We start from the raw sequence: 44,238 nt of genomic DNA on the forward strand, positions 1-44,238 counted from the left end.
CCGGCGGTACCGGAGGTGCGGGTGGGCAGGCCGGGCAGCTGATCGGCTCGGGCGGTACCGGCGGCAGCGGCGGCACGAGCAACATCACCGGCGGCGCGGGAGGCGCGGGCGGCAACTCAGGGGTGCTGGGTAACGGTGGCAACGGCGGCAACGGCGGGGCTGGGGTGGTCACCGGCGGCAACGGCGGCACCGGCGGCAACGGTGTGCTGATCGGCAACGGCGGCAACGCCGGCAGCCTCGGCACCGGCGGCGTGACGCCGGGCAAGGCCGGCCTGGGCGGCATCAGCGGGCTGCTGCTGGGAGCGGACGGCTTCGGCGCCCCGATCAGCAACAACCCGATCCACACCCTGCAACAAGATGTCCTCGACATCGTCAACCAGCCGGTACAAGCCCTGACCGGACGCCCGCTGATCGGCAACGGCGCCAATGGAATCCCGGGCACCGGTACGGCCGGCGGCGACGGCGGCAAGTTGTTCGGCAACGGCGGCAACGGCGCACACGGTGCGACCAACACCGCCACCGGCGGCGCTGGCGGAGCCGGCGGGGCCGGCGGGGCCGGCGGCGGCTTGTTCGGGCACGGCGGCACCGGCGGGTCCGGCGGCATCGCCACCGGCATCAACGGGGTCGGCGGCACCGGCGGGGCCGGCGGCTCAGCCCTGCTCAACGGTGCCGGTGGCACCGGCGGATCCGGCGGTCAAGCCCTGGTCACCGGCGGTAAAGGCGGCGCCGGCGGGCAGGGCGGCAACGCCGGGGCGCTCACCGGCGCGGCCGGCACGGGCGGACACGGCGCCGGGCCCGGCGCCACCGGGGTGGGCGGCGCCGGCGGCACCGGCGGCCTGTTCTCCAACGGTGGCGTCGGGGGGATCGGCGGATCCGGCGCCGCGGGCGGGGCCGGCGGCAACGGAATGTTGTTCGGCGACGGCGGCACCGGTGGAGCCGGCAGCTTGGGCGGCAACGGCGGCAACGGTGGCAACGGCGGAGCCTTCGGCGCCGGCGGCACCGGCGGTGCGGGCGGCTCGGGCGGTAACAACGGCGGCGTCGGCGGCGCTGGTGGCAATGCCGGCGTACTGTCCTCCGGCGTCGGCGGCGCTGGCGGGTCCGGTGGGGCCGGCACCTTGACCGGTGGGGCCGGCGGCGCAGGTGGTAGCGCCAGCCTCCTGTTCGGATCTGGCGGTGCGGGCGGCACCGGCGGGCATGGTGGCGCAGGTGGTGCCGGCACCAATCTGGGCGGCGCCGGCGGCGCCGGCGGCAAAGCTGGTCTGCTCATCGGCTCGGGCGGCGCTGGTGGGGCCGGCGGATCCGGCGCCAACGCCAACGGCAACGGGACCGGCGGTGCCGGCGGGACCGGCGGTAATTCCGGGGCATTCGGCAGCGGCGGTGACGGCGGCGCCGGCGGGTTCGGGGCAACCACCGCCGGCAAGGGCGGAAACGGCGGCAACGCCGTGCTGATCGGCGACGGCGGCAACGGCGGCAACGCCGGAAAGGCCGGCGGCACAGCCGGCACGGGCGGCACCGGCGGGCTGCTGCTCGGCAACGACGGCAACGACGGGAAGGCCTAGCGCCGGGCGTTCCCGGCGGCTCAGTCCTCCGGGTTGTACCCCAGGTTGGAGCTGAGCCAGCGCTCGCCTTCCTGCAAAGTCCAGCCCTTGCGCTTGGCGTAGTCGGCGACTTGGTCCTGAGCCATCCGGCCGACCACGAAGTACTGCGACTGCGGGTGCGAGTAATACCAACCGCTGACGGCGGCGCCGGGCCACATCGCCATCGACTCGGTCAGCTCGATGCCGGTGCGCTCCTGGACGTCCATCAACTTCCAGAGCGTCGCCTTCTCGGTGTGCTCGGGGCAGGCCGGGTAACCGGGAGCAGGGCGGATTCCGACGTACTTCTCGCCGATGAGTGCCTCGTTGTCCAGGTGTTCGTCTGGCTGGTATCCCCAGAATTCCTTACGGACCCGTTCGTGCATCCGCTCGGCGAACGCCTCCGCCAGCCGGTCGGCCACCGACTCCAGCAGGATCGCGCTGTAGTCGTCGAGAGCTTCCTTGAACTCCGCGATCTTCTCCTGGCTGCCGAGCCCTGCGGTGACCGCGAAGGCGCCGATGTAGTCGCTGAGCCCAGTCTTTTTGGGGGCGATGTAGTCGCCCAGTGACCGGTTCGGGATGCCCTCTCGATGCTGACCCTGCTGGCGCAGGTTGTGCAAAGTGGTCAGCACCTCGGTGCGCGTGTCGTCGGTGTAGACCTCGATGTCGTCCCCGACGGCGTTGGCCGGGAAGAAGCCGATGATGCCGTTGGCAGTCAGCCACTTCTCCTTGATCAACGTGTCGAGCATCTCCTGGGCGTCGTCGTACAGCTTGCGGGCAGCCTCCCCGGAGGCGGGGTTGTTGAGGATGTCGGGGAAGCGCCCCTTCATCTCCCAAGCGTTGAAGAAGGGCTGCCAGTCGATGTACTCGCGTAATTCGGCCAGGTCGTAGTCAAGAAACTCCCGAACGCCAACACCCTGGACCGGTACCGGCGGTGTGTAGCCCTCCCACTCGATCGGCGTCCGATTCGCGCGGGCCTTCTCCAGCGTCATCATCGGCCGCTCGTTCTTCTGGGCATGCCGTTCACGCAGGGCCGCATAATCGGCCTCGGTGGACTCCAGCAGCGCCGGCCGCTGCTTGTCGTCGAGCAGCGCGGCAGCGACGGGCACCGAGCGGGACGCGTCCTTGACCCAGACGACCGGACCGCTGCGGCGCGGCGAGATCTTCACGGCCGTGTGCGCGCGCGAGGTGGTCGCGCCGCCGATCAGCAGAGGGATCTTCATCCCCTCGCGTTCCATCTCGACCGCGAAGTTGGACATCTCGTCCAGCGACGGGGTGATCAGGCCGGACAATCCGATCATGTCGGCGTTGTGCTCTTTGGCCGCGTCCAGGATCTTCTGCGCGGGCACCATCACACCGAGGTCGATAACCGTGTAGTTGTTGCACTGCAGTACGACCCCGACGATGTTCTTGCCGATGTCGTGGACGTCGCCCTTGACGGTTGCCATCACGATGATGCCGTTGGTGGACTCGGCGTCACCAGGTTGCTTCTCCGCCTCGATGAACGGCAGCAGGTAGGCCACAGCCTTCTTCATCACCCGGGCGGACTTCACGACCTGGGGCAGGAACATCTTGCCCGAGCCGAAGAGGTCGCCGACGACGTTCATACCGTCCATCAGCGGTCCCTCGATCACCTCGATCGGGCGACCGCCCGCGGCCGCGATCTCGGCCCGCAGTTCCTCGGTGTCCTCATCGACGTTGGCGTCGATGCCCTTGACCAGGGCGTGCGTGATCCGCTCCCGGACCGGGAAGTTGCGCCATTCGGCCGCGACCGGGTCTTCGGATTTTTCTGTTTTGTTGAACCGCTCAGCGATCTCCAGCAGCCGCTCGGCCGCATCCTCGCGACGGTTCAGCACGACATCCTCGATCCGCTCCCGCAGCTCGGGATCGATCGAGTCGTAGGGCACCAACGCGCCGGCGTTGACGATGCCCATGTCCAGGCCGGCCTTGATGGCGTGGAACAGGAAAACCGCGTGGATCGCCTCGCGGACGGGGTTGTTGCCCCGGAACGAGAACGACACGTTCGAGATACCGCCGGAGATGTGCACCCCCGGGAGGTTCTCCTTGATCCAGGCGCAGGCCTCGATGAAGTCGATCCCGTAGGTCGCGTGCTCCTCGATGCCGGTGGCCAGCGCGAAGCAGTTCGGGTCGAAGATGATGTCCTCGGGCGGGAAGCCGACCTCCTCGGTCAGGACCCGGTAGGCGCGTCCGCAGATCTCCTTGCGTCGCTCCAGGTTGTCGGCCTGCCCCGTCTCGTCGAAGGCCATCACGACGACGGCCGCGCCGTACTTGCGGCACAGGCGTGCCTCGCGGATGAACTTCTCCTCGCCCTCCTTCATCGAGATCGAGTTGACGATCGGCTTACCCTGCACGTTCTTCAGGCCAGCCTCGATGACCTCCCACTTGGAGGAGTCGATCATCACCGGGACGCGGCTGATGTCCGGCTCGGACGCGATCAGCTTGGTGAACCGGTCCATCGCCGCGACGCCGTCGATCATGCCCTCGTCCATGTTGATGTCGATGACCTGCGCACCGACCTCGACCTGCTGTAGGGCAACTGACAGCGCGGTGTCGTAGTCCTCGGCCTTGATCAGGTTGCGGAACCGCGCGGAGCCGGTGATGTTGGTGCGCTCACCGATGTTCACGAACAAAGAGTCGTCGGTGATATTGAGCGGCTCGAGGCCCGAGAGCCGGGTGGCCAGCGAGATGTGCGGCACTTCCCTCGGTCTCAAGCCCTCGACGACCTTGGCGATCTCGGCGATGTGCGGCGGCGCCGTGCCGCAGCAGCCACCGACCATGTTGACCAGCCCCGCCTCGGCGAACTCGGCGATATAGCTCGCCTGACGCTCCGGGTCCTCGTCGTATTCGCCGAAGGCGTTGGGCAGGCCGGCGTTCGGGTAGCAGGAGACGAAGGTGTCCGCGATCCGGGCCATCTCGGCGATGTAGGGCCGCATTTCCGGCGCGCCCAGGGCGCAGTTGAGGCCTACCGCGATCGGCTTGGCGTGCCTGATCGCGTTCCAGAATGCCTCGGTGACCTGACCGGACAATGTCCGCCCGGAAGCATCGGTGATGGTGCCCGAGATGATGATCGGCCAGCGGCGTCCACGCTCTTCGAACAGCGTCTCGACGGCGAATACCGCCGCCTTGGCGTTCAGCGAGTCGAAAATCGTCTCGATGATCAGCAGGTCGGCACCGCCGTCAACCAGGCCGTTGGCGGCTTCGAGGTAGGCGGCGACCAACTGGTCATAGGAGACGTTGCGGGCGCCCGGGTCGTTGACGTCCGGCGAGATCGACGCGGTGCGCGTCGTCGGTCCCAGCGCGCCGGCTACGTAGCGCGGCTTCTCCGGGGTGCTGAATTCGTCGCAGGCCTTGCGGGCCAGCGCGGCGCCGCTGTAGTTCAGCTCGTAGGCCAACTCAGCCATGTTGTAGTCGGAGAGCGAGATCGCGTTCGCGTTGAACGTGTTGGTCTCGAGGATGTCCGCGCCGGCCTCGAGGTACTCGCGGTGGATTCCCTCGATGATGTGCGGCTGCGTCAGGTTGAGCAGATCGTTGTTCCCGATGAGATCGCTGGGCCAGTCCTTGAACCGTTCGCCGCGGTAGCCGGCCTCGTCGGGCCGGTCCCGCTGGATCGCGGTGCCCATCGCGCCGTCGATCACTATGATCCGCTGGCGCAGAGCGGCCGTCAGTTCATCGGTGCAGTCGGGCCGAATGTTGGGCTCAAAGGTTTTCGACGCAGAAATGCTCGTCTCGGTGGCGTTTACAGCGTTCACGTACGTTCCTTCCATAGCGGAAGGCGTCCTTAACTCTGCCGAGCGTGGCGGATACCGGAAAGGGACCGAATCCCCCCAGGAACCGTTGCAACGCCTCTCGACGGTAAAAGTCTACGTCGTCACTCGAAGTCTGGACGCCCAGCTCGACCCGACCCGCTTGCCGATCGCGGCACCATCGAGCGCCGGCTCGCGAATCTCGTCGTCACACGACAAGGATAGTCGGCCTATAGATCACCGACCGCGTCAACCGCACGTCCCGATCGGCTGCGCAAATCCAGGCCGTAGGCTGAATTCGTGACTTTGCCGGATGGCACGGGCGACGCCGACGAACTGCTGCCCCAACTGCACAACACCGTGGTAGTGGCGGCGTTTGAGGGCTGGAACGACGCCGGCGATGCGGCCAGTGACGCGGTGACCCACCTGTCGGCCAGCTGGGACGCCTTGCCGATCGTGGAGATCGACGACGAGGCCTATTACGACTACCAGGTCAATCGTCCGGTGATCCGCCAGGTCGATGGCGTCACGCGCGAGTTGGAGTGGCCGGCCATGCGGATCTCGCACTGCCGACCGCCCGAGAGTGACCGCGACGTCGTGCTGATGCACGGCGTCGAACCCAACATGCGCTGGCGGACGTTCTGCGACGAACTGCTGGCCATCATCGACAAGCTCAACGTCGATACGGTCGTCATCCTCGGAGCACTGCTGGCGGACACGCCCCACACCCGGCCGGTGCCGGTTTCGGGCGCGGCGTACTCGTCCGACTCGGCGCGGCTGTTCGGCCTCGAGGAAACCCGCTACGAAGGCCCGACGGGCATCGCCGGGGTCTTCCAATACGCCTGCGTGGCGGCCGGCATCCCGGCGGTGACCTTCTGGGCGGCGGTGCCGCACTACGTGTCGCACCCACCCAACCCGAAGGCGACGGTGGCGCTGCTGCGTCGCGTCGAGGAAGTGCTCGATATCGAGGTACCACTGGGCGACCTGCCCGCCCAGGCCGAGGCGTGGGAGCGGGAGATCACCGAAATGACCGCCGACGACGAAGAGTTGGCCGAGTACGTGCAGTCCCTAGAGGAGCACGGCGACGCCGCCATCGACGTCAACGAAGTCATGGGCAACATCGACGGCGACGCGCTGGCCGCCGAGTTCGAGCGCTACCTCAAACGCCGCCGCCCGGGGTTCGGGATCTAGCTCGGGTAACCGTCGGATTCACCCGCGGTCGGGTGCTCCTCGGCGCAGCGTCGCGACGACGGTCGTCGGTTCACCGGCAAGCGTCGTGGTGATGAAGCGATTGACCAGCGGGCGCCACGTAAACCGCAACGCAAACCGGCGCGACCGGCCAGGCAGCGTCCAAGGACCCGTAGCACGGATGATGTCTTGTTTTTCTTCGACCACCGGCCGCCAGAGTTGGTCGTAGAAGTCCAGCGCCCGTTCGACCGACGACGTCGTGCGGAACTGTTCGGCCAGCACATAAGCGCCGGCGACCGCCAGTGAAGCGGCGTGGGAAGCCAGCGGCGACACGGCCGCACCGGCGTCACCGATCAGGACCACCCGGTCTTTACTCCAGCTCGGCATGACGACCTGCGCCACCGCCTCGCAGTACATTTCGTCCGGCGGCGGACAGCGCTCGAGTATGTCCGGCACCAACCAACCCATATCGGCGAACCGCTCCCGAACAGCGGCACGGGGATCTGCCGGCAGTTCTGGGTCGGCTGCGTCGAACAACGCAAAGACCGCGGCGCGACCCTCCGGCAGAAAGAACAGGTCCAGGTGACGATCGATGGTGTCGGTCACCGCGAATTGCTCGATGTCCGCTGCACGGCTGATATCGGAGGCGTCGAAAGTAAAAGCGGCGCAGTGAAATCCGAGATATCGCAGATATTCCGAGTCCGCTCCGAACACCAGATTCCGAACCGTCGAGTGAATGCCGTCGGCGCCGATCAGCAGGTCGGCCTCGATGGTGACCTCGCCCCCGGCCAGGGTCACCGTCACCCCGTCGTCGCGGTTGGCAATGCCGGTAACCTCGGCGCCGAACCGGACATCGACGTGCTCGGACAGATTGTCCCGCAACGCTTTCTCCAAGTCGGACCGCAGCATGCTGGACACCCGGCCGCCGAGGCCCTTGGCGATCTGGTTATAGGGCAGGTCTGCTTTCTGGCGACCCTGATCATCGACCAAGGTGGCGACGTCGATGCGATAAGACACATCCTTGATGGCGGGCAAGACGCCGATCTCCTCCGCGGCCTCGTATCCGGAACCGAAGAAGTCGATCAAATAGCCCGCTGGGCTTGGCGCGAGTGCCCGCTCAAGCAGCACCACCTCGGCGCCCAAACTCGACATGCGCTCCGCCGCGGCCAACCCGGCAATTCCGGCACCGCACACGACAACCTTCACGGCGCGGTCAAGACGTCGGCGGGGGCTCTAGGCCCTGGGTGTAGGCGCTGGTGAAGCGGCCCAGGGCGGCGATCTGCGCGTCCATCTTGGGCATCACCTCTGCCGCGGTCCTGCCGACCGAAAGTTCGCCGAGGCGGGTGGACAACACCGGCTTGAGCCAGCGGAACGCCGCCACCCACTGCGGGCAGTAGACGTGAGACTTGCGGCCCTCGATGCCCCGGACAAAAGCGTCGGCGCACTTGTTGACCGAAGTGGTCTTGCTCAGCGGCCAAGGCAGCCTGGCCAGAAGTTCGCCGAAAGCGGGTAAGTCGCCCTTGGTGTCTCGGACCAGCGCGGTGTCGATCCAAGACATATGAGCCGAGCCGACGCCGACGCCGTGCTGAGCGACCTCCAAACGCAGCGCGTTGGCCAGGTGTTCGTTGCCCGCCTTGGACATGTCGTAGGGGGCCATCCCCGGAGCCGCGGCAAACGCGGCCAACGACGAAACGACAAGCACGTAGCCGCGCCGGTCGATGATCGCCGGCAACGCGGCACGCACGGTGTAGAAGACACCGAGCAAGTTGACGTCGACGACCCGCTTGAACGCCTCCGGGTCGATATTGAGTACCGAGCCGTAGCTGGCGATACCGGCGTTGGCCACCACCACGTCGATCCCACCGAACTTCTCCACGGCCTGGGCGGCAACGCCCTGCATAGCGGACAGGTCGCGCACGTCGGCCACTGTTGTCAGCACGCGGCCGTCGCCCCCGAGTTCGGCCGAGATAGAGGTGAGCTCCGCTTCGCCGAGGTCGGTCAGCACCAGCTTGGCGCCCTTGTTATGCAGCCGGCGCGCAACTTCCGCGCCGATACCGCGGCCCGCACCCGTGATGACGACGACTTTGTCCTGCACCGATCCCATGGCGGAAAACGTACCACCGGCCCCTAGAGCGCGACTCCCAGCAACGCATCGACCGCGGTCGCCACCGTGCTCGGCGCGGCCTCGTCGTGGCCGCCGTATTCCAATGCGTCGGTGGTCCAACCATCCAGTGCGGCAATCGCTTTGGGGGTGTCGAGGTCGTCGGCCAGGTATCTGCGGACCCTGCCGATGACGTCGGTGGCGTCCGGGCCGGCCGGCAGTGCCGTCGCCGTGCGCCAGCGGTGCAGCCGGGTGCTCGCCTCGTCGAGAACCTGCTGGCTCCAAAAGCGGTCGGCGCGGTAGTGCCCGGCGAGCAAACCGAGCCGGACCGCGGCGGGATCGACGCCCTGGGACCGCAGTTTCGAGACCAGGACCAGGTTGCCGAGGCTCTTGGACATCTTTTGCCCGTCCCAGCCGATCATCCCGGCGTGTACGTAGTGTCGGGCGAATCTGCGCTCACCGCTGACACATTCGGCGTGCGCGGCGGTGAACTCGTGATGCGGGAAGATCAGGTCGCTGCCGCCGCCCTGGATGTCGAGTTCGCTGCCGATGCGGCTGAGCGCGATCGCCGCGCATTCGACGTGCCAGCCGGGCCGGCCGTCGCCGAAGGGCGACGGCCAACTGGGCTCGCCGGGCCGGTTGACTCGCCACAGCAGCGCGTCGAGTTCGTCGGTCTTGCCGGGCCGGCGCGGGTCGCCCCCTCGCTGCTCGAACAGGTCGAGCATGGTGTCGCGGTCATAGCCCGACTCGTAGCCGAACTGCAGGGTGGCGTCGGCGCGGTAGTAGACGTCCTGGTATTCGTCGTCGACGACGTAGGCCGCCCCGGAAGCGACCATCTTCTCGACGAGTTCCACCATTTCGGCGATGGCTTCGGTGGCCCCGACATACTCCTGTGGCGCCAGCACCCGCAGCGCCGTCATGTCGTCGCGGAACAGCGCAACCTCGCGCTCGGCGAGGTCACGCCAATCGATGCCGTCGCGCTGGGCACGCTCGAACAGCGGATCGTCGACGTCCGTGACGTTCTGGACGTAGTGCACATCGTGGCCGAGGTCCAGCCATAGCCGGTAGATCAGATCGAACGCGAGGTAGGTAGCGGCGTGGCCGAGATGCGTTGCGTCATAGGGGGTGATGCCGCAGACGTACATGGTCGCTTTGGTACCGGGGGTTACCGGGCGGACCTGCCGGTCAGCGGTGTCGTAGAGCCGCAACTCGGGGCCGCGTCCGGGTAACGCCGGGACCGGCGGAGAAGACCACGACCGCATGCGTCGACTTTAAGCCCGGCGACGATGCGGGCCGCGCAGCGGGCTGAGGAGAAGCCGGGCCATCAGGTCCAGCCCGGCGACGATGCGGGCCGCGCAGCGGGCTGAGGAGAAGCCGGGCAATCAGGTTCAGCCCGGCGACGATGCGGGCCGCGCAGCGGGCTGAGGAGAAGTGTGAAGCCACGGTTTTGCGTGTGCGTCTGTGGCGGTGTTTTCGCGATTTTCCCGCCGTGGCTGCACACGGAAAGCCTCAGGCGCACACTCGATTGCTTACCACCAGGACTGCCGGATGGCGTCGAGCAGGATGGGCGCCAGCTCGGCCCGGCACATCACGAAATCCGGCAGATACGGGTCCAGCTGGTTGTACATCATCGGCGATCCGTCCAGTCGCGACGCGTGCATACCCGCAGCAAGCACTACCCCCGCCGGCGCCGCCGAATCCCACTCCCACTGACCGCCCGCATGCACATACGCGTCGGCAACGCCGTCGATCACCGCCATGGCTTTGGCGCCCGCCGACCCGATCCGCACCAACTCGATGTTCACGATCTGGCGGATGCGGTACACGACGGCCGGCGGCCGGGTAGCGCTGACCGCGATCCTGATGACGTCCGGGATGCCGACACGCGCCGCATCCGCGGTGACGGTGTCGCTGCGGTACACGACGTTCCCGCGCGCCGGCAGGGACACCGCCGCGTCGGTGATCTGCCTGCGGCCGTTGGTGGGTCGCTGCCACAACGCGATGTGAACCGCCCAGTCGTCGCGACCGGGGGTAGAGAACTCGCGGGTGCCGTCCAACGGGTCGATGATCCAGACGCGGTCGGATTTCAGCCGAACCAGATCGTCGTAAGCCTCTTCGCTGAGCACGGCGTCGCCCGGGCGTTCGTCACGTAGCCGACGCAGGATCAGTGAATTCGCCCGGCGGTCACCGGCGTCACCAAGTTCCCACGGGTAGTCGAACCCGATCTCCTCGCGCACCGCGAGCAACAACTCCCCCGCGTCCGCGGCGAGATCAGCGGCCAGCGCGGCGTCCGTCAAGTCACTCGCGGCCGGATTCACCGACCCAGTATCGCCGACGGCAGTTATGGACTCAGAACGCCGGCCACGGTATCGGGCGATGCCGATTGGGCCCAGGCATGACGGGATTGTCGAGCAGCGCGTGGGTGCGCCGTTTCAGTGCGGCAATTTCTGCGCTGGTGATCCGGCCCGCGAGCTCTTCGGCAAGCGGACCGCGCAGTGCGTCAGCCAACCCCGCCACCGCGTCCAGAGTCTTCTCGTCGATGCGGTCACCGGCCCAGCCCCACAACACTGTGCGCAGCTTGTCCTGGACGTGCAAACTCAGGCCGTGGTCGACCCCGTAGACGCGGCCGTCGACTGCGAAAAGGATGTGGCCGCCCTTGCGGTCCGCGTTGTTGACCAACACGTCGAACACCGCCATCCGCCACAACCGGATGTCGTCGGCGTGCATCAGCAGGACCTCGTCGCCGGCATAGTCGTAGGCCCGCAACACCGGCAGATAACCCGGTTGCGGCTTGCGGGTGGGAAACAGATCGACCAGATCGGGGCCTTCGCGGGGATCGGAGTCGACCGCGTCGCCGGGTTGCTGCACCCATAGCTGCAGCATGCCGGGTCCCGCCGGCCCGTTGCGAATGATGGTGTGCGGCACGATATCCCAGCCGAGATAGGTCGACACCAGGTACGCGCCCAGTTCCCGGCCGGCAAGCGTTCCGTCGGGAAAGTCCCATAGCGGTTGCTCGCCGGAGACCGGCTTGTAGACGCAGTGCACGCTGGTCGAATTCAGCGATGCCTCGCAGAGAAACGTGGCGTTGCTGGCGGAGCGGATCCGTCCCAGGACAGTCAACTCGCCGTCGCGCAACACCTCATCTTCGTCATCCTTCGGTGTCATCACTTGACCCGAAGAGCGCCTCGCGCCGGTAGCCGTTGGTGCGTGCGCAGATATGCCCTTCCGGGTCCAGCGGTTCGTCGCACAACGGGCACGGCGGACGGCCGGCCGAGATCACGCGGTTGGAGCGGGTGGCGAATTGTCGCGCCGACTCCGGCGTCAGGAACACCCGTACCGCGTCGGGGCCCTCGTCGGTGTCATCAAGTACCACCGAGGCGTCAAACTCCGCGTCGGTGACGGCAAGCAGTTCAACCACCACGGTCTGCGCCTCGGAATCCCAGCCCAGTCCCATCGTCCCGACCCGAAATTCGGCGTCTACCGGCATGACCAGTGGGCTCAGGTCGTCGACCTCGGCGGGTTCGGGCGGCACCGGGGTGCCGAACCGGCGATTGACCTCGAGCAGCAGCGCGCCGATGCGCTCGGCCAGCACCGCGACCTGCTGCTTCTCCAAAACCACGGAGACCACCCGCGCGTCGTGCACCGCCTGGATGTAAAAGGTGCGATTTCCGGGCTGCCCGACAGTCCCGGCGACGAAGCGGTCGGGTGTGCGGAAGACGTGAATAGCGCGGGCCATGGCATTTCCAAAATACCGTGCAGACACGATCGCCGTGCGCTTCGGATACACCTGGGCCCGTCGAGTGCCGACTACTCGGTGGAACCGCCGACCACGGCGTCACCGGCGGGCACCTCGCCGTCCGCGGAGGGCTTGTCTTGCTGTGGTGGCGGTGCGCCGCGCAGTCCCGCGGACAACCGCGCCCCGGTGTGGTTGACGTGCAATACGAACGGCCGCAGCGGGGTGTAGCGGATCACGCTCACCGACGCCGGGTCGGCGTTGACCCGTTGGAAGCTGTCCAGGTGCATGCCGTAGGCGTCGGCGATCAACGACTTGATCACGTCGCCGTGGGTGCAGGCCACCCACAGCACGTCGGTCCCGTGTTGCTCGGCCAGGCGACGGTCGTGCTCTCGCACCGCGGCGACCGAACGTGCCTGTACCTGTGCCAGGCCTTCCCCGCCGGGAAACACCGCGGCGCTGGGATGGGCCTGGACCACGCGCCACAATGGCTCGTTGACCAGATCACCGAGCTTGCGGCCGGTCCATTCGCCGTAGTCGACTTCGGCCAGACGGTCCTCGACCAACGGTTCCAGGCACAGCGCCTCGGCTAGCGGTTCCACGGTGCGACGACAACGCAGCAGCGGAGAGGTCACCACCGCCCGGATCGAGAGGTCGCCGATGCGATCGATCAGTCCCGCGGCCTGTTCGCGGCCCTTGTCGTCGAGATCGACGCCCTCGGCGCGACCGGCCAGCACGCCGGCGGTGTTGGACGTCGACCGACCGTGACGCAACAGCAAGACAGTCATGTGGCCGCAACCGTTCCGGTGGCCAGCAGGACCAGGACCGCCGCGCCGGCGGCCACCCGGTAGCCGACGAACCAATACATGTTGTGCCGCACCAGAAAACGCAGGAACCACGCCACAGCGGCCAGGCCGATCACGAACGCGATCAGGGTGGACGCCAGCAATTGCGGACCGGTCGCGCTCATCCCCTCGGTGACCGGGTGGAAGGCGTCGGGCAGGGAGAACAGGCCGGAGGCGAACACCGCCGGGATGGCGAGCAGGAAGCCGAATCGGGCGGCCAGTTCGCGTTCCAGCCCGAGGAAGAGCCCGGCACTGATGGTCGCACCGGACCGCGACACACCGGGCACCAGCGCCAGGCACTGCGCGACCCCGACGGTGATTGCATCGCGCCAGTTCAGTTGCTCAATGTCGCGGGTTTGCCGTCCGAGGTATTCGGCGAGCGCGATTACCGCTGAGAACACCAGCAGGGCCGTCGCCACCACCCACAGATTGCGCACACCGGAACGGATGACGTCCTTGAACAGCAGACCCAACACGCAGATCGGGATGGTTCCGATGATGACGTACCAGCCCAGCCGATAGTCGGCGTTGCGCTGCGACTTCACGAACAGGCCGTTGAACCAGGCCCGCAGGATGCGCACGATGTCGCGTGCGAAGTAGACCAGCACCGCGGCCTCGGTGCCCAGTTGGCTCACCGCGGTGAAGGAGGCGCCGGCGTCGCCGCTGAAAAAGACGCGGGACACGATCGCCAGATGTCCTGAGGATGACACCGGCAGAAACTCGGTCAAGCCCTGGACCACGGACAGAACGACGACCTGGCTCCAGGACATCGGCACAACCGCAGACACGACGACGACCGTACCTGGTGACCCGCTGCGCCCGGCTACGCCGCGCTTGCGATCACCACGGGATTTGGTGGTGACCCGCTGCGCCCGGCTACGCCGCGCTTGCGATCACCACGGGGCGCGAGCGACCGGGACCGCGCGAGCGACCGAGTCACGCACAGCGGCGGCTAGGCTTCGTTCATCGGTGAGATCGATGTCCCGGACGCTGCGCGCCGCCCGTGCGACGACATCTTCAGCCTGCGGGACCGGCCCCGCCAGACGGGGGCGGTAAATTTCGACGATTAGCGAACGATGCTCGACATGGAAGGAAAAACTGCGCCCATCTCCGACTTGTCCGTATCCACTCGCGAAAATGCCTGGCGTGATGTCTTCAACAGCAAACCCTTGGTCCGCAGCAGGCCGACCAGCGGTGACGGTCATTTTGTGAGAATACCTCCGCTGTACCGCTTTACGTGGTCAACATCGCGATATTGGGCGCGATAACGTTCCTTAGAATTTCATTTGTGTCGTTGACGTACGGGAGACAACGGTTGCTGTCAGAGTGGCAGAAAGCAATTCATCAGCGCATTGCCGCCGGAATGGTTTTGCTAAGTTTGGTGACCGCGTGCTCGTCGAATCCGCTTGCGGCCACCCCGCCCACCATCGAACCGGCGCGGGCCGCCGTCTCCCCGCCGTCGCAGAACCCTGCGGGCACCGTGCAACCCCTTGGCGGTCGCCCCCAGACCGCGCTGTTCGACCCCGGTTCCCGTCAGCTGGTGGTTTTGTGCCCCGGCGCCGACGCCGCGGCGCCGGCCAGCATTGCGTTGGTCGGTGGTCAGGGCGCGCCGAAGGTAATCACGCTGCCTGGATCCGCGACTGCACTGACCGGGGACGGACAGGGCACGGCCTACCTGGCGGGCCGCGGCGGCTACGTCACGGTCAATCTCTCCACCGGCCAGATCGCGGCGACGACCGTCGCCGACACCCAGCAGTTCACCGCCATTGCGCGCCGCGCCGACGGCAGGCTCGTGTTGGGCAGCGCCGACGGCTCGGTGTACCTACTGGGCGGCGACGGCTCCGTGACCAGTCACAGCAAGATCTTCGCGCGCGTCGATGCCCTTGTGACACAAGGGAATACCGCGGTCGTGCTGGATCGCGGTCAGACCTCGGTGACTACTATCGGCGCCGACGGGCACGCCGAGCAGGCCCTGCGCGCGGGCGAAGGCGCGACCACGCTGGCCGCCGATCCGCAGGGCCGGGTGCTGGCCTCCGACACGCGCGGCGGCCAACTGCTGGTCTACGGCGTTGACCCGCTGATACTGCGTCAGGCTTTCCCGGTGCGCCAATCGCCGTACGGGCTGGCCGGGTCCCGGGATTTGACCTGGGTGTCCCAGACGGCGACCAACACGGTCATTGGTTACGATCTGTCCACCGGAATACCCGTGGAAAAGGTGCGTTACCCAACCGTGCAGCAACCTGACTCGCTGGCCTTCGACGAGGCGTCGGGCACCCTCTACGTGGTATCGGGTTCGGGTGCGGGAGTCCAGAGTATCGAGCATGCGGCGGGCAGGCCGTGAGCAGCGGGCGAGCACCGCGGTGGAGCCGGTTGCCCGCGGGCTGGGAAGCAGACATGTCCGATGAGTACGAGTGGGCACCGTTGCGGCTACCGCCGGACGTCACCAGACTCAGCGCGTCCACCCGGCTGTCCATCGAGGCTGAATACCGCGGCTGGGAGCTGACCCGGGTTCGGCTCTACACCGATGGCAGTCGACGAGTGTTGTTGCGCCGCAAGAAGTCTCGTTCCCTAGATCAGCCGGAACAGTGACGGACCCGCAGCCTGGACTGTACGGACTGCTGCGTAGCATGCTGTTCCGGGTACCGGCCGAACGCGTGCACACTCTGGTTTTCGCGGGGTTGCGCGGTGTCAGCGCCATCGCCCCCGCGCGGCGCGGCCTGAGACGACGGCTCGGGCCCGTCGACCCTGTGGTGGCCAGCACCGTGTTCGGGGTCCGCTTTCCCGGCCCGCTCGGTCTGGCGGCTGGTTTCGACAAGGATGGCACCGGGCTATCCACTTGGGGTGCAATGGGTTTCGGCTACGCCGAAATTGGAACCGTGACCGCCCACGCCCAGCCCGGCAACCCGTCGCCGCGGCTCTTCCGGCTACCGGATGATCATGCGCTACTGAACCGGATGGGCTTCAACAATCACGGTGCCGGAGCGCTGGCGGCGCGGCTGGCCCAGCATGTCCCGGACGTTCCGCTCGGGGTGAATATCGGTAAGACCAAGTCGACGCCGCCCGAGCGGGCCGTCGAGGACTACCGGGCCAGCGCGCGACTGCTGGCTCCGCTGGCGTCGTATCTGGTGGTCAACGTCAGCTCGCCGAACACTCCGGGGCTGCGCGATCTGCAGGCGGTCGACTCGTTGCGCCCGATCCTGTTGGCGGTGTTGGCCGAGGCGGCCACGACGCCGGTGCTGGTCAAGATCGCGCCGGACCTTTCCGACTCGGATGTCGACGACGTCGCGGATTTGGCCGTGGAGTTGGGGTTGGCCGGCATCGTGGCGACCAACACGACCGTGTCGCGCGAGGGACTGCGCACACCCGGGGTGCAGGAGTTAGGTGCCGGCGGCATCTCCGGGCCGCCGGTTGCCCAGCGCGCGATCGAAGTGCTGCGCCGGCTTTATGACCGCGTTGGGGACCGGCTGACACTGATCAGCGTCGGCGGTATCGAGACCGCCGACGACGCCTGGGAGCGCATTACCGCGGGTGCCTCGCTGCTGCAGGGCTACACGGGCTTCATCTACGGCGGAGGCTTGTGGGCCAAGAACATTCACGGCGGTATCGCTCGCCGGTTGCACGACGGGGGGTTCGCCTCGCTCAGTGACGCGGTGGGTTCGGCGGCGCCCAACCGGGGCCGACCGCCCGACTAGTCCGGGCTGGAATCAGTGAGGTAGTCGGCCACGAAATCAGAGGTTCGACGATGCCATTCCCGCCAGCGGCGCATCATGTTGTGGCCAACACCCTCGATACCCACCCATTGCGCATCCAGCCCGCGCTCCTGGGCACGCAACGTCTGGGCGCGCGACAGCCTCGGATCGGTGCGGACGTCGGCGGTGCCGTGCAAGACCAGCAGTCGTGTCCCCGCCGGGATCAGATCACCTTTGCCGCCGTACCACCAGGGCGCCAGGGCCACCACCGCACCTACCTCATCGAGCGCGGACAGATGCGCCGCCACTCGGCCGCCCATCGAATGGCCTACCAGCGCAACCTTTTTCGGCTCATAGCGTCGGCGCATCTGGCCCAGGACGGCTCGTGCGTCGTGCACCGGATCCAGGCTGGGACTGTTCCAGCCGCGCAGTCGGTACTGCACCCGTCGCACGACGACGTCCGAACCTAGCCGCCGCCGCAACGCCGCGGCCAGGAACACCATGCGAAGGTTGGCCAGCTGCCACCAGCGCGACGGTTGATCACTGCGGATCATGCCGCCTGGAAGCACCAGCACCAATCCGCGCACCGTCGCAGTGCTTAAGTCTGTTCGTAGGTGCCGTGAATGACAGCCCGAGCGATCGCGTGCTGAAACAGGTTGAATCCCAGGTATGCCGGGCTGGCGTCCTCGCTGAGATCCAGTTTGTCGACATCCAGCGCGTGCACGGCCACGTAGTACCGGTGCGGGCCGTGGCCGGGAGGCGGCGCGGCACCGATGTAGCGACGCTGCCCGGCGTCGTTGACCAGGGTGAGCGCGTCACCCGGCAGGTTGCTGCCGTCGCCGACACCGGCGGGCAGTTCGGTGACATCTGCGGGCAGGTTGGCCACTGCCCAGTGCCAGAACCCGGACGCGGTCGGGGCGTCGGGGTCGTAGACGGTGACCGCGAAGCTGCGGGTCTCCTCGGGGAATCCCGACCAACTCAGCTGCGGGCTGACGTCCTCACCACCCGCGCCCATGATTCCGCTGACCTGCGGGTTGGCCAGCGGCTCTCCGTCGGTGATCGATGCCGAGGTCAGGTCGAACGACGGCAGCTCGGGCAGCGCGTCGTAAGGGTTGGGCACGGCCATGGGTGAGTCCTTTCCGGTAGTCAGCAATGGGTGAGAAGGTGTTCGAGCACTTTGGTACCGAAGCGCAGCGCGTCGATGGGTACCCGCTCATCGACCCCGTGGAACAACGAGGTGAAGTCCAGGTCCGGCGGCAGCCGCAGCGGGCTGAAGCCGAAGCAACGAATTCCCAAGCGCATGAAGGCCTTTGCGTCGGTTCCACCGGACAGCATGTACGGTACCGTGCGCGCTTCGGGGTCATGTGCGAGCACCGCGGCGTTCATCGCGTCCACCAGATCGCCGTCGAAAGAGGTCTCATAGGAGCTCAGGCTCCTGATCCATTCGCGGGTCACGTCGGGCCCGAGCAGCGCGTCCACCTCGGCTTCGAATGCCGCCAGCCGGCCGGGCAGCACCCGGCAGTCCACCACCGCCTCGGCCGTCGCCGGTACCACGTTGGCCTTGTAGCCCGCTTTGAGCATCGTGGGGTTGGCGGTGTCATGCAGCACCGCCTTCAGCATCCGCGCCATCGGGCCAAGCTTGTCGATCATCCCGTCGAGATCCGGTGAGTTGACGTCGAAGGGCAGGCCCGTTTCTTCGCTGACGGCGGCCAGGAATTCGGCGACGGTGTCGGTGCACACCAGCGGAAACTGATGCCGGCCCAGGCGTGCCACCGCTTCGGCGACGGCGGTGACCGCGTTGTTGTCGTGCACCATCGAGCCGTGGCCGGCGCGGCCCCGCGCGGTCAAGCGCATCCACTGGATACCCTTCTCGGCGGTCTCGATCAGGTAGAGGCGACGCTCGCCGCCGTCGCGGCGCGGCACGGTCAGCGAGAAGCCACCCACCTCGCCGATGGCTTCAGTGACACCGTCGAACAGTTCGGGCCGGTTGTCGACCAGCCACTGACCTCCGTAAGTGCCGCCGTGTTCCTCGTCGGCAAGGAACGCGAAGACCAGGTCACGGGGCGGCACGATCCCCGCGCGCCGGAAATGCCTGGCCAGCACGAGCGTCATACCCACCATGTCTTTCATGTCGACCGCACCGCGGCCCCAGACATAGCCGTCCTCGATCGCGCCGGAGAACGGATGCACGCTCCAATCCGCCGGCTCGGCGGGCACCACATCGAGATGACCGTGGATCATCAGGGCACCGCGCGAGCGGTCCGCCCCGGCCAAACGGGCGAAAACGTTGCCCCGCCCAGGCGCTCCGGACTCGACGTATTCGGTTTCATAGCCGACCTCGGACAGTTGCTCGGCGATCCATTGGGCGCACTCCGCCTCGCCCTTGGTGGTTTCCAGTTCACCGGTATTGCTGGTGTCGAACCGGATCAATCGGCTGACAACCTCGGCCACTTCGTCGGCCGGGTCGATCTCACGGGTCACAGTCACCTTTCCTACCACTGTTGAGCGCACTCAGCGTGCCTCGCTCCCCGGGGCCAGCCCAGTTGGGCGCGCGCGCGCCGATCCGATAGCCTTAGCTGCCAACTCAGTTGGTTGGGTCCGAGTGGCGGAATGGCAGACGCGCTAGCTTGAGGTGCTAGTGCCCTACTAATGGGCGTGGGGGTTCAAGTCCCCCCTCGGACACCGTGTGTGATGAGATTCCGCGTTTTCCAACTGCTCCTTGACCTGGTCGAGCGCCATGCCGCGAAAGCTACGCCGCACCTCCGACAAGTCGAGTGCCCGTGGCAGTAGACATTCCCCCGGGTGGCCGCCCGATTGCTAACGCTTGTCGTTAGTAACGGCCAACGTTAGTATGGAGACTTGTGATCCGCTCGTTCAGCGACAGCGACACCCAGAAGATCTGGGAGCTGCGCTGTCCGAAGGGGATCAGCAAGGATCTGGCGAAAGCGGCTCGCCGGAAGATGCAGATCCTCGACGCCGCAGAAAACATCAACGATCTACGGGTTCCTCCGGGGAACCGCTTGGAAAAGCTGACGGCCAAGGGCGGTCGCCAAGGGCAATACAGCATCCGCGTCAACGACCAGTACCGAATCTGCTTCAAGTGGCGCGACGGCGGCGCGGACAACGTTGAACTCGCTGACTACCACGACTGAGAAAGGAGCAAGCAGTGGCCGATTTCAAGGCCGATTTCGCCCCCACCCACCCCGGCGAGATCCTCGCCGAAGAGTTCCTGGCACCCATGGAAATCACCGCCTACCGTCTCGCGAAGGAAATCGGCGTACCCCAGACTCGCCTGAGCGAGATTATCGGCGGCCGGCGGGGCATCACGGCTGACACTGGGTTGCGGCTGTCGCGGGCACTAGGCCTCAGTGACATGTTCTGGATCAACCTACAGGCGCGCTACGACGCCGACATGGTCCGCATCGACAAGAGCGCCGAACTCGAGCGCATCCAGCCACTGGCTGCGCGCACTGGCTGATTCAGAAAAGCCAACCGGTCCTCACGCCGCATCCGGGCTAATACCTGGTAGCTCTGTGGGGATAGAAAGTCCACCCTCGGACACCGTGCGGCTCGAGCGCCAAATCCCGTGCGTCACATCTATCACTGGCCAGAGACATACGTGTGTTTGCCCGGCTCATAGCGACACACACCCGAGCGCAACCTGACCACGGCTAGGCTGGATATGGCCCGCAGCCGGAAGTGTGAGATGACCCCACCAAGAGGCTTTCTCCGGCGGACGTCGACGCGAAAGTTCCGCGACCGCCACGACGCGGGCCGTGTGCTGGCCGAAGCCCTGTCGTCCTACCGCGGCAAATCCGATCTTTTGGTCCTCGGGCTTGCTCGGGGCGGCGTCCCCGTGGGGTGGGAGGTTGCCGCAGCTCTGGGTGCCGACCTGGACGTTTTCCTGGTCCGCAAGCTCGGTGTGCCGCACTGGCCGGAACTGGCGATGGGAGCGCTGGCCAGCGGCGGGCGTGTGGTGATGAACGACGACGTAGTGGCCAACCTCAGGATCAGCGACGAGCAGGTGCGAGCGGTTATCGAGAGCGAGACGGCCGAACTCACCCGTCGTGAGCACGCGTATCGGGGTGGCCGGGCCGAGGCGGATCCGCGCGGCAGAACCGTGATTTTGGTCGACGACGGCATCGCCACCGGAGCGAGCATGTTGGCCGCGGTCCGGGCGGTGCGGGCGGCGGGCCCTCGGTCGCTGGTCGTGGCGGTGCCGGTCGGCCCGCTTTCAGCGTGCCGGCAGCTGGGCGCGGAAGCCGATGACGTGGTGTGCGCGACGGTACCGCCCGATTTCGACGCCGTCGGACAGGTCTACGGCGATTTTCATCAGGTAAGTGACGACGAGGTCCGCGACCTGCTGGCCAGACCGGCCAAGGGGCCGTTCAACGACACCCCGGCGCGCTGAACTACTTGTTGCTCTCGTCGCCGGCCGCCGCGGTTTCCTCGGATTCGGCGTCCGCCTCTTCCGGGTAGTCGACGGCGGCCTCGTCGGCCGGTTCATCCTCGTCGCGCTCTTCGCCGTCGGCATCATCCTCGTGGCCGCCCGCATCACGCTGCTGGCGTTCCCGAACGGCGTCGATGATCAACAGGATCACGCCCAGCACACTGGCGCCGATACACACCCACGCGACCAGTTCATTGCTGGTAACGACGGCGAACACCAGCGCGACCAGCCCGATGAGGGCTAATACGAGCGCAATGATCAGCATTGGTCATCCTCCCGCCGGCGAGGTGCCGGAGCGCGTTCGGGCCGAGCTACCTGCCCGAGGCTAGTTGTTGCCCCGATTGAATTGGTCAAACCCGCCCGAGTCCGCGCTGGAGTCAACCGGCGCCGCCGATCCACGCTGCCCGAGTTCCTCGAGCTGGGATTCCAGGTAGGTCTTGAGGCGGGTGCGGTATTCACGCTCGAACGTCCGCAGCTGTTCGAGGCGGCCTTCGAGCACCGTGCGCTGCTGGTTGATGGTTCCCATGATTTCGGAATGCTTGCGTTCGGCGTCGGCTTGCAGCGCGTCGGCCTTTTCCTGGGCCTGGCGCAGCTGGGTCTCGGAACGCGACGTGGCGTCGGCGAGCATCGCGTCGGCCCGCTGGCGGGCCTCGGCGACCGTGGTCTCGGCGGTGTGCCGGGCCTCGCTGAGGATCTGGTCCGCATTGGCGCGAGCATCGGACAGCATTTTGTCCGACTCGGCCTTGGCGGTGCTGGTCAGGCGGTCTGCGGTGTCCTGGGCCAGGCTGAGCACGCGGGCGGCCTTGAGCGCCTGCTCCTCGTTGCTGCTCGACGACGACGGCGCGGGGGCTGCGACCGGGGCGGGCTTGGCCGGCTCCGGCTCGGGCTCGTAAGCGGGGATCGGCTGAGCGACGGTCGGAGCTGCAGCGGTGCCGCCTCCCCCGGCGGCCAGCTCCTGGTCCAGCTCGGCGATCCGCTGACGCAGATCGGAGTTCTCCTCAATGAGCCGGGTCAGTTCGTTCTCCACCAGGTCAAGGAAGGCGTCTACCTCGTCCTCGTTGTACCCGCGTTTGCCGATAGGCGGCTTACTGAACGCCACATTGTGGACGTCGGCAGGTGTAAGCGGCATTCTTTTTGTCCCCTCGAGTTCCTGGACGGTCAAACAATCTGGAAAGTGTAGAACGGAGCGGTAGCCGTCTGGCAACTGCCGTCCATCCTGTCACACCAGACTCGGCGGTTGCCGATTGGAGCAATAAATAAGGACAGATTGCATTCTCTTTTGAGCTCTGCAGCCAAATAAATCACATCCCTTAGATTCCAATTATCAGGCGAATCAAACTTGTCGCCTAATCGTGGCCGAACCGTCTCTTTGCTACATCCAAGCAGTGACAGTAAGGCGTTACGCGGCCGCTCCGAACGCCAGTTGCATGCCGATGAACGCCACCAGCAACAGCACCAGGATGGACAGGTCTAAGCGGACGGCGCCGATAGTGATCTGCGGGATGAGCCGGCGCAGCAGTTTCACCGGCGGGTCGGTGACCGACATGATGATTTCCAGGATCACCACGGTGATGCCGGTGGGACGCCAGTCCCGGCTGAACGAGCGGATCCACTCGATGACGACCCGCGCAATGAGCAGCAGCCAGAACGTGAAGAGTGCAAACCCCAGGATCTGAAAGAACAGCACCAACGAGAGACCGACCTTATCGACGAGAATGATGAGAACGTCTGCCGCCCTATGAGCGGCGACCGCAAGCCTACCGACCCGCCCGCGCGTGGCAGGCTCGGCACGCAATCAGCCCGGCCGGACAACTGTGCTCCGACCGGGCTAATCAGCGGTGGCTCGCCTTTGAGTAAGCCTATTGGTAAGCGTAGAAACCGGTTTCGGCGATCCGGCGACGCTCCTCCGGGGACACGTCGACGTCCGCCGGCGACAGCAGGAAGACCTTCGTCGCGACCTTGTCGAAGGAGCCCCGCAGCGCGAACGCAAGGCCAGCGGCGAAGTCGACCAATCGCTTGGCATCGGCGTTGTCCATCGACACCAGGTCCATGATGACCGGCGTGCCGTCGCGGAACCGCTCACCGATGGTGCGCGCCTCGCTGTAGTCCTTGGGCCGCAGCGTGGTGATCTTCGACAGCGGGTGGCCTTCCTCGAACATCATCGCCATGCGGCGCGGGTCCATCGCCAACGCACCGCGGGTGGAGTTGCGTAGCCACGACCCCAGCCGCGGACGGCTCATGTCCGGGCGGTCGAACTCGCGGGGTGCGAAGCGTCCCTCGTCGGGGTAGCCGCCGCGGTAGCTACTAGGCGGCGGGTAGTCGGTCGGCTCGCCCCGCATGTCGCCGCGTGGGTCGCGGCGAGGGTCGTCGTATTCGCGGTCGCGTTCGCGCCCTTCATAACGGCCGTACTCGTCGTCGAATCGGGGCCGCGAATAACCGCGGGACGGCGCCCGGTCGTCGTAATACTCGTCGTCGTAATCCTCCATCGGAGCCATACCGAAGTAGGCCTTGACCTTGTGCAGAGTGCTCATCGTGCGACCCCTTCTAGCCTGGGATATATGTTGTTTGTGATGAAGGTGTGACTCGAGTGACTATTCACGGTGACCGTAACCGGCGATGACCCAATAGCGCGGTACCGACACGCACACACGTCGAACCATGTTTTACGGCGATTTCCAAGTCGTTGGACATCCCGGCGGACAGACCGACCGCGTTGGGGAACGCCCTACGCACCCGGCTGTGCTCGGATTGCAGCCGGTCAAAGGCCTGTTCAGGCTCCCAGTCCAGTGGCGGAACACCCATCAGACCGATCAGTTCCAGGCTGCGCGAACCCTCGACCTGTCCGCAGATTTCGTCCACCGCACCGGGCGTGCTGATGTCGACACCGCCGCGCGACGCGTCACCGTCGAGGCTGACCTGAACATAGACCCGCAGCGGGTTGCTTCGCCGTTGCTCGCTTAAGGCACCCGCTACCGCCCGGTCCAGCGCGGTCACCAGAGCGGCGCTGTCGACCGAGTGCACGGTATGGGCCCAGCGGGCGACGGCCCTGGCTTTCTTGCGCTGGATCTGACCCACCATGTGCCACTGCATTTCCCGAGAGGTGCGCTGGCGGGTCGCTGCCAACAAGCGGGCAAGCTCGGCCATTTTCGCCGAGGCTTCCTGCTCTCGTGATTCGCCGACGGCGCGACATCCCAAGCGGGACAAAATCGCCACGTCGGTCGCCGGAAAAAACTTGGTGATCGGAAGGAGTTCGATCTTCCCGACATCGCGGCCGGCCGCCAACGCGGCTCCCGCGAGCCGTGATCGCACCGCGGCCAACGCCCGCGTCAATTCCGATTGGCGCTCCGTTTGCGCTGAATCTTCGGCCGTCACTGCGGTCATTCCATCCACACCAAGGACGCCAGCCGGCCGGTCGGCGCACCGCGCCGATGGCTGAACAGCGTCGGGTCGGCCAAAGTGCAACGCGGGTCGACATCGATGGACGTCACGCCCAAACCTCTTAGGTGAGCGGCGATTCCGGCGCGAAGGTCGAGTCCGGGAGTTCCGGCCGCGGTCTTGGTGCGACTGCCCGGCAACGCCGCCTCCACCTCGGCGGCCATCGCCTCGGGCACTTCGTAATTGGGGCCGCTGATCGCCGGCCCCAACAGCACCGAGATGTCGGCGGTCTGCGCTCCCAGCGCCACCATCGCCTCGACGGCACGGACGACCACGCCCCGCCGGGCGCCGACACGGCCAGCGTGTACCGCACCCACGACGCCGGCCCGCGCGTCGGCCAGCAGCACCGGCACACAATCGGCCGTCACCACCGCCAGCGCCAATCGTGGCGTGCGCGTCACGACTCCGTCAGTGTCGTCCAGCGCCGTATCCCGGGGGCCGTCGACCACTTCGATACGGTCGCCGTGCACCTGGTTCATCCACACCACCCGGTCGGCGGACAACCCGATGGCCCTACTGAGCCGCGCCCGGTTCGCCGCCACGGCGGCCGCGTCGTCGCCGACGTGATCACCCAGATTGAAAGTGTCGAACGGTGGCTTCGACACACCGCCCGCCCGGGTGGTGGTCACCCGGCGGATACGAACGCTCACATTCCTAGTATCTGGAAGTTGTTGCCCACCAAGGCCCATCGACGTCGAGCCACTATGTTTCGTGGCCGGTTTGTCGCGCGGCGGCAAGCAAAACGAGACCTCAGCGGCGCATGAACGGCGGCACGTCGACGTCATCGTCGTCACCGCCGATGCTCAGCGTCGCACCGTTGGTGTGAACCGGCACGCTGACCGCGTCGACCGGTTCGAACAGTGTCGAAGTGAGCTTGCCGGCCTTAGCCGTTTCGATGCGGTGCGCTCCACCGCTCTCGTTGCCGGTGACCGGCTTGCGCCCGGGCCCGGCGTCAAAACCGGCCGCGATGACCGTGACGCGCACCTCGTCGCCGAGCGAGTCGTCGATCACGGTGCCGAAGATGATGTTGGCGTCCTGATGGGCGGCGTCTTGCACCAGCGAGGCGGCCTCGTTGATCTCGAACAGGCCCAGGTCGCTGCCGCCGGCGATCGACATCAGCACGCCCTGCGCCCCCTCCATCGAGGCTTCCAGCAGCGGCGAGTTGATCGCGATCTCGGCGGCCTTGAGCGAGCGGCCCTCGCCGCGCGCGGAGCCAATGCCCATCAGGGCGGTGCCCGCCCCGGACATGATGCCCTTGACGTCGGCGAAGTCGACGTTGATCAGACCCGGCGTGGTGATCAGGTCGGTGATGCCCTGCACACCGTTGAGCAGCACCTCGTCGGCGCTGCGGAACGCGTCCATCAGCGACACGGCGGCGTCGCCCATCTGCAGCAGCCGGTCGTTCGGGATGACGATCAGCGTGTCGCAGCTTTCCCGCAGCGCGGTGATGCCGTTTTCGGCCTGGTTGCTGCGCCGCTTGCCCTCGAAAGAGAACGGTCGAGTGACGACGCCGACGGTCAGCGCGCCCAGCTTGCGAGCGATGCTGGCGACCACGGGTGCGCCACCGGTGCCGGTGCCGCCGCCTTCGCCGGCAGTGACGAACACCATGTCAGCGCCGCGAAGCAGTTCCTCTATCTCTTCCTTGGCGTCCTCGGCGGCCTTCTTGCCCACCTCGGGGTCGGCGCCGGCGCCCAAGCCACGGGTCGAGTCGCGGCCGACGTCGAGCTTGACGTCGGCATCGCTCATCAACAACGCCTGCGCGTCGGTGTTGATCGCGATGAACTCCACGCCTTTGAGGCCTTGTTCGATCATCCGGTTGACGGCGTTGACGCCGCCACCACCGATGCCCACGACCTTGATGACAGCCAGATAGTTATGTGGGGGGGTCATCATTCGTCTTCCTCCCTGATGGGCTCAGTTCCCTAGTCTCTGCGGTGTGTCTGCTTGCAAAACCCTCAACCTCAACCATAGAGTTAGAGTTATGTCAAGTAGTTCCGCGTAACCAGAACCGTATGGGTACGACGGGCACTAACCGCGCAGGCGCGCCGACGCGCCACACGGATTTTTCGTTTGCGCCGAGCGTCAAGCTGGCTTCACATTCGACGCCGAGCGTGAAGCCAGCTTCACGTTCGGCGGAAGACGTACGGCCTACTTGACGGTCGGGAGATCCGGGCTGGACACGTCGTAGGTGCGCCCGGGCTGGGTTAACAGCGCGGCCAGCTTCTCGGCCTTCTCCTCGGCGCGGTCCGTGGTCCCCCAGATCACCACGCGGCCGTCGGCCAGGGTGAGCGTGATCGATGACACCGATGGCGCCGCGATCCGTCCCACCTGGCTGGCAACCTCGGGCCGCAGCGTGCTCAATACCTTCAGCGCGGCCAGCGTGGCCGGATCGGTCGGCCCCGGATTCTCTACTTCGATATAGGGCAGCGCGGGCGGTGGCGGGTCGGTCGCGAAATCGACGCCGTCCCGGTCGAACAGGTGCGGGCCGTCCGCGAAGTCCTTCACCACCACCGGAACCCGTTCGACGATGGTGATCCGCAGCGCCGAGGGGTACTGGCGCTGCACCCGGGCGCTGGCGACCCGCCGAATCGCGGCCACCCGGTCGGCGACCTGGTTGGTGTTGATCTGCAACAACGGCGTTCCGATCCGCACCTGCGCGGCGTCGAGGACTTCCTCGCGAGTTACCACCCCGGTCCCGGTGACCACGATGTTGCGCGCCGACATTGCGGGGGTGAAATACAGAATCAGCCCGAGCCCGATTCCAACCACCACCAGCAGCACCGTGGCGAGCAACATCCGCAGACCCCGAACCACGCCGCGCGCAACGGGTTTGGGCTCGCTGACGATATGCCCCTTGGCGCGCCGCTTGGCCTCACGACGGGCCTGTTCGATCGCGGTGGCACGGGCCTGAGCAGCGCGCCGCTCGGCGCGTTCCCGGCGGGCCCGGCGACGCGGCCCCTCGACGTCCTCTTCAACTGCGGGGTCCGGGTCGCGGGTTTCGGTCGTGATCGGTTCGGTGGCGGCCTCGCCCGGATCGGCGGCAGCTTCGTCGGGGGCCGGCTCAGTCGCTTCGTCGGACTCGGACTCGCTCACTGCGACTCCCCCGGCCGCCCGAGTGCCCCGCGGTTAGCCCGCTGTCGCAGCGCATTCACGATTTCGGGTCCCAGCAATGTCACATCGCCCGCACCCATCGTGACGACAATGTCGCCCGGGCCGGCCACGGCCGCAACCTCGCTGGCCACCACTGAGAAGTCCGGTAGGTAGTGCACCGGCGCACTCACGTGTTCGGCGACGCTGGCACCGCTGATGCCGGCCAGCGGCTGTTCGCGCGCGCCGTAGACGTCGAGCACGAACACCTCGTCGGCGCCACTTAGTGCCTGACCGAATTCGTGCGCGAAAGCCTTTGTCCGAGAATATAAATGGGGCTGAAAGACAACCAGTAGTCGGCCGCTGCCACTGTGCAGGAGCACCGCGCGCACCGCCGCCAGCGTCGCGCTGACTTCGGTGGGATGATGAGCGTAGTCGTCGAACACCCGCACCGAGCTCGCGGTGCCGACCAGCTCGAAGCGGCGGCGCACGCCCTCGAACGAGGCCAGGCCGTCGAGCACCTCGTCGATTGACGCGCCGACCTCGGTCGCCGCCAGGAGGGCGCCCAGCGCGTTGAGCGCCATGTGACGGCCGGGCACCGACAACCGCATCACCCGCGGCTGCGCCGCGGGGTCGATCTCCGGAGCCAGCTGGATATGGGCGACAGCCTCGGTCCCCTGCTGCTCCCAGGACAGCAACCTCGCCGCCAGGTCCGACTTGTCGGACCCGTAGCGCAGCACCCGGATGCCCAGCTCGGCCGTGCGCTGCGCCAGTGCCGCCGAACCGGGATCGTCGGTGCACACCACCAGGGCGCCGCCGGGGGCCAACCGCTCCACGAACGAGTCGAACACCCCGACGTAGGCGTCGGTGCTGCCATAGAAATCCAGGTGATCGGACTCGATGTTGGTGACCACCGCGACGTTGGGGGTGTACTCCAACAGCGTGCCGTCGCTCTCGTCGGCTTCGGCCACGAACAGGTCCCCGCTGCCGTGGTGGGCGTTGGTGCCGGCCTCCCCCAGTTCGCCACCCACCGCAAACGACGGGTCGCGCCCACAGTGCTGCAGCGCGACGATCAGCATCGACGTCGTCGTGGTCTTGCCGTGGGTGCCGGTGACCATCAGGGTGGTGCGCCCGGCCATCAGCTTCGCGAGCACCACCGGCCGTAGCACCACCGGGATGCCGCGGCGCCGGGCTTCGACCAGCTCGGGGTTGGTCTTGGGGATGGCGGCGTGGGTGGTGATGACCGCGGTGACGCCGCCGGGCAGCTGGTCCAGCGACGACGCGTCGTGGCCGATGCGGATCAGCGCGCCGCGCGCCAGCAGGGCGTGCACGCCGCGCGACTCCTTGGCATCCGAACCCGACACCTGGCCACCACGGTCCAGCAGGATGCGGGCGATGCCCGACATGCCGGCCCCGCCGATGCCGACCATGTGCACCCGCTGCAACTCGGGCGGCAGCTGCTCGGCGGTCAACGCCGTCCTCCCGTCGCCCTGGCAATGTCCAGCGCGGCCTGAGCCACCTGTCGGGCCGCATCGCGGTGTCCGACCTGGGCGGCTGCCGTCGTCATCGCGGCCAGTCGCGGCGCGTCGGTGAGCAGTCCGGACACTTCGCGCGCCACTAGATCCGGGGTCAGGGCGGCGTCGGCGACCAGCATGCCGCCGCCGGCGTTGACCACCGGCAGCGCGTTGAGCCGCTGCTCGCCGTTGCCGATCGGCAGCGGCACATAGATGGCCGGCAGACCGACGGCGGATACCTCGGCCACCGTCATCGCCCCGGACCGGCAGATCACCAGATCGGCGGCCGAGTAGGCCAGGTCCATCCGGTCGAGGTAGGGCACCGCGACGTAGGGCGGATCGCCGGGGTCGGGGGTGCGCAGCTCGAGGGTGTTCTTGGGTCCGTGCGCGTGCAATACGGAAACGCCGGCGGCGGCCAGGGCGGCGGCGGCCCCCGACACCGCGCGGTTGAGCGAGACCGCCCCCTGCGAACCGCCGAACACCAACAGCACCCGGGCATCCTCGGTGAACCCGAAGTGGGCGCGCGCTTGGGCGCGCAGCGCGGCCCGGTCCAGCGCCGTGATGGCCGCCCGCACCGGCACGCCCACCACTTCGGCGCGGCGCAGACCCGAATCGGGTACCGCGGACAGGATGCGGTCGGCCGAGCGGGCGCCCACCCGATTGGCCAGGCCCGCGCGGGCGTTCGCCTCGTGGATCACCACCGGTATGCGCCGGCGTCTGCGTCCCGAAAAGCGACCGCCACGGGCGGCCAGATACGCGGGCAGTGCTACATAGCCGCCGAACCCGATGACCACATCGGCGTCGACGCCGTCGAGCACCGCCCGGGTCTCGCGAACCGCCCGCCACACCCGAGGTGGCAGCCGGGCCAGGTCACCGCTGGGTTTGCGCGGCAGCGGTACCGGGGTGATCAGCTCCAGGTGATAGCCGCGTTCGGGCACCAACCGCGTCTCGAGTCCGCGCGCGGTGCCCAGCGCGGTAATCCTGATCTGGGGGTCCAGTGCGCTCAGTGCGTCGGCGACGGCCATGGCGGGCTCCACATGCCCGGCGGTCCCCCCGCCGGCCAGCACGACCGAGAACGCGGCACCGGCGGGCAGGGGACTCGCCCCTGGCCCGCCGGTCGACTCGCTGACCTTGTCGTTCACCCGTAACGCTGACCTTCCAATGCTCGTACGCGCCGTGTCTGGCGCTGGCCGGCGTAGCGCTGGCCAGATCCATGATGCCCCTCGCGCAAGTGACCGCTGCCCCCAGATCGCCGCGCCGTGCGAGGCAGACTCTTCTTCTTGGTCTGCTGCGGAGGACGGGGCGTGCGACGAGTGGGTTGTTTAGCCGCTTGCGGCTGTGGACGTTTGCGGTCGCGGAACGCCTCGAGCCGGCTCGGCACGTAGGGTTCCGGCAGCGGCAACCGCAGCAGCCGGTTCACTTTATCGTCGCGCCCGGCGCGCAGCGCGGCCACCGCTTCGGGCTCATGTCGGGCGGCACTGGCGATGATGCCGATCTGGGTCAGGGTCGCGGCCGTGGACGTTCCGCCAGCCGAGATCAGCGGCAGTTGCAAGCCGGTGACCGGCAGCAGGCCGATCACGTAGCCGATGTTGATGAACGCCTGGCCCAGCACCCACAACGTTGTGGTCGCGGTGAGCAGTCGCAGAAACGGGTCGGCGGAGCGCCGGGCAATACGCATGCCCGTGTAGGCGAACAGACCGAACAGTGCCAGCAGCCCAACCGCGCCGATCATGCCCAGTTCCTCGCCGATGATCGCGAAGATGAAGTCGTTGTGCGCGTTGGGCAGATAGTTCCACTTGGCCACGCCCTGCCCCAGGCCGTCGCCGAAGATGCCGCCGTGCGCGAGCGCGTACTTGGCCTGGCGGGCCTGATAGCCCGAGTCCATCGGGTCGTCTTCGGGGTTGAGCCAGGACCGCACCCGGTCGGACCGGTACCCGGCGGACACAGCCAAAATGCCGCCAGCGACGAAGACCGCGGCCAACGAGGTCAGGAACACGCGAAGCGGCAGGCCGGCGTACCACAGCAGGCCCAGCAGGATGATGCCCAGCGAGACCGTCTGTCCGAGGTCGGGTTGGGCGACGATCAGGGCCAACGCGACGATCGCGGCCGGCACCAGCGGCACCAGCATCTCGCGCAGCGACGCGCGTTCCATGCGGCGGGCGGCCAGCAGGTGCGCGCCCCAGATGGCGAACGCCATCTTGGTCAGCTCGGAGGGCTGCATGGAAAAGCCGGCGACCACGAACCAACCGCGGGAGCCGTTGGCTTCCTTGCCGATGCCCGGGACCAGCACCAGCACCAGCAGCACGATGGTGAACGCGAAGCCGGTGAACGCGATGCGACGCATGAATCGCACAGACATGCGCAGCGCGACGTAGCAGCCGACCAACCCGACGCAGGTCCACAGCACCTGCTTGCCGAAGATGATCCAGGCCGAACCGTCGTCGTCGTAGGAGCGCACGCCCGAAGCCGACAGAACCATGATCAGACCCAGCGTGGTCAGCAGGGCGGCGACGGCGATGATCAGGTGAAACGAGGTCATGGGCCGACCCAGCCAGGCACCGAACGCGGTGCGCGGACCGCTCAGTGCGGATTTGGCGGTGCTGCTCTTCGCGCTGGTTTCCCCGCCGACGGTTGGGTCGCCGTCCGGTGCGTCCGTCGGCTCAATGTCGGACGTCTCAGTGTCGGTGGCCTCAGCGTCGGACGACTTGGTCGTGTCTTCCTTCTTGTTTTCCCGGCCCAGGAACCGGGTCAGTGCGATACCCACACCGCCTACCGGACCGCGGCGCGGACAGCGGCGGCGAACGCGTCGCCACGTGCGCCGTAGCCGGTGAACTGGTCGAACGATGCGCCCGCGGGTGCCAGCAGCACGGTGTCGCCGGGTTTGGCCATGTCGCGGGCGGCGGCCACGGCCGCAGTCATCACGCGGGTGCCGATGGCAGCCTCGGCGTTATCAACTTGTGTCACATCAGCAACAGAAACCACACCAGTCGCATGCATCTCAATATCCTCGCCTGTAACAACCTGTACGACGGGGACATCTGGCGCGTGTCGTGATAACGCCTCGGCAACCTCTGCTCGATCTCGACCGAATAGCACCGCTGCGACCAGGCGCGGCGCGATGCGCGCCACCTCCGCATCCACGGACGCGCCCTTGAGCAGGCCGCCGGCCAGCCACACCACCCGCTCATAGGCCAGCACGGAGGCTTCGGCGGCATGGGGGTTGGTGGCTTTTGAATCGTCGACGTAGGTGACCCCGTCCGCGACGGCGATCACCTCCGAACGGTGCCGGCCGGGTCGGAACGCGGCGACGGCTCGGGCAATCGCGTCCGCGGGCACGTCGACCGCGCGGGCCAGCGCGGCCGCAGCCAGGGCGTCGAGCACACCGACCGGACCTGGCACCGGAATAGAGGTGGCCGGCAACAGCGGTAGATCCTCGGCGAATGCGCGGTCGACCAATCGTCCGTCGCGCACACCGAGTTCCCCCGGCGCAGGCTCGCCGAGCCGGAAGCCGACGCGCACTGGTGCGGGTGCGGTGTCGCGCAGCGCGGCGGCGCGGGTGTCGTCCAGCCCGACGACCGCGACGCGGCCGGTCAGGACCCTTGCCTTGGCCGCGGTGTAGTCGGCCATGGTGTGGTGCCAGTCCAGATGATCCTCGGCGATATTGAGCACCGCACCCGCCTCGGGCAGCAGCGACGGCGCCCAATACAACTGGAAGCTGGACAGCTCCACGGCGAGCACGTCGGCGGGCTGGCCCAACACGTCGAGGATCGGATCGCCGATATTGCCACAGAGCAGACTGCGCAGTCCGCCGGCGATCAGCATGTCGTGCAGCATCGAGGTGGTGGTGGTCTTGCCGTTGGTGCCGGTCACCACCAGCCAGCGCCGCGGCGGCCCGTAATGACCGGCCGCGTCCAGGCGCCAGGCCAACTCGACATCGCCCCAGATCGGCACCCCGGCCGCCACGGCGGCCGCCAGCACCGGTGTGGTCGGCTGGAACCCAGGGCTAGTCACCACCAGCGCATAGTCAGCGATCTGGTTGATGGCGGTCGCGGGGTCCACGGTCAGCACGCCGGTTTCCGCATACGGCGCCAACATGGCCGGGTCGTCGTCGCACAAGGTCGGCGTGGCGCCGTAGCCGGTCAACGCCGCGAGCACCGCGCGCCCCGTCACCCGTGCGCCGGCAATCAGAACGGGCGCACCCGGCGCCAGCGGATCAATCACTGGTCGGGCTCAGGGCCAGAAAGTCTCCGTAGAACAAAGCGACACCGAGACCACAGCTGATCGCGGTGAGCAACCAGAACCGGATGATGACCGTGGTTTCTGCCCAGCCGACCAACTCGAAATGATGATGAAAGGGTGCCATCCGGAAGACCCGCCGCCCGGTAGTTCGGAACGCCACGATCTGCACCACCACCGAGGTGACCTCGGCGACGAACAACGACCCCAACACGACGGCGAGAATCTCGGTGCGGCTGGTGACCGAGATGCCGGCGATGATGCCGCCCAGTGCCAGCGACCCCGTGTCGCCCATGAAGATCTTGGCCGGCGCGGCGTTCCACCACAGAAACCCGATGCAGGCACCGGCGGTCGCGGCCGCCACGAGCGCCAGGTCCAGCGGGTCGCGCACGTTGTAGCAGCCGGCCTTCAGCCAGTCCGCGCAGGAATGGCGGAATTGCCAGAAGGTGATCAGCACGTACGCGGCGCTCACCATCGCCATGCAGCCCGCGGCCAGGCCGTCCAGCCCGTCGGTGAAGTTCACGGCGTTCGACCAGGCGCTGACCACGATCACGCAGAAGATCACGAACAACAGCGGCACGAAGGCGATGGTGGCGATCTCGCGCACGTAGGACAGGTTCGGACTGGCAGGTGTCTGGCCGGTGGAGTCGGGGAACTGCAGCACCAACACGCCGAACAGCACGGCAGCGGCGATCTGACCGATGGTCTTGGCCGTCTTGTTCAGCCCCAGGTTGCGCGACCGGCGGATTTTGATCAGGTCGTCGAGGAACCCGACGCCACCCAGTGCGGTGGCCAACCCGAGGACCAGCAGGCCAGATATGGAGACGCCTTCACCGTCGAACGCCAGCCCGAACAGGTGGGTGCCCAGGTAGCCGGCCCAGATACCGGCCAGGATTGCCACCCCGCCCATCGAGGGCGTACCCCGCTTGGTGTGGTGGCTCGGCGGGCCGTCTTCGCGGATCTGATGACCGAATCCCTGCCTGGTGAACAGCCGGATCAGCACCGGGGTCAGCAGGATCGACACGGTCACCGCGATGGCGACGGCGATCAGGATCTGTCTCACGGGCGCGCGCCCCCAGCGTCAGCGCCACTTTCGGCAACCAGCGCGTCGGCCAGCGCGCCCAGGCCCGCCGAGTTGGAGGCCTTGACCAGGATCACGTCACCGGGTCGCACCTCGGCGCGCAACAACGAAAGGGCGGCATCACGACCGTCCACCTGCACGGCTCCCCGATCACCGTCAGACCCCCACGAGCCCTCCATCACCGCACCCTGGTGCATGGCGCTCATCGACCTCCCGGTTCCGACGACAACAAGTCGAGACACATCTAATCGCACCGCGAGTCGACCGATGCGATCGTGCTCGGATATCGCGTCGTCACCGAGTTCGGCCATCTCCCCCAGCACCGCCCAGCTGCGCCTGCCTGATTCGGCGCGGCCCGCCCCGCCGTGCGCGATCCAGGCCAGCGCTTGCAGGCCGGCGCGCATCGAGTCGGGGTTGGCGTTGTAGGCATCGTCGATCACGGTCACGCCGTCGGCGCGGGTCCGCACGTGCATCCGGTGCCGCGACACCGGTCCCGCGGCGCCGAGCGCGGCCGCAACCTGGGCGAGGGTCGCTCCGCACTCCAGTGCGACCGCGGCCGCGCACAGCGCGTTGCCGACCTGGTGGTCGCCGTAGACACCGAGCTGAACCGCTGCGGCCTCGGTGCCGGCGTGCAGGGTGAATCGCGGACGGGCCAGTTCGTCCATCGACACCGGGCCGGCGTAGACGTCGGCCTGTTCCGAGCCGGTGCTGCCCCGGCTGACCCGGACCACCCGCGCCGAGGTCACCTCGGCCATGGCAGCGACGGCCGGATCGTCGGCGTTGAGGATGACCACGCCCGAGGACGGAACAGATTGCGGCAGTTCGGATTTGGTTTGCGCGATGATCTCCCGGGAGCCGAATTCACCTAGGTGCGCGGTGCCCACGTTGAGTACGACGCCGATCGCCGGCGGCGCGATTCGCGCCAGCGCGGCGATGTTACCGGGATGACGTGCCGACATCTCCAGGATCAGGTAGTCGGTGTCGCGGGTCGCCCGCAGCACCGTCCAGGGATGACCGAGCTCGTTGTTGAAGGACCCGGGCGGGGCGACCACCTCACCCAGCGGTTCGAGTACCGCCGCCACCAGATCCTTAGTGGACGTCTTGCCCGACGAGCCGGTGATCCCGATGATCGTCAGTCCGCCGGCCACCAACTCAGCGGCAACCGCCTTGGCCAGGGTGGCCAACGCGGCCAACACCGCCGCGCCCGATCCGTCGCTGTCATGCTCGAGCACCCCGGCGCGGCCGTCTTCGGCCTGGTGCGGCCTGACCACGATCGCGGGTACGCCGACGGGCCGGGCGGCCAGCACCGCAACCGCGCCGCCCGCCACCGCCGAAGCCGCATGGTCGTGCCCATCGGCGCGTGCGCCGGGCAGCGCCAGAAACAATCCGCCCGGACCGATTGCACGCGAGTCGAACTCGACGGTCCCGGTTACACGAGTACTCGCGGCCTGCTGCGGCGTGATGTCGGCCAGTGCGCCGCCGACGATTTCGGCGATCTCGGCGACGGTCAGGTCGATCACGAGCGGGCCCCCAACGCCTCGAGTGCCTCAGCCAGCTCCACCCGGTCGTCGAACGGGCGGAGTTCGTCGGCGCTGCGCTGCCCGGTCTCGTGGCCCTTGCCAGCGACCAGCACCACATCGCCGGGTCTGGCCCAGGCGACCGCGTGCCGGATCGCCTCGCGCCGATCACCGATCTCAACGACTTGCGCTTGGGTATCGACTTCGGTTGCGCCGCTGACTATCTCGCGCCGGATCGCCGCGGGGTCCTCGCTGCGCGGATTGTCGTCGGTGACGACGACCAGGTCGGCTAGTTCGGCGGCCACCGCACCCATCGGCGCGCGCTTGCCCGGGTCTCGATCCCCGCCGGCGCCGAAAACCACGGCCAGCCGACGGTCCGGTCGCACCAGGGTGGCCAGCACGGCACGCAACGCGCCCGGTTTGTGGGCGTAGTCCACCAGGGCCAGGAAGTCCTGGCCGCGGTCGACTTGTTCCAGTCGGCCCGGCACCTGGGTTTGCCGCAGTCCCGGCACCGCCTGCTCCGGAGAAACCCCTACTTCATCGAGAAGGGCAAGCGCCACAAGGCAATTGGCGATGTTGTAGTGCCCGGGCAGGTCGATGCCGATGTGGTGATGCACCCCGGCCGGGTCGACCGCGGTGAACTGCTGGCCGGCGGCTCCGCTGGGTGTCACGTCGATGGCCAGCCAGTGCGCGGATTGCCCGGTGACGCTGACGGTGATCGCGTCGCCGGCCCGCTCGGCCATGGCGCGTCCGGCGTCGTCGTCGATGCACACCACCACCTTGCGAGCCCGCAACGGCGAAGCCGGATCGAACAACAACGCCTTGGCCTCGAAGTAGTCGGTCATCGTCGGGTGAAAATCCAAGTGGTCGCGCGACAGGTTGGTGAAACCGCCGACCGCGAACTCGGTGCCGTCCACCCGGCCCAGGGTCAGTGCGTGGCTGGACACCTCCATGACCACGGTGTCCACTCCGCGTTCGGCCATCGCCGCGAACATCGCCTGCAGCGCGGGCGCCTCGGGGGTGGTCAGCGCGCTGGGAATGTCGGTCCCGTCGATCCGAATCCCGATGGTCCCGACCAGCCCGGCGACGCGGCCTGCCGCCCGCAGCCCGGCCTCGACCAAATAGGTCGTGGTGGTCTTTCCGGAGGTGCCGGTGATTCCGATGACGGCAACCTGATCCGACGGGCGCCCGTACACCTTGGCCGCCAAGTCGCCCAGCACGCCGCGCGGGACCGGATGCACCAGAACCGGTACGCCGGTAGCCAGGGCGCCCATCGCCGCCACGCCGTCAGAATCGGTGAGTACGGCGACCGCGCCGCGTTCGATGGCCGCGTCGACATGCCTGGCACCGTGCGTTGTGGAGCCGGGCAGCGCCGCGAACAAGTCACCTGGTTCAACGTCCTGGGCACGCAGCGTCACACCGGTGATCAGCACGTCCGTGGCAGGCGGCGTAGCTGCGATTTGTGCCGCTAACACCGCAAGCGGTACGCCGGCGACGGTGCGCGGACGTAACCCGGTGGGCACCAACTCCGCCACGGGCACCACCTCCGTCCGGACACCGATCTTGCAGAGTTGTTCCCGAGATCGCTCGGCCTTGACACCCTACCCAGAGGCAAGCGACCACACGCAGAGCCGCGCCAGCGCGGTACGGGTAGGGCTGTGGCTAGTGCTCGGTTAGTTTCAAGACGATCCGTTGTTCCCGTTCGTACCGAGGAACACACCACCGGTGCCACCGGCACCGCCGGTCCCGCCGAGCGCGCCATCCCCGCCGTCGCCGCCGTTTCCGAAGAATGTGGGAACGAAGGATCCCTCGTTGAATCCGCCGACGTTGCCGCCCGCTCCGCCGTTGGCAGGACCGCTGCCGAATCCGCCGTTGCCGCCGTTGCCACCGAGGCCGATGGCGAATATGCCGCCGGCGTCGCCGCCCTTCCCGCCGTCACCGCCGGCTTGGGCGATGCTGCCGCCGCCCGCACCACCGTGACCGCCGACGCCCAGGCCGACGACGAGCTCGCCCTGGCCACCCGCGCCGCCGACGCCGGCCACCGAGTTGTCGCTGAAGCCGCCGGCACCGCCCACACCCCCGAAACCGAAGCCGGCGACCGCGGCGCCGGCACCACCGGTACCGCCGGCCCCTCCGGCGCCGCTGACGGCGCCGCCCCCGATTGCACCGGCACCTCCGATGCCGACACCGAGGACAGTTGCGCCTGCGCCGCCCATGCCTGCTGCGCCACCCCCGGCCATGCCCGAGCCGCCCATACCGGCCGCACCGCCCTGGGCGAATCCCAGCAGCACGCCAGAGACTCCGCCGTCGCCCCCTGCACCACCGACGGCGGCAGCACCAAAGCCGGCGCCGCCGGCCCCTCCGGTACCGCCGACTCCGAAGAAGTAACCTCCACCGCTGCCCCCGGCACCACCAGCGCCGGCTGTTGCCACGGACTGTCCGCCGGCACCGCCGGCGCCGCCAAGACCAACGAGCACACCGCCGGCCTCGCCACCAACACCACCGGCCCCGCCGCCGGTCAAGCCGTACCCGCCCGCACCTCCGGTGCCACCGAAAGCGACGAGTTTGCCGCCGGCACCACCGGCGCCGCCAGCCCCGCCAGTACCCGCACCGGCGTGCCCACCGGCACCGCCGCTGCCGCCCCAGCCGATGTATGGGGCGTTGCCGCCGGCTCCGCCCGCACCGGCAGTCCCGCCGAGACCGAGCAATGCCCCGCCGGCGCCGCCGGCCCCGCCGCTACCGACCAGCCAACCCCCGTTGCCGCCGGCGCCGCCCCTGCCACCGGCGAACCCGCTGCCTCCCATTCCGCCATTGCCGATCATTCCGGCATCGCCGCCGCTGCCGCCGTTCTGCAGGGTGACACCGTTGGTGTAGTTGTAGCCGTTGCCTCCGTTGCCGGACAGGAGTCCGCCCCCGCCGCCGTTGGGGTTGGCGGCCGTCCCGTCGGTGCCATTGCCGATCAGCGGGCGACCCAGCAACGCCTGGGTAGGCGCGTTCACCAGGCCCAGGATGCCGCTCTGCAACGCTCCCAGCGGCGAGGCGCTGGCCGCATCGGCCGCCGCGTACGCTCCTCCGGCCGCATTCAGTGTCTGCAGAAAACTCTGATGAAACTCCGCGGCGGCCGCGCTCAGCGACTGGTAGTGCAGGCCGTGGCTGCTGAATAGAGCGGTGATCGACGCGGATATCTCGTCGGCGCCGGCGGACAGGATTTCGGTGGTCGATACAGCCGCAGCGGCATTAGCGCTTTGCAACGACGTACCGATGCCCGAAATCTGTTGTGCGGCCGAACCCAGCATTTCTGGAACAGCAACGACAAATGACATCGACGCGCCTCCTGTTTGGACACGATTAAGCAGGAGTCAGTATGCATAGCCACTGCGGACCCGAGGCTGCTTTCGGCCGAACTACCCCAGCGTGTGGCCTGCTGGTTACATCGCCTGCAGCGTCAGCGGCGGTCCGGGATCGGGCGACAGCGGCACGTTCTCGCGTTGCATCAGCCAGCCCGCGATGTTGTGGAACAGCGGCGCGGCCGAATGCCCCGGTGTGCCGTCGGCGTTGCGCTGCGGGTTGTCCATCATGATGCCGATCACGTAGCGGGGATTGTCGACCGTGGCCATGCCCGCAAAAGTGATCCAGTAGACGTCGTCGAAGTAGCAACCGCATCCGGGGTTGATCTGCTGGGCGGTCCCCGTCTTACCGGCCATCTGGTAGCCGGGCACCGCGGCCGCCGGCCCAGTGCCCTGCTGGTAACCCATCGGGTCCTTCTGAACGACAGCGCGCAGCATCTGCCGCACGGTCTGAGCGGTCTGGGACGAGACCACCCGCACGCCCTCGGGCCGAGGCTCCTCGGTCCGGGTGCCGTCGGCAGCGATGGTGGCCTTGAGGATCCGCGGCGGGATACGCACCCCGTCGTTGGCGATGGCCTGGTACATGCCCGCCATTTGCAGCAGGGTCATCGAAACACCTTGACCGATAGGGAGATTGGAGAAGGTGCTGCCCGACCACTGGTCGATCGGCGGGACCAGGCCGGCACTCTCGCCGGGCAACCCGACGCCGGTGCGCTGACCCAGCCCGAACTTGCGGACCATGTCGTAGAAACGTTCCGGCCCCACCCGCTGGGCCAGCATGAGCGTGCCGACGTTGGAGGACTTCCCAAAGACGCCGGTGGTGGTGTAGGGCATCACGCCGTGCTCCCAGGCGTCGTGCACGGTGACGCCGCCCATCGAGATGGTTCCGGGCACCTGCAGCACCTCGTCGGGGTTGCTCAACCCGTATTCGATGACCGAGGACGCGGTGATGATCTTGTTCACCGAACCCGGTTCGAAGGGAGAGGACACCGGCAGGTTGCCGAGTTGCCGGTCGCCCTGGCGACCGATGTCCTGGGAGGGATCGAAGGTGTTGTCGTTGGCCATGGCCAGCACTTCACCGGTCTTGGCGTCGAGCACCACGGCGGAGACGGTGTGTGCACCGGAGACGTTCTTGGCCTGCTGCACCTGCTGCTGGACGTAGAACTGAATGTCGTTGTCGAGGGTGAGCTGGACGGTGGACCCGTGCACGGCCTTATGCCGGTTGCGGTAACTGCCGGGGATGACGACGCCGTCGGACCCGCGGTCGTAGGTGACCGAACCGTCGGTGCCGGCCAGCACCGCGTCCAGCGAATCCTCCAACCCCAGCAGGCCGTGGCCGTCCCAGTCGATGCCGCCGACGACGTTGGCCGCCAGCGACCCGCCCGGGTACTGACGCAGGTCTTGGCGCTCCGAACCCACCTCGGGGTACTTGGCCGAAATCCCATGCGCGACCGCAGGATCCACGTTGCGGGCCAGGTAGACGAACGATTCGTTGCTCTGCAGCTTCTTCAACAGCGTCGCGGCGTCGGGCTTGTTGTTCAGCTTGCTCGCGACCTCTTTGGCGATCTCTTTGAGCCGCTCGGCCGGGTCCGGCGCGTGCGGCGACTTCTTCTTGGCTTCTTCCAACTGGGCGCGGACGCGCTTGGGCTGGAAGGTCAACGCGCGGGCCTCGATGGTGAACGCCAACCGGTCGCTGTGGCGGTCGACGAGGGCGCCGCGGATCGCCCGTTCGACGTCGGTGACCTTCAGTTGGCTGGCTGCCTGCGCGTTGAGTTGCGACGCGTTGGATACCTGCAGGTAGAACAGCTGCGTGACGGCCACCATCATCAGCGCGAAAATGACGACGTTGCCGGCGCGATGCCGGAATACGAACGAGGCGCCGCGGCCGGCAACTTCCACCGCCTGACGGGTGCGCCGCTCTTTGGCCGAACGTCCCGCGTCCGGACGGGGTCGCGCGTCGGCGTTGCGAGTTCGCTTGGGCGCTCGGACATCCCTGGCGGAACCGCGCTTCTGGGAGACCCGCCGTGGGTCGCCGCGGCTCATCTGGGCGTCCCCGGTGTGGCCGGCGCGGTGGGCGTCACCGGACCAAACTGTTCGACGTTGCCGGGGGCGGGTGCGGCCGGGACCGCTGCGGGTGCCAGTGCGGGCGGCGGTGCGGGTGGCGGTGCGAAGTAGTCCGATACCGGCCCGTGGATATCCGGCATCTGAGTCGGTGCCGTCGGGATCTGAGCCGGTGCAGTCGGGATCTGATTTGGCACCTGACCTGGCACCGTCGTGACCTGACCCGGCACCGTCGACCCTGGCACCTGACCTGGCACCTGACCTGGCACCGTCGGCACCTGGCCCGGCACCGTCGGCCCTTGCGCCGGTAGCTGCCCAGGCACCGGGGCGACGAGGTGCGGGTCCACCGTTGACGCACCGTCGGGTCCGCGCAGTAACACCTGCGGTCCGGGCCGGGCGGGCGTAGTCGGGGCACCGGGAGTCGGCAGCACCCGGACCGCCACCTCCGGCGGCGTCACCGGCGGGCTCGCCGGCGGCGGTGGCGTCTCGTCGGGCAGCTTGGCGTTCAGCGGGGGCGGTGGCACGCCGTCAGCCGGCTTGGGACTACCCACCACCACCCAGGTGCCGTCGGGCGCCTGGACCAGATGAGCGGTATCCCGGGTCGGGATCATCCCCTGCTTGCGCGCCGCCTCGGCCAGCGCCGGCGCCGAGGACGCCTCACGCACGTCGCGCTCGAGCGCCTCCTTCTGCTGTTGCAGAATCCGGGTGCGTTCGCGGGCGTGGCTGAGCTGATACGACCGCTCCGCGGCGTCGGTGGATAGCCACAATGTCAGGCCCAGGCCGACGCCGAGGGCGCCGATGACCAGTACGACGAACGGCACTCGGCCCAGCAGGGTCCGTGGCCGCAGATCGATCTCGGCCAGTCGGGCGGCCAGCCGCTCGGTCAGTTTGGGCCGAATCACCTTCGGCGCTTTAGCCTTTCGCGCCTTGGCCCGCGCCTTGGCCTGGCTGGTGTTCTTGGGTCGGGCCGGCCGATCGACGGGCCGCGGTATCGGACTGGTTTGGGGACCAGACCGCGGCAGCCGAGATTCCCGGCCGGAAGCCGCCGGCTTCCCGGCACGCCCTCGACCGCGGCGCGACGTCGGGTCGGCCGAGCCGGTGCGGGCGCCGGTGCGGGCGTTAGCCCCACGACTGCGGCCGCGACGCTGGCCGTCGCGACTCTTGGTCGCCTCGCGTCTGGTGCTCATGACTGTGCCTTCCCCCTTGCGTGCTCGACTCGTTGCAGGGCCCGCAACCGCACCGGGGCGCTGCGCGGGTTGCGGTCCATCTCGGCCGTGTCCGCCCGCTCTGCACCGCGCGTCAACGACGTGAAAAGTGGCCCGTGGCCGGGAAGTTCGACCGGCAGCCCCGGCGGCGTGCGCGACGAGGTCGCTTGGGTGAACTCCCGCTTGACAATCCGATCCTCGAGCGACTGGTATGCCATCACCACGATCCGGCCGGTCACGGCCAGCGCATCCAGGGCAGCGGGAATGGCGTCGCGAAGCGACTCCAGCTCGTCGTTGACCGCGATGCGCAACGCCTGGAACGTCCGCTTGGCGGGATGTCCACCGGTGCGCCGGGCCGGAGCCGGAATCGCGTCGTAGAGCAGCGCCACCAACTCGGCGGTCGAAGTGAACGGGGTGCGGGCGCGGCGACGAACGATCTGCGCGGCGATGCGACGTGCGAACCGCTCCTCGCCGTAGCGGTGCAGAATGTCGGCCAGTGCGCCCTCGCTGTAGGTATTGAGGATCTCGGCCGCCGTCAGCGGTGCTGACGGATCCATCCGCATGTCCAGCGGCGCGTCCTTGGCGTAGGCGAAGCCCCGCTCGGCGCGATCGAGTTGCATCGACGAGACACCCAGATCGAACAGCACTCCCTGAACCGATCCCAGTGTGCTGTAACCAGATTCGGCAAGTGCGGCGGCGATTCCGTCATATCGGGTGTGCACCAGGGTGATCCGGTCGGCGAATGGCGCCAACCGGTCCGAGGCAATGGCCAGGGCGCTCGGGTCGCGGTCGAGCGCGATCAGGCGCAGGCCGGGCAGCTCGGTCAGAAACCGTTCCGCGTGGCCGCCCGCACCGAGCGTGGCGTCGACGAGGACCGCGCCGGTGCCGTCGGGGTGCTGACTGGTCAGCGCCGGAAACAGCAACTCGAGGCAGCGCTGTGCCATAACCGGCACATGGCCGAAATCGGTTGGGCCGGAATCCGAGTCAGGCAAGACGACACCTCCCCGACTCTGGCAGTACCGGCCACTCGCGCGGACTAGGTGCAGTCCCGCCCGTGCACCGAGGCCCCTGTCCGAAAGCACGCACCTGGCGTTGGGGAAGTACGCCAGGGTCGGTTCGGGCAGAGACCACGGTGCACAGGCATGCACCTCAGAAGATGTCGCCGAGTGCTTCATCGCTGGCCGCGGAGAAGTTCTCTTCGTGAATTTGCTGATAGTTGTTCCACGCCTGCGCATCCCAGATCTCGAGGTAGTCGACCGCGCCGATCACCACGCATTCCTTGGACAGGCCTGCATAACGTCGGTGGTCGGTCGACAGCGTGATCCGGCCTTGCGCGTCGGGGTGCTGCTCGTCAGCGCCGGAAACAGCAACTCGAGGCAGCGCTGTGCCATAACCGGCACATGGCCGAACG

The 44,238-nt window shown here is 67.7% G+C and carries 39 protein-coding genes, 1 tRNA gene and 2 pseudogenes; 9 read left to right on the forward strand and 33 right to left on the reverse strand.

Translation table 11 applies throughout. From position 1 onward, the window contains the following. Positions 1 to 1,559 (forward strand): annotated as a pseudogene (locus A5634_RS05325) (PE family protein); the annotation flags it as partial. Positions 1,560 to 1,579: 20 nt separating this feature from the next. On the opposite strand, the gene metH reads toward A5634_RS05325, so the two are convergent. Next, positions 1,580 to 5,359, reverse strand: a complete 3,780-nt coding sequence (gene metH / locus A5634_RS05330) for a methionine synthase (protein ID WP_065143040.1) — start codon at positions 5,357 to 5,359, stop codon at positions 1,580 to 1,582. Between the two features lie 315 nt (positions 5,360 to 5,674). On the opposite strand from metH, the gene A5634_RS05335 reads away from it, so the two are divergent. Continuing rightward, positions 5,675 to 6,529 carry a PAC2 family protein gene (locus A5634_RS05335; protein ID WP_437339944.1) on the forward strand — a complete coding sequence of 285 codons (855 nt, stop codon included), beginning with the start codon at positions 5,675 to 5,677 and terminating at the stop codon, positions 6,527 to 6,529. Between the two features lie 18 nt (positions 6,530 to 6,547). On the opposite strand, the gene A5634_RS05340 is transcribed toward A5634_RS05335, so the two are convergent. From A5634_RS05340 to A5634_RS27035, 9 genes are all read right to left on the reverse strand, one after another. Further along, a complete protein-coding gene (locus tag A5634_RS05340) occupies positions 6,548 to 7,732 on the reverse strand; it encodes an FAD-dependent monooxygenase (protein WP_065143041.1) in 1,185 nt (394 codons plus the stop codon). A 7-nt stretch (positions 7,733 to 7,739) separates the two neighbouring features. After that, positions 7,740 to 8,630 (reverse strand): SDR family oxidoreductase, encoded by an 891-nt coding sequence (locus tag A5634_RS05345; protein ID WP_065143042.1) that lies wholly within the window; start codon positions 8,628 to 8,630, stop codon positions 7,740 to 7,742. Positions 8,631 to 8,653: 23 nt separating this feature from the next. Next, positions 8,654 to 9,889 carry a cysteine--1-D-myo-inosityl 2-amino-2-deoxy-alpha-D-glucopyranoside ligase gene (gene mshC / locus A5634_RS05350; RefSeq protein ID WP_065143043.1) on the reverse strand — a complete coding sequence of 412 codons (1,236 nt, stop codon included), beginning with the start codon at positions 9,887 to 9,889 and terminating at the stop codon, positions 8,654 to 8,656. Between the two features lie 267 nt (positions 9,890 to 10,156). Beyond that, on the reverse strand, positions 10,157 to 10,945 hold the full coding sequence (locus A5634_RS05355; RefSeq protein ID WP_065143044.1) for a 3'(2'),5'-bisphosphate nucleotidase CysQ: 789 nt from the start codon (positions 10,943 to 10,945) through the stop codon (positions 10,157 to 10,159). A gap of 31 nt (positions 10,946 to 10,976) precedes the next feature. After that, positions 10,977 to 11,792, reverse strand: a complete 816-nt coding sequence (locus A5634_RS05360; protein WP_065143045.1) for an SCO1664 family protein — start codon at positions 11,790 to 11,792, stop codon at positions 10,977 to 10,979. Further along, on the reverse strand, positions 11,776 to 12,363 hold the full coding sequence (locus A5634_RS05365) for a DUF3090 domain-containing protein (protein WP_065143074.1): 588 nt from the start codon (positions 12,361 to 12,363) through the stop codon (positions 11,776 to 11,778). The genes A5634_RS05360 and A5634_RS05365 overlap by 17 nt, the downstream gene beginning before the upstream one ends. Positions 12,364 to 12,434: 71 nt before the next feature. Continuing rightward, positions 12,435 to 13,148 (reverse strand): histidine phosphatase family protein, encoded by a 714-nt coding sequence (locus tag A5634_RS05370; protein ID WP_065143046.1) that lies wholly within the window; start codon positions 13,146 to 13,148, stop codon positions 12,435 to 12,437. After that, on the reverse strand, positions 13,145 to 13,975 hold the full coding sequence (locus tag A5634_RS05375; protein WP_065143047.1) for an undecaprenyl-diphosphate phosphatase: 831 nt from the start codon (positions 13,973 to 13,975) through the stop codon (positions 13,145 to 13,147). The genes A5634_RS05370 and A5634_RS05375 overlap by 4 nt, the downstream gene beginning before the upstream one ends. Before the next feature lie 123 nt (positions 13,976 to 14,098). After that, on the reverse strand, positions 14,099 to 14,410 hold the full coding sequence (locus A5634_RS27035; protein WP_081290207.1) for a hypothetical protein: 312 nt from the start codon (positions 14,408 to 14,410) through the stop codon (positions 14,099 to 14,101). A 110-nt stretch (positions 14,411 to 14,520) separates the two neighbouring features. Between A5634_RS27035 and A5634_RS05380 the strand changes: the two genes are divergently transcribed. The 3 genes from A5634_RS05380 to A5634_RS05390 are packed head-to-tail and all read left to right on the forward strand — an operon-like array spanning position 14,521 to position 16,897. Continuing rightward, positions 14,521 to 15,546, forward strand: coding sequence for a YncE family protein (locus A5634_RS05380; protein ID WP_065143048.1), 1,026 nt, complete (start codon positions 14,521 to 14,523; stop codon positions 15,544 to 15,546). A 53-nt stretch (positions 15,547 to 15,599) separates the two neighbouring features. Next, a complete protein-coding gene (locus A5634_RS05385) occupies positions 15,600 to 15,794 on the forward strand; it encodes a DUF5703 family protein (protein ID WP_081290208.1) in 195 nt (64 codons plus the stop codon). 17 nt (positions 15,795 to 15,811) lie between these two features. Continuing rightward, positions 15,812 to 16,897, forward strand: a complete 1,086-nt coding sequence (locus A5634_RS05390) for a quinone-dependent dihydroorotate dehydrogenase (RefSeq protein ID WP_172831628.1) — start codon at positions 15,812 to 15,814, stop codon at positions 16,895 to 16,897. On the opposite strand, the gene A5634_RS05395 is transcribed toward A5634_RS05390, so the two are convergent. The 3 genes from A5634_RS05395 to A5634_RS05405 are packed head-to-tail and all read right to left on the reverse strand — an operon-like array spanning position 16,894 to position 19,381. Beyond that, entirely contained in the window at positions 16,894 to 17,481 is a 588-nt protein-coding gene (locus A5634_RS05395) for an alpha/beta fold hydrolase (RefSeq protein WP_065143050.1), read from the reverse strand. The genes A5634_RS05390 and A5634_RS05395 overlap by 4 nt on opposite strands. Before the next feature lie 11 nt (positions 17,482 to 17,492). Further along, on the reverse strand, positions 17,493 to 18,020 hold the full coding sequence (locus A5634_RS05400) for a YbhB/YbcL family Raf kinase inhibitor-like protein (RefSeq protein WP_065143051.1): 528 nt from the start codon (positions 18,018 to 18,020) through the stop codon (positions 17,493 to 17,495). Between the two features lie 20 nt (positions 18,021 to 18,040). Further along, complete coding sequence (locus A5634_RS05405; protein ID WP_172831625.1) at positions 18,041 to 19,381, reverse strand: M20/M25/M40 family metallo-hydrolase; 1,341 nt, start codon at positions 19,379 to 19,381, stop codon at positions 18,041 to 18,043. A 109-nt stretch (positions 19,382 to 19,490) separates the two neighbouring features. Here A5634_RS05405 and A5634_RS05410 point away from each other — a divergent pair. The 4 genes and pseudogenes from A5634_RS05410 to A5634_RS05425 all read left to right on the forward strand — a co-directional run. Next, a tRNA-Leu gene (locus A5634_RS05410) sits at positions 19,491 to 19,576 on the forward strand. A gap of 179 nt (positions 19,577 to 19,755) precedes the next feature. Further along, positions 19,756 to 20,046: a type II toxin-antitoxin system RelE/ParE family toxin gene (locus A5634_RS05415; protein ID WP_065143053.1), complete on the forward strand. Its 291-nt coding sequence runs from the start codon at positions 19,756 to 19,758 to the stop codon at positions 20,044 to 20,046. 14 nt (positions 20,047 to 20,060) lie between these two features. Next, on the forward strand, positions 20,061 to 20,372 hold the full coding sequence (locus tag A5634_RS05420) for a HigA family addiction module antitoxin (RefSeq protein WP_172831626.1): 312 nt from the start codon (positions 20,061 to 20,063) through the stop codon (positions 20,370 to 20,372). Between the two features lie 228 nt (positions 20,373 to 20,600). Then, positions 20,601 to 21,305 (forward strand): annotated as a pseudogene (locus A5634_RS05425) (phosphoribosyltransferase); the annotation flags it as partial. A gap of 1 nt (position 21,306) precedes the next feature. On the opposite strand, the gene A5634_RS05430 reads toward A5634_RS05425, so the two are convergent. The 20 genes from A5634_RS05430 to A5634_RS05525 form a co-directional block, all read right to left on the reverse strand. Then, positions 21,307 to 21,609, reverse strand: a complete 303-nt coding sequence (locus A5634_RS05430; RefSeq protein ID WP_065143055.1) for a hypothetical protein — start codon at positions 21,607 to 21,609, stop codon at positions 21,307 to 21,309. Between the two features lie 60 nt (positions 21,610 to 21,669). After that, a complete protein-coding gene (wag31, locus tag A5634_RS05435) occupies positions 21,670 to 22,473 on the reverse strand; it encodes a DivIVA-like cell division protein Wag31 (protein ID WP_065143056.1) in 804 nt (267 codons plus the stop codon). Between the two features lie 270 nt (positions 22,474 to 22,743). Then, a complete protein-coding gene (locus tag A5634_RS05440; protein ID WP_065143057.1) occupies positions 22,744 to 23,034 on the reverse strand; it encodes a YggT family protein in 291 nt (96 codons plus the stop codon). Positions 23,035 to 23,203: 169 nt separating this feature from the next. After that, positions 23,204 to 23,875, reverse strand: a complete 672-nt coding sequence (locus tag A5634_RS05445; protein WP_065143058.1) for a cell division protein SepF — start codon at positions 23,873 to 23,875, stop codon at positions 23,204 to 23,206. A gap of 64 nt (positions 23,876 to 23,939) precedes the next feature. Beyond that, positions 23,940 to 24,716 (reverse strand): YggS family pyridoxal phosphate-dependent enzyme, encoded by a 777-nt coding sequence (locus tag A5634_RS05450; RefSeq protein ID WP_155769369.1) that lies wholly within the window; start codon positions 24,714 to 24,716, stop codon positions 23,940 to 23,942. 5 nt (positions 24,717 to 24,721) lie between these two features. Then, complete coding sequence (gene pgeF / locus A5634_RS05455; protein WP_216638713.1) at positions 24,722 to 25,429, reverse strand: peptidoglycan editing factor PgeF; 708 nt, start codon at positions 25,427 to 25,429, stop codon at positions 24,722 to 24,724. Positions 25,430 to 25,529: 100 nt separating this feature from the next. Next, positions 25,530 to 26,669 carry a cell division protein FtsZ gene (gene ftsZ / locus A5634_RS05460; protein WP_065143077.1) on the reverse strand — a complete coding sequence of 380 codons (1,140 nt, stop codon included), beginning with the start codon at positions 26,667 to 26,669 and terminating at the stop codon, positions 25,530 to 25,532. A 258-nt stretch (positions 26,670 to 26,927) separates the two neighbouring features. Next, on the reverse strand, positions 26,928 to 27,788 hold the full coding sequence (ftsQ, locus tag A5634_RS05465; RefSeq protein ID WP_437339945.1) for a cell division protein FtsQ: 861 nt from the start codon (positions 27,786 to 27,788) through the stop codon (positions 26,928 to 26,930). 80 nt (positions 27,789 to 27,868) lie between these two features. Next, positions 27,869 to 29,338, reverse strand: coding sequence for a UDP-N-acetylmuramate--L-alanine ligase (murC, locus tag A5634_RS05470; RefSeq protein ID WP_065143062.1), 1,470 nt, complete (start codon positions 29,336 to 29,338; stop codon positions 27,869 to 27,871). Next, the gene (gene murG, locus A5634_RS05475; RefSeq protein ID WP_065143063.1) at positions 29,335 to 30,522 is read right to left on the reverse strand and encodes an undecaprenyldiphospho-muramoylpentapeptide beta-N-acetylglucosaminyltransferase; all 1,188 of its coding nucleotides are present in this window, start codon (positions 30,520 to 30,522) and stop codon (positions 29,335 to 29,337) included. Before murG ends, murC begins: the two co-directional genes overlap by 4 nt. Then, complete coding sequence (gene ftsW / locus A5634_RS05480; protein ID WP_065143064.1) at positions 30,519 to 32,144, reverse strand: putative lipid II flippase FtsW; 1,626 nt, start codon at positions 32,142 to 32,144, stop codon at positions 30,519 to 30,521. The genes murG and ftsW overlap by 4 nt, the downstream gene beginning before the upstream one ends. Positions 32,145 to 32,149: 5 nt before the next feature. Then, positions 32,150 to 33,601 (reverse strand): UDP-N-acetylmuramoyl-L-alanine--D-glutamate ligase, encoded by a 1,452-nt coding sequence (gene murD / locus A5634_RS05485; protein ID WP_065143065.1) that lies wholly within the window; start codon positions 33,599 to 33,601, stop codon positions 32,150 to 32,152. Next, a complete protein-coding gene (gene mraY / locus A5634_RS05490; RefSeq protein ID WP_065143066.1) occupies positions 33,594 to 34,679 on the reverse strand; it encodes a phospho-N-acetylmuramoyl-pentapeptide-transferase in 1,086 nt (361 codons plus the stop codon). Before mraY ends, murD begins: the two co-directional genes overlap by 8 nt. Beyond that, entirely contained in the window at positions 34,676 to 36,217 is a 1,542-nt protein-coding gene (locus A5634_RS05495) for a UDP-N-acetylmuramoyl-tripeptide--D-alanyl-D-alanine ligase (RefSeq protein ID WP_065143067.1), read from the reverse strand. The genes mraY and A5634_RS05495 overlap by 4 nt, the downstream gene beginning before the upstream one ends. Continuing rightward, a complete protein-coding gene (locus A5634_RS05500) occupies positions 36,214 to 37,776 on the reverse strand; it encodes a UDP-N-acetylmuramoyl-L-alanyl-D-glutamate--2,6-diaminopimelate ligase (protein WP_155769367.1) in 1,563 nt (520 codons plus the stop codon). The genes A5634_RS05495 and A5634_RS05500 overlap by 4 nt, the downstream gene beginning before the upstream one ends. Positions 37,777 to 37,893: 117 nt before the next feature. Next, positions 37,894 to 39,537, reverse strand: coding sequence for a PE family protein (locus A5634_RS05505; RefSeq protein WP_065143069.1), 1,644 nt, complete (start codon positions 39,535 to 39,537; stop codon positions 37,894 to 37,896). Positions 39,538 to 39,642: 105 nt separating this feature from the next. After that, positions 39,643 to 41,604 (reverse strand): peptidoglycan D,D-transpeptidase FtsI family protein, encoded by a 1,962-nt coding sequence (locus A5634_RS05510; protein WP_065143070.1) that lies wholly within the window; start codon positions 41,602 to 41,604, stop codon positions 39,643 to 39,645. Further along, entirely contained in the window at positions 41,601 to 42,809 is a 1,209-nt protein-coding gene (locus tag A5634_RS05515; protein WP_065143071.1) for a hypothetical protein, read from the reverse strand. The genes A5634_RS05510 and A5634_RS05515 overlap by 4 nt, the downstream gene beginning before the upstream one ends. Then, positions 42,806 to 43,975: a 16S rRNA (cytosine(1402)-N(4))-methyltransferase RsmH gene (rsmH, locus tag A5634_RS05520; RefSeq protein WP_155769371.1), complete on the reverse strand. Its 1,170-nt coding sequence runs from the start codon at positions 43,973 to 43,975 to the stop codon at positions 42,806 to 42,808. Before rsmH ends, A5634_RS05515 begins: the two co-directional genes overlap by 4 nt. A gap of 1 nt (position 43,976) precedes the next feature. Next, on the reverse strand, positions 43,977 to 44,238 hold a 262-nt coding region (locus tag A5634_RS05525), incomplete at its 5' end, for a division/cell wall cluster transcriptional repressor MraZ (RefSeq protein WP_367593449.1).

Origin of the sequence: Mycobacterium asiaticum (genome assembly GCF_001673365.1) — a bacterium.
GTDB lineage: Bacteria > Actinomycetota > Actinomycetes > Mycobacteriales > Mycobacteriaceae > Mycobacterium > Mycobacterium asiaticum_A.

Bases quoted from the DNA above. Each gene is read 5' to 3' on its own strand.
- metH (WP_065143040.1), bottom strand. From the start codon at position 5,359: ATGGAAGGAACGTACGTGAACGCTGTAAACGCCACCGAGACGAGCATT.
- A5634_RS27035 (WP_081290207.1), bottom strand. From the start codon at position 14,410: ATGACCGTCACCGCTGGTCGGCCTGCTGCGGACCAAGGGTTTGCTGTT.
- A5634_RS05385 (WP_081290208.1), top strand. From the start codon at position 15,600: ATGTCCGATGAGTACGAGTGGGCACCGTTGCGGCTACCGCCGGACGTC.
- ftsZ (WP_065143077.1), bottom strand. From the start codon at position 26,669: ATGACCCCCCCACATAACTATCTGGCTGTCATCAAGGTCGTGGGCATC.
- A5634_RS05430 (WP_065143055.1), bottom strand. From the start codon at position 21,609: ATGCTGATCATTGCGCTCGTATTAGCCCTCATCGGGCTGGTCGCGCTG.
- A5634_RS05370 (WP_065143046.1), bottom strand. From the start codon at position 13,148: ATGACTGTCTTGCTGTTGCGTCACGGTCGGTCGACGTCCAACACCGCC.
- A5634_RS05375 (WP_065143047.1), bottom strand. From the start codon at position 13,975: ATGTCCTGGAGCCAGGTCGTCGTTCTGTCCGTGGTCCAGGGCTTGACC.
- A5634_RS05515 (WP_065143071.1), bottom strand. From the start codon at position 42,809: ATGAGCACCAGACGCGAGGCGACCAAGAGTCGCGACGGCCAGCGTCGC.
- A5634_RS05400 (WP_065143051.1), bottom strand. From the start codon at position 18,020: ATGGCCGTGCCCAACCCTTACGACGCGCTGCCCGAGCTGCCGTCGTTC.
- mshC (WP_065143043.1), bottom strand. From the start codon at position 9,889: ATGCGGTCGTGGTCTTCTCCGCCGGTCCCGGCGTTACCCGGACGCGGC.
- wag31 (WP_065143056.1), bottom strand. From the start codon at position 22,473: ATGCCGCTTACACCTGCCGACGTCCACAATGTGGCGTTCAGTAAGCCG.
- A5634_RS05505 (WP_065143069.1), bottom strand. From the start codon at position 39,537: ATGTCATTTGTCGTTGCTGTTCCAGAAATGCTGGGTTCGGCCGCACAA.
- A5634_RS05360 (WP_065143045.1), bottom strand. From the start codon at position 11,792: ATGACACCGAAGGATGACGAAGATGAGGTGTTGCGCGACGGCGAGTTG.
- A5634_RS05345 (WP_065143042.1), bottom strand. From the start codon at position 8,630: ATGGGATCGGTGCAGGACAAAGTCGTCGTCATCACGGGTGCGGGCCGC.
- A5634_RS05365 (WP_065143074.1), bottom strand. From the start codon at position 12,363: ATGGCCCGCGCTATTCACGTCTTCCGCACACCCGACCGCTTCGTCGCC.
- A5634_RS05445 (WP_065143058.1), bottom strand. From the start codon at position 23,875: ATGAGCACTCTGCACAAGGTCAAGGCCTACTTCGGTATGGCTCCGATG.
- A5634_RS05510 (WP_065143070.1), bottom strand. From the start codon at position 41,604: ATGAGCCGCGGCGACCCACGGCGGGTCTCCCAGAAGCGCGGTTCCGCC.